The organism is Sulfitobacter sp. PS-8MA, assembly GCF_040933935.1.
In the GTDB taxonomy this organism is placed as follows: Bacteria; Pseudomonadota; Alphaproteobacteria; order Rhodobacterales; family Rhodobacteraceae; genus Sulfitobacter.
The window spans coordinates 113,285-168,744 of record NZ_JBFQYJ010000005.1; the positions used below are offsets into that span (position 1 = coordinate 113,285).

Sequence of the window (55,460 nt, forward strand, 5' to 3'; positions counted from 1 at the left end):
TATCTTATTCGGGATCACGGATCGTGATCGCCGGGTTCATCGGGAAGAAGTTGTGCGGCATGATATGCACTGTCTTCCATTCGGTCGACATCACCGGCCAATCCTCCGTCCGTGGCACATGGTGGAAACCGGCGGTGAACCATGTGACGATGTCCTGATCTTGAAGCGGCGCATCTTCCTTAACCCATTGCGCAAGCGTATCGGACCCGTCGCTTTGCAAGGCGAATTTCCCGCCTGCATAGCGTTCATCCGGGTCATGTACCGTGTTCCAGACCGAGTTCTCGATATAGGCGTTGCGGATCATCGGCGGGTCGTTCTCAAAGTCGAAGGGACCGTAGGCCACGCTGCCATGATGGATCATATACCCCGGATTATGCCCAAGCGGCCCTTTGCGGTCGGGGTTTTGCAACATGAAGTAGCGCGGCTTGAAGGAGGAGACTTGATAGCTCGCTTCAGCCTCGGACTTTGGCATGTTGTGTTCCACTTTCCACAAGGACCGGCGCGGACTGTCATCGGCCACGTCTGCGGGCACGATGTCCATGGTCATGAAGCGGTTGCTGGGCTGGTCGATGTCGAAATCCAACCGGAAGTTGAAGTAGTGGTCATGGTTCGCCGCCACCAGATTGGGGGCAATAAGCGTGCCATACTCCGTCTCGCGTGCGGCCGAAGGATCGTCCATCGAAGTCGCATCAGCCCCTTTCACTCCATCAAGACCCGTGGCACCGATCTTGATCTCCATCTGGCCGTTCTGCTTGAAACGGTAGTCGATCAGATAGTCATAGTTGCCCACCTCGGAAGCGGTCCGCACAACCAGTTCCGTCTCAGGACGCCCTTCGGCGGGGGTGTATTGGTCAGGGCCTTGGGCAAAGACCTCGAAATGTCGCCACGCCGGATCGCCGATATTGCGCTCAAAGATACAGACCGCGTCCGGAATTTCCAGCGGCTGGCCATCGTCGCCCGCGATCATCGCGGGCAAGAAGGTCGCGTAAGAGGGGCAATCGATCCCGGCCACCAGCGGCGTCAGAAACAGGCCAAAGCCGTATTCGCCGCTGTCCATATAGGTCCGCCAGTAAAGCCCGGCGCTTGGATCCATATAGGGCACGAAGACCTCGGACAGATGCGCCTGATAGAGCAACGTACGCCATTCATCGCCATCTTTCACGTCGATGTTCGACAGCACCGGGCCGGGACGTTTGTCGACCCGCAGGCGCATGCGCCACATGTCCCATTCCAACGCACCGTCGGCATAGGTGAAGTTAGGCCCGCCTTCTTGCGTCAGCACGGCGGGGTTCGTCGCAGCGCGCTGCGGCGCGCGGGCCTCGATCTCTTCGCCGGTATAACCCCAACCGTCTTCGGGGATCGCGACATTGCCCTCGTCGATCACGCGCAGCGCTTTGCCTGTTTGCAGATCGACCACGGCATAGATGTTCTCGATCGGTTTGGCGTAGAAGTTCGACCCTTCGGGCGAGACATAGCAAGGCACTTTCATCAGCCGCGTGCCCTTGTCTTCCTCAGTGAAGAAGTTGCCGGCGGTGAGCGGCAGGCAGAACACCTGATCCGGGGTCAGCCCGCGTTTCTCCAGCCCCGCGATCATGTCGGGATGTTCCAGCGCCGCCGTCATCGCATTGGCGAATTCGTTGAACAAGATCATCGGCTGGCCGTCGGTGGGGGCGCTGCTTTCAACCTCTCCGGTCGTCAGGTTCACGATCGCCTCGACAAAGCCGCTGTTGTCGGCGTTGGACATATGCACCATCGCGCGGCGGTCGAGCGTGTCACCCTCTTTCCACGCCAACACATCGGCCTTGGGCGGCTCAATCAATTCGATTAGCGGATAGAGCGTGTCATCCCCCGCCAGATTGCCTGCGCGCAGAATCTCGTTGATCTTCTGGTATTCTTCACCCGAGAACCCATCGAGCGGATGCGCGAAGGACGCGCCGCTGGTCAGGGCCAAGGCCGCGGCCCCGCCTAAAAGAACATTGCGTAACATATTGTCTCCCTTCAATATTAAGCCTGTGGCCGCCCCAATCCCTCCCGAGCGGCCATCGATTGGTGGTTCGTCAAGCCGACAAGATCATATCGGCGGCCTTCTCAGCGACCATGATCACTGGCGCGTTGGTGTTGCCTGCCGGCACTCGCGGGAAGATGGAGGCGTCAACCACGCGCAGCCCCGCCATTCCATGCACGCGCAATTCCGGGTCAACCACGGCCATCTCGCCGTGCCCCATCGCACAGGAGCCATTCTGATGATGGTAGGACATCACGGCGCTGCGGGCATAGGCGGCCAGATCCTCGTCGCTCTGAACCGCCGGACCGGGGTAGATTTCCCGTCCTTTCCAAGCGGCCAAGGCGGGCTGCTTTGCAATCTCGCGCATTTGCCGCATGGATTTCACGAGGATTTCCACGTCCTGCGGATTTGACAGCACCTTGGGGTCGATGTGCAGCGGAGCTTCGGGATCTGCGGCGGTTAGGCGTATTTCACCTGTCGAGGCGGGACGCACGCCGGAGCCGTTTAGCGTGAAGGCATTGCCCGTCTGAGGCTCCTGCTCGGGCGCATAGTAGGGCACATGGAAAAATAGCGGCTGCATGTCAGGCCCGGCGAGCGCAGGATCAGACTTCGCGAATAGATGCGCATGTAGGGGCGTGATCGACATGTCCACAGGTGCCGGCACTTCCTGCGCGCCTTCATAGATTACAGGGCATAGCGTGTGATCATTGAGATTTTGACCCACACCCGGAAGATCGCGCACGGGGGTGATACCAACCTCTTCGAGATGCGCCTTTGGTCCTAGTCCCGAGAGCATCAAGATGCGGGGGCTTTCGATAGCGCCGCCTGAGACGATAACTTCGCGTTCAGCCTGAACGGTTTTAAGCGTGCCTTCTTGCATATAGGTCACGCCAGTGGCGCGGTCGTCTTCAATTTCGACCCGGTGCACCCGCGCGTTGGTAACCAATGTGAGATTCGGCCGATCCAACGCAGGGCGTAAAAATGCCTCAGCCGTAGAGACACGTTTGCCGTCCTTGGTGTTGAGGTCAACGTAAGCAACCCCGGTCTGATCGCCGCTATTTGTATCCTCATTCATGGGATGTCCGGCTTCAACCGCAGCTTCGACCATGGCTTGGGTCACTGGATGCGGGGTGAAATCGGCCGTCACATGGAGCGGGCCGCCGGTCCCGTGATGTTCATCAGCACCGCGAGAAAAATCCTCTGACTTCTTAAAATAGGGCAGCACGGAGGCATAGTCCCAGCCTTCGCAGCCGAACTCACTGACCCATTCGTCATAATCAGATGGGTTGCCGCGCACATAGATCATGCCGTTAAGCGACGAGGAGCCGCCAAGTGTCTTGCCGCGCGGCCAAAAGAGTTGGCGTCCGGCGGCATGTTCTTGTGGCACTGTCTGATAGGCCCAATCAAACTCGGTGCCCCATAGCTCTATAAGGCGCATGGGCGTCGTGATCATTTCCGATGTATCAGGGCCGCCGGCCTCGATCAGCAGCACTTCGGCACCTGACGCGCTCAGTCGGTTGGCCAGCACACAGCCCGCCGAACCAGCGCCACAGATTATGTAGTCATAGCTTTTTTCCTGCGCATGCGCGGGGTTCACACTGGCGCCCCATAGGCCGCCTCCGAGGCTCAGCACGCCCGACACCACGGCGGTGTGGCCCAGAAAGCTGCGGCGGGTTAAAGGCGCACTGTTATTGGTCTGAATCTTTGATGTTTTCATGTTCATTCTCACTGAATACAAATCGTCCGGCGCCGCGAGGGGCGTCGGGCAGCACGTCAGGCAAAGATCACCTGAATGTCGGTGTACTCTTTCAATCCCTCTTCGCCGAATTCGACGCCAAAGCCAGATTTCTTCACCCCCCCGAACGGCGCATTGGGCTGGATCATACCGTGGCTGTTGATCCAGACAGAGCCGCACTCCATCCGCTTCGCCACATCCTTGGCGGCCTCCTTGTTTGTCGACCAAACCGAGCCGCCAAGACCCACATCGAGCGCGTTGGCCTGTGCCAATGCGTCTTCCAGATCGGTGTAGCGGATGATCGGCAGGGCGGGGCCGAATTGCTCCTCATAGACCAAAGGATCATCAGCGCTCATGCCCGCGATGATTGTAGGCGGATAGAACAGCCCTTCGCCCGGGGTGCCACCGAGTAGCAGCTGTCCCCGTTCTTTGGCCTGGTCAACCAGCCGCGAAAGCTTGTCGAACTGCATCTGGTTCTGCACGGGGCCAAGCATGCTATCTGCCTGCGTGCCCTCGCCGACTTTGATGTTGCGCGCATAGGCGACCAGCGCGTCACAAACCGCGTCGTGGATGTCATCATGTACATAGAGCCGCTTCATTGCAGCGCAGGTCTGTCCGTTGTTGATGAACGCGCCCCAGAACAGGTTTTCCGCAATCGCCTGCGGGTCGGCATCGGGCAACACAATGCCAGCGTCATTTCCGCCCATCTCTAGGGTCAGGCGTTTCATCGTCTCGGCGCTTGATTGCATGACCTTCTGCCCGGTGCCGCAAGACCCGGTAAAGACGATTTTTGCAATGTCCTCATGAGCCGACATGGCCGCCCCCATGTTGAAGGCACCATCTGCGGCGCTGACGGAATTCACCACACCGGCGGGCAAGACTTCGTTCATCAGTTCGACCAGGCGCAATGACGCGAGCGGCGTCATCGGGGACGGCTTGCTTACCACCGTATTGCCGCTGCGCAGCGCGGGCAGGATATGCCACACGGCAATCAGCACTGGGAAGTTCCATGGGGTAATCGATCCGACGACTCCCAAAGGTTTGCGGTACATTTCAACCCGCCCTTCGGGCGTATCCTGCAACATCTCCATTGGAAGAGACAGCCCTGCCGTATAGCGCGCCCAGGCGACGGCGCCACCCAACTCCCACTGGGACCCAATGCCGCCCAAGGGTTTGCCTTGTTCGGCGGTGATCAGTTGCGCAAGTTCCTCGGCATGGGCCTCAATCTTATCCGCGACAGCGTTGCAAGCTGCTGCACGGTCTTCATCAGACATAGCCGACCAGCTTGGAAAGGCTGCCTTGGCCGCTGCGACCGCACGATCCAGCTCTGCGTTACCGGCGTCGGGCGCCGTACCTGCCTGACCACCGGTGCCTGGATTGGCCACCGCGTAACGCGCGTCTGTGTCGATGCGTTGCCCGTCGACAATCAGGCCAATGGTATCAATCGTATCTTTCATGATGTCCTCCGCTATCACGTTCCGGCATCACGCCGAGACGCCTCCTTTGCCTGAGTTTAGACATTTCATCGGTGGCATCTTGGGCAAACACGACAGTGTTATTGGAGGATCGCGCCACCATCTTGGGTGCGTTCAGCGATGTCGCCCGGCGTCATGCCGTACCGCTGTCTGAAAGCGCGGTAAAAATGTGACAGGTCACTGAAGCCGCAAGCATAGGCGCAGTCAGTGATAGAGGCAGTGCGGAGTTTGCGCGTTGCCAGCTCCGTGTGCGCCTGTGTCAGCCGCAGGTGCAGCAGGCGCTGTCCGGGGGTTTCACCCAAAGGCTTGAAATAGCGCTGCAAACTGCGCAGCGAGATGCCCAATTGTTCGGCAAGTGTACTGGGCCCAAAATCTGGATTTCGGTAATGTTGGCCTATCAGTTGCAAGGCGCGTTCAATGACTTGGCTGCGTGGATCAACGTCTTGACTGCGTCGCTCGTGGAAATAGGCGCCCATCAACCCATAAAGCGTTTCCCTCAGTTGCAAACCGATCTCGGTTTGACACTGCAACATCTTCACCAACACCGCGCGAAGCGCCATCCATAGGGGGTCTTGGCGGTCAATCGCCATGCCACCATTGCAGACATCACCAAATCGCCCAATCATCTCGTCCCGCGGAAGATGAACTGAGATCTGGTGCGCCAACTGCCCATCATACACGAATTGCGACGGCTGCGTTGCATCAACGATGAACATGTCGCCCGGCCGCAACAAAGTCGACATCGCGTTTTGATGCACAACACAATGCCCGACATCTTGAATCAACAGAAAGAAATGCTCGCCCGGATCGCGCCGGATACAGGCCTGTGTGCGGGTCACTTCCTCTACATCGAGCGAAATGAGCGCCGTCTCCAAGCCGCCCATCATGCGCTGGCGTGCCAGCCCGTGCGAGGGGCCACCACGACGCGCTGGTTCAATCTGAAAGGCCCCACAAATCTGCGAAATGTCTTCGCGCAATACTTCGATAGGGATGGCCTCCGTTGTGATCCGGCTTAGTGCTTTCATGTTCAATCCCTCCTCATCAACAGGCAGAATTCTAGCGCTGCCAAACCAACGGGGCGCCCCGTTCATCCCGGACCAGACCTGCCGCATACGCCGCTTTTACCGTCTTTGTCGGGGCCAGTCGTATGCGCAGCGTTTGGCCCTACATCTGGCCGGGCAAAAAAAGCACCAATGCAGGGAAAATCAGCAACAGGATCAAGCGCAGGATATCGACCAGCCAGAAGGGCGTGACCCCCCGGAAGATAGTACCGGTGGAGACATCGCCGACCACACCCTTGAGCACGAAAACATTCAGCCCTACCGGCGGCGTGATCAGGCTGATCTCGGTCACTACAACAACGATAATGCCGAACCAGACCGGATCAAAACCAAGGCTCGTAACCAGCGGAAAAAAGATCGGCACGGTGAGCAGCAGCATCGACATGCTCTCAAAGATGCAGCCAAGGGCGATGTAGATCAGGAGGATCAGCCCCATGACGACCCAGGGGCCGAGGTCAAGCGCCGTGACGGTGGCCAGCAGCCCTTCGGGCAGGCCCGCAAGATTGACGAAATTTGAAAAGATCCACGCGCCGATCAGGACCGAGAAGAGCGAGGCGGACGTCAGGGTGGTTTCCTCCAGCACCTCGCGCAGCCCGCGCCAACTCAGCCCCCCGCGCGCCCAGGCGATGAGGAAGGCGCCGGCCGCGCCCATGCCTGCGGCCTCGGTTGGCGAGAAGGCGAGGTGGATCGGCCAGAAGTCGAGCACGCCATAGAGCCCGCCTATTACCAGCGCGAACAGTGCCAGAACCGACCAGACATGGTTCAGCGCCCGTAGCCGCTCGCCCCATGTGGCACGGGGGCCGGCAGGGCCGGCTTCGGGGTTCACGGCGACCGAAAACCGCACCGCGCAGAGGTAGAGCAATATGCCGAGCGCGCCGGGCACGATGCCTGCGATGAAGAGCGCGCCGATGGAGGTCTCCGTTAGCAGGCCGTAGATCACGAGGATGACCGAGGGCGGGATGAGGATGCCGAGCGTACCGCCTGCGGCAATGGAGGCGGTCGAGAGACTGTCTGAATAGCCGTATTTGCGCATCTCGGGCATGGCAACTTTGGACATCGTGGCGGCAGTGGCAAGCGATGAGCCGCAGATCGCGGCGAAGCCGCCGCAGGCGACGATGGTGGCCATGGCCAAGCCGCCGCGAAAGTGCCCGAGAAAAGCGTTGGAAACCTGGTAAAGCTCGCGGCTGATGCCACCTTTGTTGACGAAAAGCCCCATCAGGATGAACAGTGGGATCACCGACAACCCGTAATCTTGGCTGGTGTCGATGATCAGCCGCGAAACCATGGAGATCGAGGCACGGTAGCTGGTTTCGTAAACCAGTCCGATCATGCCCACGAGGCCCATGGCGAAGGCGATCGGCAGACGCAGCAGGACGAGGACGAAAACGGCGGCAAAGCCGATGGCGGATGCGATCATGGGGCAGGATCCAGAAGTTGCGGCGCAAAGAGGCGCAAAAGCCCGCGCAGGATCAGCACGACGGCGGTGAGATAGGTCATCACCGCGATGAACATGCCGATGTAAAAGGTCGGAATTTCAAGGTATTCAGTCACGTCGCCATAGCTGAGCGCGCGGTAGGCGAGGTCGACAACCCGGCCTGCGGGGAACCACAGCATGACCCCGCAAGACAGGGTCACCAGCCCGTCGCGCCAGCGTTGCAGACCCCAGCTTTCGAATGGACGGTCCAGCAGATCAGCGGCGATATGGCCTTCGCGGCCCGAGAGGACGGGCAGGGCAGAGAAGACGATCAGCGCGATGCCGATGCGGATCAGTTCGGTCGCGGCTTCGATGGGCGCATTGAAGACCGAGCGCATGATGACGTCGGCAAAGGTCAGCACCATCAGCGCGAAGAGCGCGAGAGAGGCCATCGTCATCGGCAGGGCCGAGAGGGCGGTGGTGAGGCGGATCAAAGAGCGCATGGCGGTTCCCTGGCTGGGGGCCGACCGCGGCTGCGACCGGCCCCTTTGGCGGTGGGGATTACTGGCTGGCCTTCGCCATTTCCTCACGCATCATCTCATAAGCGGCCTGTCCGTCGACACCGGCCTCGTCCAACTCGGCGATCACCTTGTCGCGCACCTTGTCGGCCATCTCGGCAAAGCGGGCCTGATCCTCTTCGGAGGCGGTGACGATCTTGTTGTCGCCGGCGGCCTCGGTCGCTTCTCGCGCGTCAACATCGCTTTGATCCCAAACGGCACCCATCATCCGGCTTGCGGTTTCGCCAAAGACTTCGCTGTCCAGCTTCTGCTGCACGTCTTCGGGCAGGCTGTCGAAGGTTTCTTGGCTCATGATAACCGAGAAAGAGCCACGGTAGAAACCGCCGGGCATCTCATAGACGTTCTTGGCCACTTCGTTGAGCTTGAAGCTAATCCGCTCGCCCATGTTCATCGCCACCGCATCAGCGGCCCCGGAATCGAGCGTCTCATAGACCTTGGGCGCGGGCACCTGAATGCCGACGAGGCCCAATTCCGCGCCCACATCTGCCGAGACACCGCCGCCAAGGCGGGTCTTTAGCCCCTGCAGGTCATCCAGGTTGTTCACTGCCTTGTTGGAGTGGATCTGGCCGGGTCCATGCGTCGTCAACGCAATAACTTTGACTCCCCGGTGTTCGTCCAACTCAGACAGCATCGCCTCATGCACACGCCAATGGGCGACCGATGCGGCCTCGGCATTGCCCTCGTAGCCGGGGATTTCGACCAGTTTGGTGCCGACGAAACGCCCGGGTGTATAGCCGTGGAACAGGATCGCGATATCAGCGGCACCGTCGAGCAGCAGGTCCATTTGGGCAGGCGGCGGGGCGAGGCCGTTTTTCAGCTCGGTCTCGATCAGCCCATCGCTGGCCTCTGACATCATATCACTGAGCTGCGTGAACATGCCGGTATTGACCGGATGACTCGGCGGCAGCCATGTCGAAATGGTCAATGTCTCAGTGGCGAAAGCACCGGTCGCGGTGCAAAGTGCGAGCGCAGAAGTGGCAATAAACTTGGTGAATTTGGTCATTTGGGCTCCTCCCCATATCGTTCGATATGCCTTGGCGGGGTTCTCCCAAACCCGTCTCGCCAAGTATATGCTTTTTCATGTATTCACATTTAAAGCACGATTGGAACCACTTTTTCAGCAGCGCATGGCCCGGGGGATTACCCTTGCCGATCCTCCTGCGTCTCAAGCGCGGCCAGTAGCGATTTTAGCGCAGGCTTTAACTGAGCGCCCCTGTTTCCGTGAAGCATTTCCATCAAGGCCGCCTCATGTTTCTGCGCCTGCGGCACCAGTTCGGCGGCAAGCGCGCGGCCAGAATCGGTCAGGTAAACGCGCACCCGGCGGCCATCGGCGGGGTCGCTGCGGCGAACCAACAGGCCGCGATCTTCCATTTGGGCGATGATGCGGGTGAGCCGGGACTGTTCAGCCAAGGCTCGTTTGGCAAGCTGCGTAATCATGGCCCCGTCGGTGTCAGCAAGGCAGGCGAGAACGCGCCATTCCGGCACGCGCAGCCCGGCTTTGCGCACTTTTGCGTGAAATTGCGCACTGGCCGCATCGCTGGCGGCGGCGAGCAAATAGAGCAGGTAATCCGAGACAAAGCCCGGTACCTGCCCTGTGCCATCCTCACGTTCTGTTTTGGTCGACTGCTGCGTCACGCCGTTTAACCCTTTGACGTTTGGGGCAACGTCGCACCCCGGTGTTCCTAAATGGCGACCAAACGCATGCTTTGCAAGAAAACCCTTGACCGAAACTATATGAAATTTCATATTGTTTGTCACGGGAGGAGTTCACATGTCGAAGATCAACGCAATCGTGCGAGAGGTCACCGCGCTGACCGAGCGCATCAGCGAATTTCGCATTGCTGCCGCCGACGGTGCTGCTTTGCCCGGATGGCAAGCCGGGGCGCATGTGTTGTTTGACCTGCCGGACGGAGACACGCGGGCCTACTCACTGATCGCTTTCGCGCCGATCCCCGAAGCGCCAGAGGAATACCGCATCGCTGTGCAGCGCGAGCCCGCAGGCAAGGGCGGTTCAACCCATATGCATGGGTTAAAGCCGGGGGCTGAGATTACCTGCGCCGCGCCGAAAAATGACTTTCCGCTGACCCCGGATGCGCCTGCTGTGCTGCTCGCCGGGGGGATTGGGATCACGCCGATGATCTCGATGGCGACCGCACAGAAGGAGGCGGGGCAGGCGTTTGAGTTTCACTATTCAGGCCGTAGTGCCGGGCTGATGGCCTACCGTGACGCCTTGCAGGAAGCCTTTGGCGATAACCTGCATCTGCACTGTGATGACGACACCAGCGCACTGGACCTCGACGCCGTGATTGCGGATTTGGCACCAGAGGCGCATCTCTACGTCTGCGGCCCTAAGGGGCTGATTGATGCGACTAGGGCAAAGGCCGAGGCGGCGGGTATCGCCACCGAGCGCATTCACTTTGAGCTTTTCGACGCGCCGCAAGAGCAAGAGGGCGACAGCGCCTTTGAGGTTGAATTGGCCTCAAGCGGTGAGGTCTTCACCATCCCCCCCGGCCAATCGATCATTGATGTGTTGGAGGCGGGCGGCGTCGACGTCATGTACGACTGTCAGCGCGGCGACTGCGGCATCTGCCAATGCGATGTCATCAGCGGCACGCCCGATCACCGCGACGTGGTCCTGTCCGAGGCCGAACGCGCGGCAGGCAATGTCATGCAAATCTGCGTCAGCCGCGCAAAATCACCGCGCCTTGTGCTCGATATCTGAGGGGAGGAACTCATGGGACGTTACGACAGTCCGGCGGCACTGGCCGCCCTCGTGCAGCCACATCAAGTGCACCGCGATATCTACACCGATCCGGATGTGTTCCAGCAAGAGATGAAGCATCTTTTTGCCAATGCTTGGGTCTTTGTCGGCCATGAAAGCCAGACGCCGAACAAGGGCGATTACTTCAGCACCCATATCGGCACCCAGCCCGTCATTCAGGTGCGCCATTCGACGGGCGAGATCCATGTGCTGCTGAACCGCTGCCCCCATAAGGGCACCAAGATCGTGATCGACCGGCAAGGCAACACCGGCAAATTCTTCCGCTGCCCCTATCATGCGTGGAGCTTCAAGACCGATGGCTGCCTCTTGGCCATTCCGCTCAAGAAGGGCTACCAGAACACCGGGCTGGAAGAGACCGACAGCGGCAAGGGCATGCGCAGCGTCGGCGATGTGAAGAACTACCGCGGCTTCATCTTTGCCCGTCTCGCCGAAGAGGGCATCAGCTTTGAAGAGTTCTTTGGCGAGAGCCTGTCGTCGCTCGACAATATGGTGGACCGCTCCCCCGCCGGGCGGCTCGAAGTCGTCGGCCCGCCGCTGCGCTACATGCATCATTGCAACTGGAAGATGCTGGTCGAAAACCAGACCGACACTTGTCACCCGATGGTGGCGCATGAAAGCTCTGCAGGGACGGCGGTGAAGCTCTACGAAGAGATGGGTCTGCCCGAGGATGCGCCCAAACCTCCCGCGATGGAGATCATCGCCCCCTTCATGTCGCCTTACGATTTCTTCGAAGGCATGGGCATCCGCACATGGCCCAACGGGCACGGGCACACGGGCGTAAACCACTCTATCCACTCGGACTATTCCGCCATCCCCGGCTATTTCGAGGCGCTCTGCGACAGCTATGGAGAGGAGAAGGCCAAGGCGATCTTGGATGAGAACCGCCACAACACGGTCTATTTCCCCAATATCATGATCAAGGGGCCGATCCAGCAGCTGCGCGTTTTCATCCCCGTCGCGGCTGACCGGACAGTGGTCGAAAGCTACATCTACCGCCTCGTCGATGCCCCGGAAGAACTGACCGCCCGTACCGCGATGTACAACCGCATGATCAACGCGCCCACCTCCATCGTCGGCCATGACGATCTGGAAATGTACGAACGCGCGCAAGAGGGGCTGATGGTCGACGGGCTGGAATGGGTGAACATCCAGCGCCTGATCGAAGAGGACGAGGATTTCGAGGTGGAAGCTGTCGAAAACGGCACCACCGAACGCCAGATGCGCAATCAATTCCACGCTTGGGTCAAGTTCATGACCATGGGCCAAGAGGAGGAGGCGGCGGAATGACTGTGACGCGCGAAAGCCTGATCGACTTTATCTATGACGAAGTGCGCATGTTGGACGAGGGGCGCTATACCGAATGGCTCGACCTTTGGCTGCCCGACGGGCACTACTGGATGCCGCTGGACTACCAACAGAAAGACCCGATCAACGAGACCTCGTTGATGTATGAGGATATGTTCATGCTTAAGCTTAGGGTCGAACGACTGAACGGCGCGCGCACCTTCAGCCAAAAGCCCAAAAGCCGCTGTCACCATGTGATCCAACGGCCCTACATTGATGAGATGGACACGGAGGCAGGGCGTTTCGTCACGACCACCTTCATGCATTACGTCGAGACGCGGCTGGATGAGCAGCAGTTGCTCGCCGTCACCGCGCGCCATGAGCTGGCGCTGGCCGACGGGCGGCTGCGCATTGCAAACAAACGGGTGGACATCGTCAATTGCGACGCGGCCTTCCGCAACATCCAGTTGCTGCCATGATCGGAGCGGAGACTGACACGGTCTACGCGGCCTTTGCGGACACCGCAGCGCGGCATCCCGAACGGGGTTTTCTGAATGTCCTGCCGGAAACGGCGGAAATCTACGGCATCGCGGCGGGGGAGGTGAGTTATGCCGAAGCCGCGCGTCAGGTTGTGGCCCTGCGCAAGCGCATCTCGGCGGCGGGCTATCTGCCCGGGCAGCGTGTCATGCTGCTGATGGAGAACCGCCCGGCCTTCTTCCTCTGGTGGCTGGCGCTGAACGGCTTGGGCCTGTCGGTCGTGCCGGTGAACCCCGACCTGCGCGCGGCGGAGCTGAGCTATATGATCGACCATGCCGAGCCGGTCCTGGCCGTGGCCATCCCCGCGCGCGGGGACGACCTGCGCGCGGGGGCGCGGCAAGCGGGACGCGACATGCCGGTGATCGCGCCGGAGGATTCCTTGCCCGCGCCCGCCACGCGTGAGGCCATCGCGGCACGGCAGGGCGGCGCAGAGGAGGCCGAAGCGGCATTGCTCTACACCTCGGGCACCACGGGCCAGCCCAAGGGCTGCATCCTGACCAACACCTATTTCCTCGATGCCGGGCGGTGGTACGCCGACACCGGCGGGCTCTGCGCCCTGTCGCGAGACGGCGAGCGCATGATCACGCCACTGCCGATCTTCCACATGAACGCGATGGCCTATTCCTTCATGGCGATGATCGCCGTGGGCGGCTGCCTGACCGCGCTTGACCGCTTCCATCCGCGCAGCTGGTGGGCCTCGGTCCGGGCGTCGGGCGCGACTTGTCTGCACTATCTAGGCGTCATGCCATCCATGCTGATGGGGGCCGAGGAAAGCGCCGCCGACCGCGACCATTCCGTGCGCTTCGGCTTCGGCGCGGGGGTGGACCCGAAACTCCATGCCGCGTTCGAAGCGCGCTTTGGTTTCCCGTTGGTCGAGGCTTGGGCCATGACCGAAACGGGCGCGGGTGCCGTGATCTGCGCCAACCGCGAACCGCGCCGTGTGGGCGAAAGCTGCCTCGGCGCACCCGAAGAGGGGCTGGAGGTCCGGCTTGTCGATGATGCCAGGCAGGAGGCGGATCAAGGCGAATTGCTGGTGCGCCGGGCCGGTGCCGACCCGCGCCGCGGGTTTTTCGCGGGGTACTTCAAGAACGGCGAAGCCACGGATGAAGCATGGTCGGAGGGCTGGTTTCACACTGGCGACATCGTGCGCCGCGCCCCCGATGGGGCGATGTTCTTTGTCGACCGCAAGAAAAACGTCATCCGCCGCTCGGGCGAGAACATCGCGGCGGTCGAGGTGGAATCGACCCTGATGCGCCACCCCGCCGTGGCCAGCGCCGCCGTGGCCGCCGTGCCCGACGCGGTGCGCGGGGATGAGGTGTTCGCCTGTATCGTGCCGAAGGACACGGGCACCGACCCCGCCGTGTTGGCCCGAGAAATCACCGAATGGTGCCTCACCCAGCTTGCCTATTACAAAGCCCCCGGCTTCATCGCCTTTGTCGAGGCGCTGCCGCTGACCGCGACGCAGAAACTCCAACGCGGGGTGTTGAAAACGCTGGCCGCCGACCTGCTGAACGATCCCGCCACGCAAGACCTGCGCGGCATGAAGAAACGGACGGCGGCATGAGGCGTCAGGGCTATGACGGCGTGGTGCTCGCGGCGCCCACCTCGGTGCCCTATGCGCGCTATAGCAATGAGACTGCCCATTGGTGGATCGCCCGCGCCCTGCGCGTGATGCTGGGCAAGGCCGGGATCGCACCGGGGGAGTTGGACGGGTTCTCGGTCTCCAGCTTCTCGCTCGCGCCGGACACGCCGGTCGGGCTGACCCAGCATTTGGGGCTCAGCCCGCGCTGGCTTGATACCGTGCCGACGGGCGGGGCGAGCGGGGTCATCGCGCTGCGCCGCGCCGCGCGGGCGGTGCAGGGGGGCGATGTAGACGTCGTGGCCTGCGTGGCGGGGGATGCGAACCGGATCGACAGCTTTCGCACTCTGCTTAGCGGCTTTTCGCGCTTTTCGATGGACGCGACCTTTCCCTATGGCTTCGGCGGCCCAAACGCGAGTTTCGCCCTGCTGATGGACCGCTACATGCAAGAATACGGCGCCACCCGAGAAGACTTTGGCCGCATCGCCGTGGCCCAACGCGCCAACGCGCTGCGCTATCCCGATGCGCTGATGAAAACGCCGCTGACCCTCGACCAATACCTCGATGCGCGGATGATCTCGGACCCCATCGCGCTCTTCGACTGCGTCATGCCCTGCGCCGGGGCCGAGGCGTTTTTGGTCATGCGCGAGGACGAGGCCGCGCGCCGCAATCTACCCTTCGCCCGGATCAGCGGTACGATTGAACGGCACAACGCCTACCCCGAAGACCCGATGCAACTGCGCGGCGGCTGGGGCGTGGATATCGGTGAGCTCTACGATATGGCAGGCCATGGGCCGGAGGGGGTCGATCTGCTGCAAACCTATGATGACTACCCGGTGATCTCGATGATGCAATTCGAAGACCTCGGGTTTTGCGCCAAGGGGGAGGGGGCCGCCTTTGCCCGCCAGCGCGATCTCACGATCAACGGTGACTTCCCCCACAACACCTCGGGCGGGCAACTGTCCGTCGGACAAGCCGGGGCCGCGGGCGGCTATCTGGGGCTGGTGGAAGCGATCCGGCAGGTGACCGGGCAGGCCGAGGGCACGCAGGTGGCCGACGCCCGGCGGGCCCTGGTCTCGGGCTTTGGCATGATCAACTATGACCGGGGCGTCTGTTCGGCGGCGGCGATCATCGAAGGGGGTGGGGCATGACCGAACCCTTGACGCCGCCCCGAAAGAAGAACCCGCAGAAGCGCGGCAGGGTGCCGACGCTGCCACCCACACAGCGGTCGCGTGCCGCTCTCGGCCTCGCCATTGCCGCCGGGCGCGGTGTCTTTGCGCTTCAGCACTGCGCCGACTGCGGAGCGGTGCAATATCCCCCGCGCGATGCCTGCTGCAAATGCCTGTCCGTCGCGCTGCACTGGCGCGAGACGGACCGCGCGGGCGAGGTGCTGGCCGAAACCACGATACGCGTCTCGCCCGACCCGTATTTCCGCGAGCGGCTGCCTTGGCGCATCGGCACGGTGCAACTGGCCGCAGGGCCGGTGGCCGTGTGCCATCTGCATGGCGAGGTCGGGCGCGGTGATGCCGTGCGGCTGGCGCTGAAACTGGACCGGGCCGGGCAGGGGGTCATGGTGGCCCTGCCGCGAGAGGGAAGCGAATTTATGCAAGACGATTCCGTGCTGCGCGAAATGTCGAGCGATCCGAAACACCGCCGGGTGCTGATCACCGATGCCCGCTCCCCCCTCGCCCTGCCGCTGGCCCAAGCACTCCTGAGCGCTGGCGCGGCGGAGATATTCGTTGGCGAGCCGGAGCATTGGCGCAGGTGGGAAGGCCGCACAGCCTTCGAGGAGATGGAGAACGTCAGCCTTATGCCGCTCGATGTGACCGATGGGGCTTCCGTCTCGCGCCTCGCGGCTGAAATCGGCGGCAAGGTCGACATCCTGATCAACACCGCCCAATTCATCCGCCCCGGTGGGGTGCTGGGCAGTAACACGGTCTTTGCTCGCGAGGGGATGGAGACCAATGTGCTGGGCCTGATGCGATTGGCGCAGGGCTTCGGCCCCGCGATGGCGTCGCGCACGGCGGATGGAGTGAATTCGGCGGTGGCATGGGTGAACGTCCTGTCGGTGGGGGCCGTGGCGCCTGAGGCGGGGTTCGGCGGCTTCGATGCCTCGCAAGCGGCGGCGCGGTCGCTCAGCCAGACGATGCGGGCGGAGTTTGCCGGAGCGGGGCTGCGGGTGATGAATGTCTACACCGGCCCCGTCGATGACGATTGGCACCAACCCCTGCCGCCGCCCAAAGTCGCCCCTCGCGCGCTGGCGCGGACCGTGGTGGGCGGGCTGGTTGATGGATTGGAAGAAATCGCCTGCGGTGACGTGGCCAAGGATGCGCTGGCCCGCTGGCTGGACGATCCGGCGTTGATGGAACGCGAAACGCGGGGGGGCGGCGCATGAGCGATGCAATCACGACACTGGCCGATGCACTGGCAAGCGGTGCTGCAAAAGTCGTCGACCTGACCCACCGGCTCGACCCGGATTTCCCCGTCATCGTGCTGCCGCCCGAGTTCGGCCAGTGCGCGCGGTTTCGGATGGAGGAAGTCTCGGCCTATGATCACCGCGGCCCAGCGTGGAAGTGGCATAACCTCACGCTCAACGAACACACCGGCACCCATTTCGACGCGCCTATTCACTGGGTCTCGGGCAAGGACGTGGCCCATGGCGCGGTGGATGAAATCCCGCCCGAAGCCTTCATCGGTCCGGTCGTGGTGATCGATTGCTCCGAAGGGGCGGCGCAGGACGACGACTTTGAACTGACGCCCGAGATCATCCGCGATTGGGAAACTCAGAACGGCACGATCCCCGCCAACGCTTGGGTGCTGATGCGCACCGATTGGTCGAAACGCAGCGGCGCGAATTACCTCAACATGCGCGAGGATGGGGCCCATTCACCCGGCCCCACGCCAGACGCGATTGCATTACTGCTGGAGCGTGGCATTCGCGGCTTTGGCACGGAAACGGTCGGCACCGACGCGGGGCAGGGGATGCATTACGATCCGCCTTTCCCGGCGCATTACCTGCTCCATGGGGAGGGCAAATACGGGCTGCAATGTCTGTGCAACCTTGATCAACTGCCGCCCACGGGGGCCATGCTGATCGCCCCGCCGCTCAAGATCAAAGGCGGGACAGGCAGCCCGTTACGGGTGCTGGCGCTGATACCGGGAGAGAGACTATGACCAGTTACACAGCCGTCATCACCGGAGGCAGCAAGGGCATCGGCGCCGATCTGGCGCAGCGTCTTCTGGAGCGCGGCTATCGCGTGATCTCCATCGCGCGGGGCAAGCCGGAATGGGAGGCCGAGGGCTGTGAGCATATCGAAGCCGACCTGCTCGATCCCGCCTCCGTCGCTGCCGTCGCTACGGATATCGCCGCGCGCCATGAGGTGACGCATCTGGTGCATAACGCAGGGCTGATCTGGCCCAATCTGATCGAAGAGGCCAAGCCCGAAGACATTACTGGCCTTGCGCAGCTGCACCTTGGTTCCGCCCTGACGCTCCTGCAAGCCTTCCTGCCTTCCATGAAAGAACGGGGTTTTGGCAGGGTGATGTTCAACGCCTCCCGCGCGGCCTTGGGCGCGCCGACCCGCACCGCCTATTCGGCGTCGAAAGCGGGGATGATCGGCATGGCGCGGACCTGGGCGCTGGAATTGGCGCCACATGGGATCACCGTCAACGTGGTGGCCCCGGGCCCGGTTCAGACAGATAACTTTTGGGGCATCATTCCCAAAGAGAGCGAGCGCGAAGCGGAACTGGCCAAGCGCATCCCGGTGGGACGCTTGGGACAGGTTGAAGATGTGACCAATGCATTCTTGTTCTTTAGCGATCCTGCCAGCGGTTTCGTCACCGGCCAAACGCTATTCGTATGCGGCGGGTCGAGCATCGGAACGTTGACGCTGTGAGCCATGCAGGAACAAGGCAGTTATTAAAACCCCGGATCCACTGGTATTCGCTGCGGACTTGAGAAAGTGGAACTGCGAAGTTGCACTAAGCTGTTGGTTTTATGTCATTTACCAACATTGATCTGCCAATGGAATTGACGGTTTTGCTCCCTGCAGTTGAAGGTTTTTCACGGTGTCCAGCCCGATATTCCACTGGGGCAAACAACCGCGCGAACCGTGACAACTCACCATAATTCATATTCTAGGATAAATCGTTGATGGCGGGCCCGCGATGCCGTTCAGCGCCAGTATCAAAAGCGCTTCCTTGCGGGCGGGTTCCTCTGACCCATGGGGCAACGCAGGGTCTGATTGCGTCGCCCCGATCGCTCGATAAAAGCGGCGGGCGCCAAAGCGCCCGCGCGGGCTTTGGGCTCAGGCAGGCCGCACGAACATGCGCTCGCTCTCTCCCTGCTGGCGATCCGCCGGGCGCACGCTGCGGTAGGCATGCCAGGTGGCGTGCCCCAAGACCGGGAAAACGACGATCAAAGCCACGAAACCCGTCGCAAGAGACAGCGCAGTCAGCACGACGACAATTGCCCCCCAGGTGAGCATGACGGGCAGATTGGCCCAGACCATTGCCATGGAAATCCCCATGGCCGACAGCGCATCGGTCCGTTCGGTCAGCAGCATTGGCACCGCGAAAACACTGATCGCGAAGGAAAAAGCCGCAAAGAGAGCGCCCACAGCGCCGCCGGTCACAAGCAGCGCCCAACCGGTGGGGGTGAACAGGAGCATCGGGACCAGCTCATCGGTGCCGGGGAAGTCGACCAGACCGAAGAACAGCGCGTAGATCAGCACTGCCGAGCGTTGCCACAGCAGGAACAGACCGAGCAGCAGCACCCCCATGAACAGCGCCTGATGCTTTGACGCGGGCCGCGCGAACAGCATGCCGCCTATGGTGATCCGCGTCTGCGTCTCGATCCGGCGGCTTTTCTCGTAAAGGCCAACCGCTATCAGCGGACCGACCAGAACAAAGCCCGCCAGCGCCGGGAAAAGCGCATATTCATAGCGGAATTGAAACAGCGCCCAGACCACCAGCGCCGAGATCGCAAAGACCAGAATGCCGTAGAGCAGGCTCAGCGACGGGCGGGTCAGGAAATCCAACCAGCCGCGTTTCAGCCATGTGAAGGCCATGTTTGCCGGCAGCTGCCGCGCATGCGGGCTTTCGCGCGGCAGGGGCGGCACGACTTGCGGGATCACGCCGCCTGCATGCGGGTTGTCAGGGGGCGGTGGGGCGTCGGAATGGTTGGAACGGTCGCTCAGCATGATGGTTTCGCTACACGATTGGCAGCGCCCTCCTTATGCGATGGAAGAAGAACACAGTCGGGCTGCGACCCGATTGCGATGGTGACGAGATGCGCATTCGCCGCGACAAAGCCAGAGACCAGCAAGGCGGCCCCGGCTGCGGCCCAGATACGGGGGCGGGTCATGGCTGACCCTCCGCCGCGCGGCTTTGGATGTAGAGGGTCAGCATCATCCGGTCCGCCTTGGTCAGGCGGCCTTCCCAGGCGGGCATCCAGCCTTGGCGCCCGTCATGGATGGTCTCGAACATCGCCGCATCATCTCCGCCATAGATCCAGGCGGCGTCGGTCAGGTTGGGCGCGCCCATGTCCTGAATCCCCTCGGCATTCTCGCCATGACAGCTCGCGCAGTTCTCCGCAAAGATCGTGGCCCCCTCTTGCAGACGGGCGGCCGGCAGATCCTGTTCCAGCCCGGAAAGCGATTGCACATAGTCCACGACAGTGCGGATCTGTGGTCGGCTCAGCATTCCGTCTCGGCCAAAGGCAAGCATCTGGGCAAAACGGGTCTCCGGATGCGGGGCGTTGATCCCCACCCGCAGGGTTTCCATGATCGTCTCGCTGTCGCCGCCCCAAAGCCAGGCGTCATCCACAAGGCTCGGATAGCCCGGCGCGCCGGCAAGGTCGGTGCCATGACAGGCCGCGCAATTATCGCCGAAAAGCGTGGGCGCGGTTCGCTCGACATGGGCCATCAGCTCGGGGATCTCGCGGATTTCCTCGGCCGAGAGTTCCGCCAGCGGCGCGCGCCAAGTGTCGAGTTCGCGGTAGGCCTTGGCGACCTTTTCTTCGACCACAACCGCCTGATCGTAGTTCAAGAGCCCCTTCCAATAGGTGTTGATCAGCGGCCAGGACGGCATGAACACCCAGTAAACCAATGCCCAGAGATGCGTCACGGCGACGAAGAACCAGACCGCGCGTGGCACGCGGGTGTTCAGTTCTGTGATACCATCCCATTCGTGGCCCGTGGTCTCATGGCCGGTGAGCGGATCGCGTTCTTTTACCGACATGGCCCCTCCTCGTCGTTCAGGACGCTCTGCGCGGCCTTGTCGAACCTATTTCCCAAACTTGGCCAAAAGGCATAGACGGTAATCCCGATCGACAGGGCGATCAGGTAGAACAGCCCAAAGGATTTGGCGATGTTTGACAGTGTTTCATAGCTTAGATCCACGGTCTCATTCCCCCTCAGCTATTTGTGTTTCTTGGGGCAGATCTGTCAGGCCGCCCATGATCTGAAGATAGGCCACCAACGCGTCCATCTCGGTTAAACGGTCGCGCCGGCCATCGAAGAAACGGATGTTCGTGGCCTCGCCATAGCGTTCCTCGACCGCATAGGCCTGATCGCTGTCGGGATAGGCCTGACCGCGGGCATCCTCGGCCGCGTTTTCGATCTGCGCATCGCTATAGGGGACCCCCACGGTGCGCAGGGCCGCCAGACGGCCCGGCAGGCTTGCGGTTTCGAGCGGCGCATCGAGCAGGAAAGCGTATTGCGGCATCACCGATTCGGGCACCAGAGAGCGCGGATCGACGAGGTGCTGCACCTGCCATTCATCCGAGAATTTCTCCCCGACCCGCGCCAGATCCGGCCCGGTCCGTTTCGACCCCCAAAGCATCGGATGGTCGTACTGGCTTTCGACCGCCAGGGAATAGGGGCCATAGCGGTCCACCTCGTCGCGCAGGCTGCGGATCATCTGGCTGTGACAGGCATAGCAGCCTTCGCGGATGTAGATATCGCGCCCGGCCTGTTCCAAGGGCGTGTAGACGCGCATGTCGGGGGCGGCCTCGACCGTCTCGTCAATGCTGAAGAGCGGGGCGATTTCGACAAAACCGCCCACGGCCGAGGCCGCGATGATTCCGATTGTCAGCGCCATCGAGTGCCGTTCGGCACGGTAGTGGCTCCGCGCATGGAATTCGAAGAACTTCGAGAAGGGTTTCAGTAGTTTACGCAACATGGCCATCACTCCGCAGCTGGCACGGCGGGTTCATCCGCTTCGGATTTGGTTGGAAAATCGAGGTCGGGGCGGTCTTGGCGGACCCGTTTGATCGTCATGATCACGTTATAGGCCCCAAGGATGGCCCCGGTGAGGAAGAACCCCCCGCCGATGGTCCGCGCGACATAGTAGGGATGCATCGCCACCAGTGAGTCATTGAAGGAATAGGCCAGCGTGCCGCTTTCGGTATAGGTGCGCCACATCAGCCCCTGGATGATGCCGCTGTTCCACATCGCAAAGACGTAGATCACGGTCCCGCCAAGCGCGAGCCAGAAGTGCCATTCGACAAGCTTCCACGAATACATCGACTCGCGCCGCCAGAGCACCGGCACCAGCGCATAGATCGACCCGAAGGTGATCAGCGCGACCCAGCCCATGGCCCCCGCATGCACATGGCCCACGGTCCAGTCGGTGTAATGCGACAGGGAGTTCACGGCACGGATCGCCATGAAGGAGCCCTCAAAGGTCGACAGCCCGTAGAACACCGCCGCGACCATCATGAAACGCAGCGTCGCGTCGTCGCGCACCTTGCCCCATGCGCCATTGAGCGTCATCAGCGCGTTGCCCGCGCTCGCCCAGCTGGGCACCAGCAGCATCACCGAGAAGGTCATGCCCAGGGTCTGCACCCATTGTGGCACGGCAGTGTAATGCAGGTGGTGCGAGCCGGCCCAGATGTAGAAGAACACGATGCCCCAGAAGCTCAGGATCGAGAGCCGGTAGGAGTAGATCGGACGTTCCGCGCGTTTGGGCAGGAAGTAGTAGAGCATGCCGAGGAAACCGGCGGTCAGGAAGAAGGCCACGGCGTTATGCCCGTACCACCACTGCGTCATCGCATCCTGCACGCCCGAGAAGGCCGAGTAGCTTTTCGCCGCGCCAAAGGAGGCCGGCACCGCGAGGTTGTTGACGATATGCAGCACCGCCACCACCAGGATGAAGGCCATGTAATACCAGTTCGCCACATAGATATGCGGCTCGTTCCGGCGGGCCAGCGTGCGCATGTAGAGCACGAAATAGACCACCCAGACCACCACCAGCCAGATGTCCGCATACCATTCCGGCTCGGCATATTCCTTGGACTGGGTGATCCCCATCAGATAGCCCGAGGCCGCGATGATGCAGAACAGGTTGAACCCCAGCAGCACGAACCAGGGCGAGACATGCCCCGCCAGCCGCGCGCGGCTGGTGCGTTGCATCACGTGATACGACGTGGCGATCAACGCGTTGCCGCCAAAGCCAAAGATCACACCCGAGGTATGCACGGGCCGGATCCGGCCAAAGCTCGACCAGGGCGCGTCAAAGCGAAAGTCGGGCCAGGCCAGTTGCGCGGCGACCCAGACGCCGACCCCCATCGCGATCACCGCCCAGAAGAGCGAAAGCAGGATGCCGATCTTGGTCGGATCGTCGTAATAGCTCGTGCTGCGGTCCAGGGTCGGCTCAGGCGCGTAGAGCGCGTTGCCGACGATAAAGAACAGACCGCCTGCAAAGAACAGGGTGATCCAGCCATGCGTGCCCATGGCATCGCCATGGCCGACGATGGCGAGCAGGAGACCGACAAGCGCCAGCCCTCCCGACAGCAGCATGGCCTGTTGGCGTTCTGCAATGGTTAAGCGTTCCATCATCTCAGTTCATCCTTTCGGGGAGGCATCGGAGTGTCGTCATTGTCATAAAGGATGCGTTCAGCATCGCCTTCGAGGTCTTCATACTGGCGGTTCCTGAGGCTCCAGAAAAAAGCCCCCAGTCCGGTGAGACCCATCACCAGGGTGACCGGGATCAGAAGATGCAGGATCGTCATGCGGGGGCCTCTTGCAGTCGGGGCGCGGAAGCGGCCGCGCGGCGGCGGTTCAGCCGCAGCGAGTTCGCGACCACGGCGATGGAAGAGCCGGACATGGCGATGGCGGCGATCAGCGGCGTCACATGGCCCGCAATCGCCAGCGGCACCGCGATACAATTGTAGGCAATGGCGAGGCCAAAGTTCTGCCGCACGGTGGCCGCGGTGCGCCGCGCCAGCTTGAGCGCCAGTGGCACCGCGTCGAGCGCGTCGCGCAGGAAAACGAAATCCGCCGCCGCACGCCCCGCTTCGGTGGCCGAGGCCGGCGACATCGAAACATGGGCCGTGGCCAGAGCGGCGGTGTCGTTCAGCCCGTCGCCGACCATCAGCGGGCGTTCGCCCCGGGCCAATAGGTCTTGCAAATGCGTGACCTTGTCCTGCGGGGTCAGCCCGGCCTCAGTCTCATCGATCTGCAACTGGGCCGCGACCTGGGCCACCGCAGGGGCCGCATCGCCCGAGAGGATCTCGCTCGGCAGACCGGCGTCGCGCAAAGCCGCAACCGCCTCAGCCGCGCCATCGCGCAGCGTCTCGCGCAGGGGGAAACGCCGCATCTGGTCCCCGGCAAAGGCAAAGGCTGGGCCATCCCCCGCCGCCACTTCCCCGGCGATCTCGGCGACCCAAGAGGGGCGGCCAAGCCGCGCGACGCGCCCGCCTATGCGGCCCTCGACGCCAAAGCCGGGATGTTCGCGCACCTCTTCGACGGGCGTTGCAGAACCGACCTGCGCCGTGGCGATGCAGCGCGCGACCGGATGGGCAGAATAGGCCGCCAGGGCGGCCGTGGCGGCAGTGTCGGGCGTGGCGTCAAGACGGTCTACCAGCACCGGGCTGCCATCGGTCAGCGTCCCGGTCTTGTCCCAGACGGCGCGGGTGGCATTGGCGAGCCGCTCAAGCGCAGAGCCGTCCTTGATCAGGATGCCCTCGGCCATCAAGCGGCTGGAAGCCACCACATGCGCCACCGGCACCGCCAAGGCCAGCGCACAGGGGCAGGTGACGATCAACACGCTGATCGCCACAAAGGCCGCACGGTGCCAGTCGCCGGTGGCCAGCAGCCAGCCGAGGAAAGTGGCGAAAGCGATCAGATGGATCAGCGGCGCGTAGAGCTGGGCCGCCCGGTCCGCAATGCGCACATAGGTGCTGCGGCTCTCTTCGGCCCCGGCCAGCATGCGCATCGACATGGCAAGGAAACTGTCCTCGACAGGGCGCAGCGCCACGGCGTCCACCGGGCCGGTCAGGTTCAGCGCGCCGGCCTCAACCTCATCCCCTGCCGCGACGGCCACCGGGGCGGATTCGCCGGTGACGAGGGAGCGGTCCAGATCGCTGGCCCCGGAGGTGATGCGCAGATCCACCGGGGTGCGCTCGCCCGCAGGAATACGCAGAACCATGCCGGGCTGGATCGCCTCGGCCGCCACCACGCGCAGCCGGCCCTCGGGCGTCACCTCCCAAGCCTCGCGCACCGCCAGCCGCTGCAGGCCCGTCATCGCCGAACGCGCCTTGCCGCGCATGCGGTAATCTAAGTAGCGGCCAATGAGCAGAAAGAAGGTCAGCGTCACGGCGGCGTCGAAAAAGACCTCCTCGCCGCCGCGCAGGGTTTCGAAAATGCTCAGCGCCAGGGCCAGCGCGATGGCCAGGGCAATCGGCACGTCCATATTCATGCTCGCCCGGCGCAGCGCGCCCCAGGCGGAGATAAAGAAGAACCGCGCGGCATAAAGCACGATCGGCAGCGCGATGATGCCCGAAATCAGGTGGAAACTGTCGCGCGTGGCATCGGAGGCGCCGGACCAGACCGCGACCGACAGAAGCATCACGTTCATGGCGCCAAAGCCGCTGACCGCGACGGCTTTGAGCAAGGCGACCTCGGTCTCGTCCTTCGCCTCTGCCGAGAGATCGGCACTGTCGATCACACGGCTGGGGTGGCCGATGTTTTCCAGTTCGGCCAGCAGGGCTGGCAAGGCGTCATCCGGCGCAGCCAATGTCACATTGATCCGCCGCAAAGTGAGATTTGCCCGCACCCGCGCGACGCCGGGCAGGTCTGACAAAGCCCGCTCGATCTTTGCCACGCAGCTGCCACAACGGATCGTGGGCGTGGTCAAGACGACGTCTTGGGCGTGAGCGGAAGGGGCGAGCTGATGAGTGCGCACGGGGGGGTACCTGTTCGTTTGTCGCGTCGATCTAGCAACAGGCTAAAGAGCTGTCTTTGATCTGGATCAAATTGCGCATTTAAAAAACGGAAAATGCGCATCTGCTCTAGCGCAGCGCCCCCGCGGCTTTTGGACCCCGATCGCGCGAAAGACTGGTTGGGCTCGGATGTAAGACCGCCCGGCCCGGGCGGGGCTGCAAGACTTACGGCGTTGAACCCAACTCACGGCGCAGCAGCGCCGCGATATCTTTGCGCGGTCCGACAATATCGGCCAAACTATACCCATCCAAAGTCGCAAAGAAGGCTTCCTGCGCCTCGGCAAGCGGGCCACGAAGCCCGCAAACCGGCAGGATCAGGCAGGTCTTATTGCCCCCGAAACACTCAGCCACCGGCGCGTCTCGCTTGAGGGCGCGCAGGACGGCGCCCACGCTGATCGCTTCCGCCGGCTGGCGCAAGGTTAGCCCGCCGTTGCGCCCCCGCTCGGACCGCAGGAAGCCTTCATGAGCCAGCTGCGTGGCAATCTTCGACAGGTGGTTTTCGGAGATGTGAAAGAGCTTGGCAATTTCCGAGGTCGCCACCCGGTCCGGCGCCCGTGCCGCAAGGGTGATCAGAATGCGAAGCGCATAGTCAGAAAATTTGTCAAGCTGCATGGGGCGTTTAATTAGCATTTGCAATGCGTGTTTAAAAGAGGCAATATATTACGCAATCGCAATGCGCATTATGGAGACCGGCATGACACTTTCAGAAGCCTTCCTCTGGCCCGGCACAAAGGTTTGCGAACGTCTTGGCGTTGACCCCGAAGGGGAAGCAGGCTTGATCCGCTGGATGGTCAACACGCTGGTCTATCTCATCATCAGCCTGATCTTGGTCTGGATCTTCGCCGTATGACAATGCCCCCCCGCATCGCGGTCAGCGAAGCGCAGATCGACCGCGTGGTCGCGCGGTTCTATACTGCCGTCAGACAAGATCCGACCCTGGGGCCGATCTTTGCCGCCCATGTCACCGATTGGCCCGCCCATGAAGCAAAGATCGGGCGGTTCTGGCGTAATGCGCTGTTATTGCAGCGAAGCTATGACGGGAACCCGATGCAGGTGCACCGCGCGGCCGGCAATGTGCATGGGGCGCATTTCCCCCTTTGGCTGGCTCTGTTCGAAAGGGTGCTGAGCCAAGAGCTGCCACGCGACCAAGCACAAAGCTGGTCGGCGCTGGCCCATCGGATTGGCCGGGGCTTGAGCTTTGGGCTTACCCCCAAAGACAGCGCCGACGGTATCCCCCGGCTGTCAGTATTTTAATAACCTGTGGTCCGCGCGCTAAGGGCGCCGCTATACCGGCGGCTTCTGCGCCCGCGCCTTAAGCTGCCGGATCAGCGTCTCCGCCGCAGGGGTGACCGCTGTCTGGCGGCGGGTCATGATTGCCAATGTGTAGGTCGGCAGCGGCTCGCGCACCGGCACTTCGCGCAGATCATAGCGCGCGCCGAGCTGGTCCAGCAGCTTGTCCGAGAGAAATGAGAATCCGTCGCTTTCGGCCATCAATAAATGACGGCAAACGACGCCAGCCTTTCGGCGCCGTTTGCCGCCTTTTTCACTCAAGCAGCAGCGCGTGTCTGCCCGACGGCCGCCTCGATGGAGGCCTCAAGGATGTCCAACGCCTCATCCACCTGCGCCATGGGGATGGTCAGCGGCGGCAACAGACGCACCACATTGCCATGGGTGCCGCAGGGCAGGATGATCAGACCCCGGGCCTCTGCTTCGGCCACGATCGCTTGGGTGAGCCCGGCATCCGGCGCGCGGGTGGCACGGTCGGTGACCAGTTCAAAGGCCACCATGGCGCCCAAGCCGCGCACATCGCCGATGGCCTCCAACCCCTGCCGTGCAGCGAGGGCTTCGAGCCGCGCACGCAGCGCGGTGCCAACCTCTTCGGCGCGGGCGCAGAGGTCTTCTTCGGCGATCACGTCAAGCACCGCATGGGCGGCGGCGACGGCCAGCGGGTTACCCGCATAGGTGCCGCCGATCCCGCCGGTGGGCGCGGCATCGACAACCTCGGCCCGCCCGGTGACCGCAGACAGCGGGAAGCCGCCCGCGAGACCCTTTGCCATGGTCACCAGATCGGCGGCAACGCCCGCATGTTCCATCGCGAAAAGCTTGCCCGTCCGGGCCATCCCGGCCTGCACCTCATCCGCGATCAGAATGATGCCATGACTGTCGCAGACCGCGCGCAGACCGCGCAGGAATTCCGCCGGCGCGATGTTAAAGCCGCCCTCGCCCTGAACCGGCTCAAGGACGATCGCTGCCACACGCTCGGGATCGATGGTGGATTTGAACAGCTGGTCCAGCTGGGCTAGGCTCATCTCTGGCGTGATGCCGTGATAGCTGTTGGGGAAGGCCGCGTGATAGACTTCGGGCGGCATGGCGCCAAAGGCTTTCTTATAGGGCTGAACCTTGCCACAAAGCGCCATACCCATCAGCGTGCGGCCGTGGAATGCGCCGGAAAAGGCAATCACGCCCGAGCGTCCGGTAAAGGCCCGCGCCATTTTCACGGCATTCTCGACCGCTTCGGCGCCGGTGGTCACCAGCATGGTCTTTTTGTCAAAATCGCCGGGCGTGCTTTTGTTGAGCCGCTCGGCCAGAGCGACATAGCTCTCGTAGGGTGCGACGTGAAAACAGGTATGCGTGAAAGCCTCGGCCTGTTTTGCCACCGCCGCCATCAGCTTGGGATGACGGTGCCCGGTGTTGTTCACCGCAATGCCCGCGGCAAGATCGATGTAGCGCTTGCCGTCCACATCCCACAATTCGGCATTCTCGGCCCGTTCGGCATAGATGCCGCGGGTGCCAACACCGCTGGCAACAGCCGCGGTGCGCCGTGTTTTCAAGTCCTCGCTGCGTGACATGGTCAGCCCTCCTGAATAGCGAATATCGAACACCAATAGCTCATTATATTGAACACTCCAATGCTTTTATCTCAGCCGCAGATCGGTTAGTTTTTCATAGGTATCATCAGTGAGAACAGCATATGACAGGTTTCGACGTGGGGGCGCGCCTTCGTGAACTGCGCATGAATCAAGGGCTTTCGCAGCGCAAACTGGCCGAAGCCGCGGATGTTCCCCATGGTCAGATTTCGATGGTCGAAACCAATAAGAGCAGCCCCTCTGTCGCCACATTGCGCAAGATTCTGGGCGGACTGGGCATTTCCATGTCTGAGTTTTTTGAGCCTGAGGCCGCACCGAGCAACGCGCCCTTCTTTACCCCCGATGAATTCAAAGACCTCACCTCGCGGATCTATTCCGACCATGGGGAGCCGGTGGGACAGATGGCGCTGAAACAGGTCGGCAATGCCCGCGAACACGGGTTGCAGATCATGCATGAAACCTATGAGCCGGGGGCGGATACGGGCGAGGAGATGCTCTGCCATCCGGCCAGTGAGGGGGGCATCGTGATCGCGGGCGAGGTCGAAGTGATCGTCGGAGACAATGCGCGGATTTTGAAAGCGGGCGACGCCTATCTGTTCAACTCGCGCGAGCCGCATCGCTTTCGCAATGTCTCGGACCGGGTTGCCATTGTCGTATCCGCCTGCACGCCGCCCTATCTTTAGGGGGTTGGTCCGGCGCATATCTGGCTTAGCCATTCGCGCAATGCCGCCAAGGCGGCGTCCTCCTCCTTTACCAGCGGCCAAGCCAGCCAATAGGCTCCGCGGACCCGGATGGACTGCCGCAGAACGGGGCGCAGCCTGCCCTCTTCAATCTCGATTTTGGCAAGGTAATCTGGCAGCAGCGCAACCCCGAGACCTGAAATCGCCGCCTGGATCATCATTGAAAACTGGTCCACCACCATGCCGCTGCTGTCCTTGGCCGTCCCGCCCTGCCCGGCGAACCAATCCTCCCAGGCGGTGGGGCGGCTTTCCAGATGCAGTTTCGGCAGCTGCGCAAGCGCGTCGATACTGTCGAGATCATGGGCGGCTGCGAATTCCGGCGAGACACAGGCGGTGACGGTTTCTTCGAGAAGCTTCATTTGACCGACCCCCTCCCAATCCCCGGCGCCGAAATAGATCGCCGCGTCAAAGGCCTCATCGGCAAACTGCACGCGCCCGATCCGGGTGGACATATTGACCGCAACGCCGGGATGCGCGGTGAGGAATTCCCCGAGACGGGGGCCAAGCCAGCGGGTTGCAAAAGTCGGCAGCACCGCCAGCGCCAGCGTCCCCCCATGCGGGTTGGTCATCACCGACATGGTCGCGCGTTGCACGGTGTCCAGCGCCCGGGCGATGTCTTGCTGGTAGCGCAGCGCCGCAGGCGTAGGGATCAGCCGTCGGCGCTCGCGGGTAAAAAGCTCTTTGCCCAGTTGCGCCTCCAGCGTCAGGATCAAACGGCTGACCGTGCTTTGGGTGAGGTCAAGCTCAAGCGCGGCCGCCGTGACGGAGCGGTGGCGCACCACCGCGTCGACCGCGGTCAAGAGCTTGATCGACGGGAGAAACCGACGCTGCCTCATTCATTCACCCCCTACATGGTTTCATGCGGTTTTACCGGTTCAAACGGGGTGTTTCCATGCATATCCTCACTGTGAACCGATGAAACATAGGACCAGACATGCATAGATTTCCCGCAAGAGGCCGCAGATGACCAACGATGCCCCGCTCAAAGGCCTGAAGGTCATCGAACTTGCCCGTATCCTCGCCGGCCCATGGATCGGGCAGACGCTCGCCGATCTGGGCGCAGAGGTGATCAAGGTCGAAGCGCCCGACGGCGATGACACCCGCCGCTGGGGGCCGCCCTTTATCGAACGCCCCCTGCCCGATGGAGGCACTGAGAAGGTCGCGGCCTATTTTCACTCGGCCAACCGGGGCAAACGGTCGATCACCTGTGATTTCTCCGATGCCGACGACCTTGCGCAATTGAAAGACCTTATCGCCTCCGCCGACGTGGTGATCGAGAACTTCAAGGTCGGCGGGCTTGCCAAATTCGGCTTGGATTATGCCAGCCTGTCAAAGACAAACCCGGCGCTGGTCTATGCCTCTGTCACCGGCTTTGGCCAAGACGGCCCGCGTGCGAAACAGCCGGGCTATGACTTTCTGATACAAGGCATGTGCGGCATTATGGACCTCACCGGCGAGCCCGAGGGCGAGCCGCAGAAGGTCGGCGTGGCTTGGATCGACATTTTCACCGGGCTTTACGGCGTGATCGGCATTCAGGCCGCATTGGCCGAACGCGCGCGCTCCGGCATGGGGCAACATGTAGACCTCTCCCTGCTGGACTGCGGCGTCGGGGTTCTGGCCAATCAGGCCACCAATTATCTTCTGGGCGGTGCCGCGCCGACAAGGCTCGGCAATGCGCATCCCAATATCGTGCCTTATCAGGTCTTTCCCGTGTCGGACGGGCATCTCATCATCGCCTGCGGCAATGACCGGCAGTTCGGCGCCCTCTGTCAGGTCTTGGCACGCGAAGATCTTTTGGCGCATCCCGACTACAGGACCAACCCGCAGCGGGTGGCCCATCGCGACACCCTTTGCGCGGCACTGGCAGAGGAAACAGCACGCTGGACGAAAGCCGATCTGATTGCCGCGCTGGAGGTGGCGGGCGTGCCGGTTGGCCCGATCAACAATGTCGCCGAAGCCTTGGCCGAGCCGCAGATCGCGGCGCGCGGCATGCAGATCGCGCCAGAGGGCATCGCCGGTCTGCGCACCCCGATCCGCTTTTCGCGCAGCGAAATGGCGCTGACCCATGCCGCCCCGCTGCTGGGCAGCAGCAAGGCGGGTTTCACCTCCTAACCCGCCCCGCAGGAAAGAGGCGCGGGGGATCACCCCCCGCGCCTTCGTTCAATTGAACAGGACGCTCGGCAGCCAAAGCGCGATCTGCGGGAAGGCCACGACCAGAGCGAGGCCGAAAAGCTGCAACAGCACAAAGGGGATCGCAGCCCAATAGATGTCGACGATGGTGATTTCCTTGGGCGCCACGGAGCGCATGTAGAACAGGTTATACCCGAAAGGCGGCGTCAGATAGGCCGATTGCATGGAGAGGATAAAGAGCACGGCAAACCATGTCGTGTCATAGCCCAGTTCCCGGACGATCGGCACGAAAAGCGGCACGGTGATAAAGACGATAGCAAAGTCGTCCAAAAACATGCCGAGCAGGAAATAGGTTGCCAGCATCGCGATGATCACCCAGATCGGCGTGACGTTGAAATCCTCGATCAATTCGCCGACGATCATACCCGCCCCAAGACCCACGTAGATCTTGGAAAAGAACACCGCCGCGATGGTGATCCACATCAACATGCCCATCAACTTGGTTGTGGTCAGCATGACGTAGCGCAAGAGGTCCCAGTTCAGCCGCCCGTGCAGCGCCGCGATGAGCAGCGCCCCGAAAGCCCCGATGGCAGAAGCCTCCGACGGAGAGGTGACACCCCCGATGATACAGCCCAGAACCGCCGTGATCAGCAGCCCCGGGGCGACCAGATGGCGCAGGGCTTTCAGTTTTTCGATCCCGCTGTAGCGTTCCTCCACCGGGGTCGGCGGCCCCAGATCGGGGTTCAGACGGCAGCGGATCAGGATATAGACCATATAGATCCCCGCCAGCATCAACCCGGGCATCAACCCGGCGGCAAAGAGCTTGCCGACGGAATCGCGCGACAGGAAAGCGTAGATGATCATCAGGACCGAGGGCGGGATCAGAAAGCCGAGCGCCCCACCCGCCATGATCGTGCCGGTGACCAGCCGCTTGTCATAGCCGCGCTTCAGCATCGCGGGCAGGGCGATGATCCCCAGCGAGACCGTCGCCGCGCCCGAAACCCCCGCCATCGCCGCGATCAACGCGCAGATGATCACCGTGCCGACACCAAGCCCGCCAGAGACACCGCCCATCAGCTTGTGGATCAGCCCGAACAGATCATCGGTGATGCCCGACCGTTGCAGGACCAGCCCCATGAAGATGAACAGCGGCAGCGCCACCAGCAGGAAGTTGTCCATCGCGCTGAAGGTCGAGCTGACCAAAAGGTCGAGCCCACCGGGCCCCCAAAGCATATAGGCGCTGCCCACGCCCGAGATTGTCAGGGCCCAGGCCAGGGGCGCGCCCATCGCCATGAGCACCAGCATCGACGCGAACATGATCGCGGTGATTGCAAGCGGATCGAGATCAGCCATCACTTTTCTTTCTCGCAGGCGACGCCTGCGCAATTTGGGATTATTTCTTCAGGGCATCCAGCAGGACGGGATCGACTTCGCTTTCCAACTCGCCCTCGCGCGGGTCGTCATACGCGATGCCAAAGAGCGTCAGCACAGCCCGCAGCAGTTCCGCGATATTTTGCAGGATCACCAGACCAACGGCGATCGGGATCACCGTCTTGATCGGGTAGAGCGGCGGCTGCCAAATGCTTTTGTTGGAATATTCGCGCACCGCCCAACTGTCCGCCGCAAACTCGATGGAGAGTTTCAGAAAGACCAGGAGCACCACCAGACCGATCGAGAATACAACCGTGTCGCAAAAGGCTTTGCCGCGCGGCCCCATGATGCCATAGAGCACTTCGGAGCGCACATGCCCGCGGTAGCGCAGCGTATAGGCGCCCGCCAAAAGGCAGAATGCACCGTAGATCATCGTGCTGGCTTCATGCGCCCAGATGGTCGGTGCGTTCAGGAAATACCGCGCGATAATCTCCAGCATCAGCACCGCGATAAGCGCCAGGCTGAGCCAGGAAATAGCCCGCCCGACAAAGTCGGACAGGCCATCCTGAAGGACAAGATACCTTGTCACTGGCTTCATTGCAGGCGGCCCTGTGCCTTGGCATTGGCAATAAGCGCGTCAATGAAGGCTTTGTTGCGCGGGGAGCGGGCGGCCTCTTCCTGCCAGACGGATTGCGCCGCCACGGTCAGCTCTTTCGAATCCGCTTCCGGCAGGGAGGCGTATTCGAAGGTGCCTTCGGCGACGTTTTCATTGCCTTCGGCCAGCCAGTTGTGGATGTCCTCGGCGAATTGGGCGATGGCCGTCTCAAGGATCGCCTTATGCTCATCCGACAGCTTTTCCCATTTCGCGGGGTTGGCGAGGAAGGTCTCGGTCCAGCCCGGCATCAGCATGTTCAGATAGGTGTAGTGATTGGCCGTCTCATGCAGTTTCAACTGCTCATATTCGACCGGACCACCATAGATCGCGCCGTCGATGACCCCGGTGGACATGCTGATGTAAAGCTCCTGCGCGGGCAGGTAAACGGTTGGAATATCGAAGTAATCCAGAACCTTCGCCACATTCGACGTCGCGCGGATCTTGCGGGTCTTGAGGTCTTCGAGCGAACTCACCGGCTCTTTGGTCAAGAGGTCGTAATTATGGCCATAGCCTTTGCCGAGAAAGACGGTGCCGGCCTCTTCGTAAGCCTCGGTCAGCAGCTTGTTGACCTCTTCGCTTTCAAAGATCGACTTGGCTTCCTCAACGCTGGTCCAAGCGCCGGGCAGACCGGCTTCGATATTGCCGATATCGACCTGACCGGACCAGTAACCGCCATGCCCGTGCACGATGTCCAGCGTCCCTTTGGAAACCGCATCGGCAAACTGGTCAGAGGCGACAAGCTCGCCGCCGCGGAAATACTGGATGCGCAGCGACCCGTCGGAGGCCTCTTTCACCGCGTCTTTAAATTTGTCCGCGATCGGGTCGATCTCTGTCCCATAGAATGTGTGGAACCGCAGCCGCACAGTGTCCGCCGTGGCCGCGCTGGCCAGAGCGACAAGCGAGACGGCACCGGCGATCATACCGGCGGTGGTGGAACGGGCAATCTTACTAAAATTCATTTTATCCTCCTGCGGGGGCGCGCCCCCTGTTTATCGCGCCCCATGCCGTGCCTGCCAAAGCAGCCTCCCCCATATCGGCGCCCCTACGCCCTTACACGCAGATCGCTCAAAAAAGAAGTGAATAATGACCAGCTTTGCTCAGAATTTGCGTTAGACTGAGAAGTTGGGATGGCGAATGCAGGAGAATTTCAATAATTTCCGCCGTTAATCATCCATCATATTTACAACAGAATGCAAAGAATATCGAGCGGCGGCATAACCCACGCCCTCGCAAGAAGGCTGCGGCCCGGCCTGTCTCTGCCGGGCCGCAGGGGGCGTCAAGTCCAATGTGCGAGGGAGCGCTTTTCGAAACTTTCGCGGAACTGCGCAGTCGATTTCGGCATCAACTCACCGGTCCCCCAATCGAGGATGACGGCATATCTTCGGACCGCGTCCATCTCGTCGATCTCGCCATTCTGATACATCTGCGCCACCTTTTCGGGCGCCATGCGCGCCCAATCGGCCCGATTGGCGCGGATATCGGCGCGGGTCTCATCGGTCGCGTCAACGTCGATTTCATAATCGAGCATATCCGCGTCATTGACCTTGATCACCACGCCATAGTCCAAGGCGGCGCGTTTGACCGAGACATATTCGTCGATCACATCCTCCAGCACCTGCTCCGGGTCCCGCTCCAGAGGGTCACCGTAACCGCCGCCACCCGCTGTGGGCCGGGTGAACTTGTCCCCGCTCTTGATCTTGTAGTTGGAGAACACCGAGCCAAGCCAAGTCTCCTCGCCGGTGTCTGCGTGCTGCACCATCAGCCCATGCGGCATGGAGGGCAGCCCCCCTTCGACACCCCAGACGACAGCGCGCTCGCGGTCGCAGATATAGGACATCACGGTGTTGTCCGCCTCCAGCAGGGTCGAGGCTTTGATCACCCCTGCCCCGCCGCGCCATTTGCCGGGGCCGGGGCTGTCTTGCATGATCTGGAATTCGTCGGCCCGGGTCGGATTGACGCGCTCGTTGCCTTCCGAGGGCTGCGACATCAGGCCGGTGCCGAAACAGGCCGTGGTGACATCGCTGCCATCCTTGCCATTGCGCCCGCCCCAGCCGCCGGGGAGCCATTCGTAGAACATATAGATGGGCTTTTCCGGCTTGCGCAGATCGTTGCCCCCGGCGAGCAGGTATTCAAGGTTGAACGCACAGGCAATCGCGCGCTCCGGCATGATCTGAGACCACATTTCAAAGATCGCATTCATGATCTTTTCAAAGGGCATCAGGAAACCTGTCACCGCCACCGGCCATTGCGCGCTGACGACACTGTTGTCCGGCGCTTTCACATCGACCATGCGGTAAAAGCCGCTGTTCAAAGGCAGATCGGGGAAGAAGGTCTTCATCCCCGCCACGACGGCCGAGAAGGTCGCCCCGGGCGCCGAATTGTAGATCGACGAGATCGTCGGGTGGCTGCCTTCGAAATCATAGGTGATCTCTTCGCCCTTGATCGTCATCTTGATATGGATCGGGATCATCCCCTCGCCCGCGCCGGGATCGCGGTCGATATAGTCAACCGCCTCCCAGGTGCCATCGGGCAGGTCGCGAATGCGCTGGCGGACCGCGCGTTCGACATAGTCCTGCACGGCGTTCATGCCCTGCACCACCTGATTGCGCCCGTATTTGCCGACCAGCCGCTGCAACTCACGCTCCGAGACCTGCGTGGCCTGCGCCTGTGAATGAATGTCACCGATGATCGACGCGGGGTCGCGGGTGTTTGCCGCGATCATATTGGCCACGTCGGAACAGAACTTGCCCTTGTGGAACAGCCGGATCGGGGTGATGCGAACCGCCTCGCCAAACATCTCATGCGCGGTCACGTTGAAGGAGCCGGGCACAGAGCCGCCAAGGTCGGACCAATGCCCGTTTGATTGCGAAAACCCGATCAGCTTCTCTTCGTCAAAGATCGGGCGGATCAGGCGGACATCGCTGAAATGGGTGCCGCCCGCATAGGGGTCGTTGATCGCATAGACATCGCCGGGATACATATCGTCCTTAAAGACCCGGATCACCTCTTTGCAGGTATAGTGCAGCGTGCCGACATGCACCGCGATATCGGAGTTGCCCTGCGCCACGCAATTGCCTTCGGCATCGTGCAGCCCGTTGGAGAAATCGCGATTGTAGATCACAAAGGAATAACAGGTGCGCAGCATCTGTTCGGCCATTTGGTCGACCGAAGTGATAAAGGAGTTTTTCAGGACCTCAAAGGTGACCGGGTCCAGTTCCTGTGGTGTCATCATATTCATGGCTCAGTCCTTCACGCGGATCAGAATGTTCATATATTGGTCGACCTTGGCCGTGGCCTGCGGCGGGATCACCACCGTGGAGTCGACCTGCTCGACGATGGCGGGGCCGCTGAATTCAGCGCCCGCGCGGAGGGTGGCGCGGTCATAGACATCGGTGCGGCAGCACTGGCCCTTGAACCAGACATCGCGCTGACCGGTGGGGTCGGGCTTGTGGGCGGTGAGCTCGAATGACGGCAGCTCTGCCTTTAGCACCACGCCCGTCGCTTTCACGCCGACGCGGAAAATACTGACCGGCGCCTCTTCGCGGCGGAAGTTGTATTCGCGTTCATGCTCATCATGGAAACCGCGGATCAACTCTTCGACGCTGGTGATCTGTGCCGGGGCCGAGACCGCGAGCGAGCGCCACTGGCCTTGGTACATCATTTCCACCGTGCGCTGCAAAACCGTGTTTTCAGGGGCAACATCCTCATGCCGCAGCCGCTCAATGGCCTCTTTCTCGATCCGTGCAAAGGCAGCTTCAAGATCATCGGGAGATGTCGTTGCCGCATCGGCCATGAAACTGTCTGAGAAATCATGCTGGATATCGACCAGCAGACAGCCCATCGCCGAGGTCACACCGGGGTTTGGCGGCACGATCACGACGGGGATCGAAAGCTCTTTGGCCACCGCCGCCCCATGCAGGGCCCCGGCACCGCCAAAGGCGACCAGGGCAAAGTCGCGGGGGTCATGGCCCCGGCTGATCGACAGCAGGCGGACCGCATTGGCCATATTCGCATTGGCCACATCAATCACCGCTTCGGCGGCCTCGTGAAGCTCCATGCCGAAAGGCTCGGCCACGGTGTCGCGGATCGCCTTTTCGGCCAGCCTGGCATCCAGCGTGATGTCGCCGCCCGCAAGACTATGGCCCAGACGGCCCAGCACCACATTGGCGTCGCTGTTGGTGGCCACTTCGTTGCCGTTCGAATAGCAGGCCGGCCCGGGGAAAGCGCCCGCCGATTGCGGCCCGTTGCGTAGCGAGCCACCCTCGTCTTTCCAGGCGAGCGAGCCGCCCCCTGCCCCGATGGTCAGCACTTCAATCGACGGGAAGCGGATCGGGTAGCCATATTCGATGTACCAGTCCTTGGTCACCGTGTTTTCACCCTGATAGCAAAGCGACACATCCGTCGAAGTGCCGCCCATGTCGAAGCCGATGGAGTTCTCATAGCCGCAAAGATTGCCGATGAACCGGCTCGCCAGCGCGCCCGCCGCGATGCCGGAGCCTGCCAGACGGGCCGCGAAATCCTTGACGCTGGCAGGCGTCATCACCCCGCCGCCGGTGTGCAGGAGCAACAGATCCCGCGTGTAGCCGCCGTCGGTCAGCTTGTCGCTGAGCCGCGAGACATAATCGACCACCACCGGGGAAACCGCGGCGTTCACCATCGTGGTGGAAAAACGCTCATGCTCAAAGATTTCCGGCATGATCTGGGAGGAGATCGAGATATGCACATCGGGCATCACTTCGCGCAGGATGTCGCGCATGCGCACTTCGTGATCGCTGTTGACGTAGGAGTTGATAAAGCAGACCGAAATGGCTTTGACATCGCGTTTTTTGAGTACCTCGGCCACGCGCCGGGCCTCGTCCTCATCCAGTTCGGTGATGACCTTGCCCGCCGCGTCGATCCGTTCCTTCACGGTCAGGCGGTCGCGGCGCGGGACATAGGGTTTGGCGACGTCCTTATAGGTGTCCCAGAGGTCTTCCTTGTTGGACCGCCGAATTTCCACCACATCGCGAAAGCCTTCGGTGCAGACCATCGCAGAGCGCGGCAGGTTGCGGGTGATCAGCGCGTTGGTGGCAACGGTCGTGCCATGCGAGAACATGGTGACATCGGCCAGATCGACCTTGGCATCCGACACCCCGGTCATGATCGCGCGCATCGGATCGTCCGGGGTCGACGGGGTTTTCTCAATCCGGATCTGGCCGGTACTTTCGTCCATGATGCAAACGTCGGTGAATGTCCCCCCAACGTCGACTGCTACTCTTGTGTTTGTCATTCCTAACTTTCCTACTTGGGTTGAGGCCAAAGGGCGCCGGCAAGCCGGGACCGTTCACCCGAAAGCCGTGCTTTGGGTGTTGGCGGGATTTGGTTTTTGGGCTTCGTCAGCTTCGGGCGTTGGCCTCCAGCCGGGTTTGTTTACGGGTGTCGGTCGGCGTGCAGCCGAACCGGGCTCTGTAGTGTTTGCAGAACTGCGCCTGGTCGTAGAAACCCCATTTATGGGCGATCTGGGCCATGCTGGAGGTATTGTTCACCATGCGCAGCATCTCATGGCAGCGGGTGAGCCGCTTGTCGCGGATGTAGCCCACGACCGAATGGTTATTCTCGGCAAACAGCCGTTGCAGATAGCGCAGCGAGATGCCGCAGGATTCCGCCACGACCTGCGAGTTCAGGTTCGGGTTCGACAGGTTGTCGCGGATGAACTGCTCGGCCCGTTGCAGATGGGCGGCGCGAATGGTCGAGGACGCGCTGTCGAGGATCCGGTCATCGCTGCGCATGGAAAGGCACAGAAGGTCCAGCAAATGCTGCCCGGCCATCTCGCGCGCGGCGCCGCCGATCACGTCGATGCTGCCGATCGTATTGCGCACGGCCCCGACAAAGTAAGAGCCCACGCCCGTGGTCGCGTCAAAGGTCAAAGCACCAAGCCTGTCGGTTGCCCCAAGCCGAGACCGTACACTGGCGGTCGGCACTTTCAGCACCCAAAGTTTGTTGGACTGGGCATGGGCGAATTCATAGGGCAGATCACCCCGCTCCACGAGAAAGCTGCCGGGCGGACAATTGGTGTCGCGCTTGGCCTGCTGGAAACTGATCGTGGCACCCGGCCATGCACGGTTTGAATTAGCATGAAATGCGCCGCCCTGACGCAAAAAAAGGGGCAGCCCATGCGCCCGTTCAAAGAACGAGCCGCACGGACTGCCCCGCGCCGCCAAATTCAGCCTTGGCGGCTCTTTTGTGCGCTAACGGCCAATGGCGCGTTAGATGATGCTTTTCCCCGCCTTACGGGCCTTACGCCATTCCTTCCAGAAAGCGTTCAGCAGAAAGAACAGGACAGCGGCCACGATGGCCGGGAAGATCAGAACATAGAGTGTCAGAAATGTCGGAGACATTGGACTTCCTTTCGTTAAACGGTGGGTGTGGCGTCGTCAAAATTGCCGGTCTCGGCACTGATGCGGCCGAAATCGAACCGCTCTCGCCCGGCCCATGACAAGGCCACGCAAAGGATCATGCTCACCGCATAGGCCAGAAGAGAGGCCGTCAGCACCGGGTATTGATGCAAAAAGCCGATCCCGAAGGGCAGCACGACAAGCGCCGCGATCGCCCCCGCAATCACCCCTGCGGTCCGTCCCAGAAAGCCAAAGATCATCAGCCCTGCGATCACGCCCACGCCGATGACGGCCAGCAGGTCGGTCACAAAAGCGGTCGAACCTTCCAGCGCGATCCAGCCGAAACGCACCGGGAAGAAGGCCGCGAGGGCCGCGACAACAGAGACCGAGAAGGCGCGGTTGGTGACCTTGTCCCAGTAGAAGCTGGCGATCACCGGGAACACCAGTGCCCCCCAGATTGCCCCGACCAGCACCAGAAGCTCAAGGATGTTGAACTTGCTGGAGGCAAAGAAAAGCGCCGCCAATGTCGCCGTGATCATGGTAACCCGCCCGACCAGCAGCAAAAGCCGCGGATCAGCTTCGCCGTCCTTGGCAATATTGCGGCCATAGATATCGGTCATCACGATGGAGGACATCGCCGCCAGATCCGAGTCCGCGGTGGAGGCAAGCGAGCCGATCACCATGACGAAGAACACGCAAAGCAGGATTGGCCCCAGATACATCGACGCCAGTTGCGGGATCAGGTTGTTGGTATCGCCGTTCATCGGCTCCACCCCGAGGTAAAGCGCCAGGACCCCAAGGATGCCCACCCCGATCACCGTGGCGCCATAGCCGACGGTCGCGGTGACAAAGGTCTGGCGGATTTTATCCTCGCGCACGGCGAAGAGACGCTGCGCGATGGTCTGGTTGCCGATGGCATAGGCCAGCACCGCCGCGATATAGGGCGCGCCCTGGTTGAAGAAGGCATCGGAGGAGAAGAAGCTCTGCTGCGAGGGGGTCAGATGGACCGCACCGGTGGTGAAGATTTCCGGCCCGCCCGCGGCGAAGAATACCGCCGGGACGATGATCACCACCGCACCCAACATGGCGCAGACCTGAATGAAGTCGGTCAGGATCGACGCGCGCACCCCCGACCACAGCGTATAGAGCAGCACCCCGGTGCCGATCATCAGGATCCCCGCGCTGAAGGAGACCGGCGACAGCATGGAGATCAGCGCCCCGCCCGCGATGAAGTTGGAGGTGAGGCTCAACAGGCTGCCCAGCAAATTGGACCCCGCAAGGATCAACTGGCTGGATCGCCCGTGGCGCGCGTGCAGAATCTCGGCCAGCGTATGCGCATTTGGCGCGATGCTGCGGATGCGGCGCCCGAAGGGATAGATGAAGAGGATCATCAACGCGCCCCACAGCCCGTAGTGGATCGGCCCGGAGATCCCATAGGTATAGCCCGAGGTCGCCGAGGCATAGAGCGAGGCGGCCCAGATCCATGTGGCGGTCATGGAGGCGGCGGAGATGCCAAAGCCAACCTCATTGCCCGCCGTCATGTAATTGTCAGCGTTCTCACGTTTGCGCCCGATGGAGAGCGACAAGAGAAAGGTTCCTCCAAAGAAAAAGAGGATCAGGAAAAGTATAAGCGGTGTTCCAAGGGTGTTCAGTTGCATAGGTCCTTGCCATGTTGTTATCGCAAGCGGTCATAGACGGTGTCGCGCACGACATCGCCTGAGCTATTGCCACGGACCGCGGCTTGTTCGGGGTCGGCGCTTTTGGCACCTTCGTGCTGCTCAGATGGCGGCACGTTGCGCAGGGAATGCTGCGCTGATCTCAGCCTCTACCGGGCGAGATCGGGGGCTTCTTAACCTGTACACTTTCGGAATACAAATGGATCAGGGATCGGGCGCCGCAGAGGCCCGGTTTTGCCGCTCTGCGCCGCCCAGTTTTGCGGGCCGTGCCCTAAAGATCGAGCACGACAGTTCCCTTGGGACGGCTGCAACAGATCAGCACCTCGCCGGGCTGCGGCATTTCCAGCGGTTCTTCGAAATAATCGACTTCGCCGGTGATCAACCGGCATTTGCAGGCGTTGCAGATCCCCGCGCGGCAAGTAAACGCCGGCTCCAGCCCTGCGTTCTCGGCAAGCTGCAAAAGCGACCCCTGTGCCGCATCCCAGGCCACGGTGGCCCCGGAGGCGCGGAACTCGACCTGCGCGGTGGAAAGGCTTTGCCCCGCGGCGACAGTGCCGCTCTCGGCCGGCTCCCCCTCCTCTGATGCCCAGGCGTCAGGATTGGTGATATGGGTCAGGGATCGGATCGCCGCCGTGGCCGCGGATGCGGCGGTTTGCGGCGCGGTCGCTACGTTTCGGGTCTTTAGCGATGTCGCTTTGCCGAAGAACTCATAGGCGATCCGGTCCTCGGCCACCCCAAGCTCCTGTAAAAGCTGATACATCGCCGCCATAAAGGGCGTGGGGCCGCAGATATAGGCCTCATAATCGCCAATAGGGAGATGCTGCCGCAGGAAGGTCTTATCAATCACCCCTTCCGCATCAAAAAGGGCGGCGCTTCGATCCGCATCGCTCGGGCTGCGATAGATGAACCGGGCGTGGATTCTGTCACTGACCAGCGCCAAAACCTCATCGCGCAGCGCATGCACCCGCCCGTTTTCGCAGGCGTGCAGGAAATAGACCTCGCGCTCGGTCTCGGCCAAACGCTGCAGCATAGCGACCATGGGCGTCAGCCCGACCCCGCCCGAGAGCAGCAACACCGGGCGCGGGCTGGTCTCATCCAAGACAAAACTGCCACGCGGTGCAGCGACCTCGATGCTGTCGCCCGGCGCGACCCGGTCATGCAGCCAGCAAGACCCGAGGCCCTCCGGCGCGCCATTGATCCCGGCCTCCCGCTTGACGGTGATCCGGTAATGCCGCGTCTCTGAGGGCGCATTGGACAGCGAATAGGTCTTGAGCACTGGCCCATCCGGCCCCGGCACCCGCAGGGTCAGATATTGACCCGGCTGGAATTCCCACAGCGCCTGGCCATCGCGCGGCGCAAGGTAGAAGGACGTGATGATCTCGCTCTCGATGACCTTATCCACCACGGCAAATTCACGAAACGCCGCCATTGCTACTGGCTCATCTTCGCGTCAACCATCGCCTCTTCGGCAATCATCGCCTCCAGCTGTCGGCGAAAGCGCAATTGGCCCGCGTCGATGCCCAGATCAATATGCGGCGAGGTTTTCTCTGACATGCCGATCTGCACCGCATCCAGAACCGCGCGGTCCTCTTCAAAGGCTTTGCGCACGTCCTCGCTCATCATTTTTGACAGTTCCTCATCATCCGGGCGGATGTTGCGCAGCTGGAACCAGTAATAGCGCGTCTCGGTCTCGGTCGTGGGGGTCATGAAGTTGTAGCTGTCCATCACGAAGGTCTTGTCATGCAGCGGCCCATCGACCCCGCCGGTGCCCGCCGGGGTGAAAACCGCACGGATCAGCGCATGGCTGGGATAGCGCACCTCGTAATGCTGAAGTCGGTCGCAATTGCCCTCGAACTCCACTACCTTCTTGTAGAACGGCGCCGGTTCATGGTCCATCATCCAGCGGTGCACGATCACCCCGGTGTCGGTCTTGGTCACGCGCAGCGGGGTGTCCTTGGTCGCGGCGGCGGCAAAGGAGCTTTCATGCACCCAGGCGACATGGGTTGGGTCCAAGAGATTGTCGCACATCAGGAGGTAGTTGCAGTTCAACTCCATCGCCGCGCCCCGGTTCAGACCCCATTCCGGGCTGTCGAAGTTCGGGATGTCGATAATGTCCTCGGGATCGGCAATGGCGGCGTTGCCCATCCAGATCCAAATCAGCCCGTATTTCTCATGCACCGGATAGGGCCGCACCCGCGCCGCCGAGGGGATCCGCCCCCCGCCCGGCGCCCAGACACATTGCCCCGCGCAGTCGAAGGTCAGCCCGTGATAGCCACATTCGACATTGTCGCCCTTGATCCGCCCCTTGGAGAGCGGCAGTTTGCGGTGCGGGCAGGCATCCTCCATCGCGATGACCTCGCCCTCGCTGTTGCGGAACATGCAGATTTTCTCGCCCAGAACCTTCACCTGGGTCAGGCTATTGACGATCTCTTCGCTCCATGCGGCGACATACCAGGCATTCTTCAAGAACATGCGGTTTCCTTGCTGACGTAGATTTCCTGAAGGATAGGTCGCAACGCAGGCGGAAGAAACTTCCCATTTCTTTAGCATCATTTAGCTGTGCTAAACTAACCCGCCGCCTCGGAGAGCATCCAGTTGAGGAAATTACGGTGTTTGTCACTCTCGATCACCCCCGGCCCCCAGCAGATGTAATAGGGTTCGGGCATCGCGATAGAGGCTTGCGACAGCCGGATCAGCCGCCCAAGCGCAAGATCGGCAGAGGCGAAAGACATCTGCGCCAGTCCAATACCTTGCCCGCCCGCCACCGCTTCGATCGCGGAACTGGAGAGGGAGTGGACCGAGGCGGGGCGCTGCTTCGGGGGCGAAAGCCCCTGCGCCGCGAGCCATGTGCCCAAGCGCGGCACGCTGCTATAGGCCGGCCCCCAGTCGATATCCACCCAAGGCAGATCGGCCAGGCAAGCCGGATCAAGCGCCTGCGGATGTGCCTTTAGAAAATCAGGCGAACAGACCGGAAAACACACATCCTGAAAGAGCGCTCTTGCATGGGGGAACTCTTGCGAAACAGCACCATAGGTGAGCCGGAACATGTGATCCAGAAACTCCGGCTCCGGCTCGCCATGGGTCGCCTCCAGCCGGATGGAGGCGGGGCCAAAGCGGGCCTCGAACTTGTGAAGCCGGGGCTGCAGCCATTTCAGCAAAAGCGTCGGCAGCCCCGAGACATAGATGTCATGATCCGACGTCTGCTGCGCCAAAAGCACCTGCGCCTGCCAGAGTTTCTCGAACCCGGCGGAGAGGACCGCGTGATAGGCCTGCGCTTTCGGGGCCACGGCGGCGCGGCGGCCATCTTTCACGATGAGCGGGAGGTTCACCTGCGCCTCAAGCAGCTTGATCTGCTGGCTGATCGCGCCCGGTGTCACCCCCAGGGTACGGGCCGCCGCAGAGACCGAGCCCAGACGTCCGAAGGCTTCGAAAGCCTGCAACGTCCGCAGGGGAGGCAAATTCGATCGCATAGGCAGCCTAAATCGTTTGGGGTTACAGCAACCGGAAGCCGCTTTCGCTGATAGTCGCGTAAATCGCGGCAAACGCAAGGGCGGCTTAGCGCTCTTTGCGCGGGCATCCGTGAGCGGCATCTCATTTCCCCGCCTCGCCCCCCGACCACCATTGCGGCCTGCCGCCGCCCGCCCGCCCATCTTGCCGTCCAGAGACCAGCGGCCTACCTAAGCGAGAGGCCTGCACCCCTTCAAAGGCCCTCACAATATAGGATATCTCCCATGCGCTTTACCCTCACAGCCCTCGCCTGTTCCGCATTGGCCCTCCCGGCCACGGCAGAGACGACCCTGAACCTCGCGCTCGGCCCCATCGATACTGTCGAGACCATCAGCTATGACTGCGACGGCGCCGATCCGCTGCAGGTGCAATTTGTAAACGCGGGCGCAAACGCGCTCGCGCTTGCAAAGGTCGACGGGGCGATGCGGATCTTTGTCAATGTCGTTTCAGGCTCGGGCGCCCGCTATGTCTCGGGCGCCGATACCCTATCGACCAAGGGCCAGACCGCGCTCATGGAAAACCAGATGGACGAGACCAAAGTTCAATGTACTCAAAGCGGCGCGCTGCCGCAGGACTGACCGCAGGTTGAGGCAGAAGGTCGCAGGCCGCCTCCCGAGCTTGATAAGCCCCGGGGGGTGGCCCATGTCAGGGCTATGACGATGTTCGGACTTTATACGAGGCCCCTGCTCACCGCAGGGAAAACACTGAACCGCCGGTAACCCCGGGCGGAGCAGCGCGTGGTCGCCTGTTCCAGCCTCGGGGTTCATTCGATCTCAGGATCACTTCTCATAACGGACGCCCATGGTAGTCGGCCTGCCCCTCCAACAGGAGGGGCCGGGCAATTGGTCGTTTCCGTCGCGGTTCAACCTCTCGTTTCGGAGCATGACATGTACGCCTATTTCATCGCCAATTATTCACCCTTCAAACCCTCCCGCATATCCCCAGAGCTGACCGGCTCTTCGACCCCGAAACCGGGCGCTCTGCGCCGGGTCTGGCGGTCGATCAGCCTGAACTGGCAGCGCCAGCGGACGATCTCAGCCCTGCGCGAGCTGGACGACCATGTGCTGCGCGACATCGGGCTGCACCGCGCGGAAATCCCGCTGATCGTGAAACGCGCGCAGGCGGATGACCTGCCCGAAAGCGACGGCACCGCCCCGAGAGAGCTTCCCGCCTAGCCTCTGCGCTTTCGCACCCCGAAGGCGCACCCTCGACCGGGTGAGCGCCGCTTTTGTCAGATTCCAAGGTTTTGAGAGGACCAGAAAGATGATGCTTTGCAGAGCAGACTTTGAAGAGTTGTTTCCAGAGTTGTTCGACCCACAGGCCCACGCCGCCGCATCGGCCCCCGCTGCCGATTGCCTTGACCGCTGGGAAGACGATGGCGGCGCGCCCGCGCCGGCAGGGAACCGCAGCAGATCATGGCCGGCCCATGCGGCCCCGCCCATGGTGGCCGCGCTCTTTGGTCTGGTGGCGATCCACTCGGCCATGCAGATCGGCAAGGTCGCAATGCCCCCGGCGCGGCGCATGCCCGAGGTGGTGGAAGCGCGGTAACAGCACCGGGCCGCCAAACCGGCCCCGCGCACACTCTACCATGCTCCGGCACCCGCCGGGGCCTTTCGGCGCCATTTTTCGGATCTGGGCTTTGTTTGAAGATGACAAAGGCATCCACTGCCGTTCGGGACCAACGCAGACATGGCCGCAACAGTCCGCACCCTGTGCGCTCACGATCAAGCAGCAGCGCGTTCGTCCGCGCCCTGCAGCAGCAGCCGCATGATGTCCGTCCGCGTCAGAATGCCGACAAGCTGCCTGGCTTTGACCACGGGGATCACATCGCTGCCCTCCTCTGCCAGCCGGTTTAGCAAGACCCCGACCGGCAGGTCATGCGGCACCGCGCGGTTTGCCGAATGCATGACATCCGCCACAGTCTGCCGGGCCTGTTGTTTGCGGGCCAAGGGGCGGTCTTGCGCGGCTATCAGCCCGAGCAGATCGGCCTGCAAGATCACCCCGCGCAAAGTACTCCCAGCCTCGACAACCGGCAGGCTCTTGATCCGGTGTTTGCGCAGCAACTGGGCCGCTTCCTTCAAGGATGTCTTCGGGCCAACCGTGATCAGATCGCGGGTCATGACGTCTGCGCAACTCGTCCCGTCGAAACGGTGCTGCGCCGCTTCGGCTTCGGCGGCGGCAAGCAGGCGGCCAAGGTCGGCCACGCCGAGGTTGGTGCTCTGGTTGTAGCGCTCCAGCAATTCGCCGAGCTGGTCCGTCGAGAGCCCCAAGCGCGGCGCATGCGCCGGCTCTTCTTTCGGCAGGCGAAAGGGGTATTTGCGCCCCGTCAGACGGTTATAGACCGTGGCGCAGAGCACAAGCGCCACCGTCGCAACCCCAAGCGGCACCAGGGCGAACCACGGCCCCGCCGCGAGGGCCGCCTCGGGGTTGAGCGCGGTCAGCAAGGCCACCGCCCCGCCCGGCGGATGCAGGGCGCGCAGAAACATCATCGCGGTGATCGCGGCACCGACCGCGATGCCGATGGCCATGGGCCCGGGGATGTACCAGACCGCGACCAGAGCCACCAAGGCCGCGCTGATGTTCCCCACCACAGCCGACCAAGGCTGCGCCAGTGGTGAGTTCGGCACGCAGAAGAGCAGCACCGCCGTCGCCCCCAAAGGCGCCACAAGGTAAAACGAGGCCTGGCCATGGGTCGCGCTGGCATAGGCCAATCCCACGCAAAGACTGATCCCGATCAGCGCGCCAAGACCTGCCCGCAGCGGCTCGCCCGCGTGGAACCGGGGCAGCGCCGGTTCAAGGTGGTGCCAGATTCGCATTTTCGCTTCTCCCCTGCCCTTGGCACGCTGCGCGCCGCTGCAAAGCCCATGCCCTGCCTATGGCGGTTTGCGCGGGGAAACTGAACAGCGCGGCTTGGAAAAAGGGCGCGGCTTCTGCGATTTCGCGCGAGGAGAGAACAAGCTGCCTGCGCGATGAAGGGGAAGGCGAACGCTTGGCTACCTGCCCTTCACCGGTTCCGGCGTGATGGCAGCGACGATCTCTTCGCGCCCACGCTCGTCCCGCGCGGCGGTGATCTGCTGGTCCAACCGCTCCGCATCGGCTTTGTGCAGACGCGCCACCACCTCATCCGCGTCGCCATCTGCATAGCCCAGGGCCCGCAGGGTCAGCCCGCCAAGCGCCAGTGCAGAGAGCCAAGTCTCCCGCAGGATCGCGTCCTTCGGCACGCCTTCGCCCGCCAGACGCACCGCATGGATACGGTCATGGGCGCGGACGAGCAGCCTGGCGCCCGGGAATTTGCGCTGCACGGTCTTGACGATCTCCAGCGTGGTCTCAGGGTCGTCGGTGGCCACGACGATCACCTTCGCGGTCTCGGCCCCGGCGGCGCTGAGCACCTCGGCCCGGGTGCCATCGCCGAAATGCACCCGCTCGTTAAACCGCTTGGCCTCGCGAATGCGGTCGGCGTCATGGTCGAGCAGGGTGACCGTCACCCCCTCGGCCAAGAGCGGCTGCGCCACCAACTGCCCGACCCGGCCGAAACCGATGATCAGCACGCTGCCCTCGGCATCGGTGTAATCCTCGTCAATCGTCTCTCGTGCCGGCGGACGGACAATCATGCGGTAGGCGCGCTCGGACTGCGAAGACAGCGCCATCGACAGGGTCACGATCGCCACCACGATCGAGGCGATATCGCCGGGCAGCAGCAGCGCAGAACTGGCGGCGGCGAAGAGGACAAAGCCGAACTCGCCATGTTGCCCCATGGCAAAGGCGATGCGCAGCGCGATGCGATGCGGGGTGCCGAAGAGGCGGTTAACGGCATAGGCCCCCAGCCCTTTCAGCGCGACGGTCACCGGCACGGCCAGCATGATCACCAGCCAGTTCTCGGCCACCGCGCCGAGGTCAAGCGAGAGACCCACGGCGACGAAAAACAGCCCCATGAAGAGGCCACGGAAGGGTTCAATATCCGCCTCGACCTCATGCCGGTAAGAGGATTCCGCCAGCATCACCCCGGCGATGAAAGCGCCCATGGCATAGGAAAGCCCCGCCGCCGCCATGATCAGCGCGGCAAAGACCACCACGCCGAGGGCCGCGGCGGTCATCAATTCGGGGGTCCAGGTACGAGCGATAATGCGAAAGATCGGATCAAGCGCATAGCGGCCCACAAGGATCAGCGCCGTGATCGCAGCGAGGCCAATGGCAGTGGCTTGCAAGTTGTCCGCGAGCGTCGCTTCCTCGCCCGAGGGCGCCAGCAGCGTGACCAGCAGCAGGAAGGGGACGATGGCCAGATCCTCGAACAGCAAGACCGCGATGGCGGTCTGGCCAAAGGTCGAATTGCGCTCCCCGCCCTCGTCAATGCCGCGCATCACCAGCGCGGTGGAAGACAGCGCCAGCCCCAGCCCGACAATCAGCGCCACGCGCCATTCCAAGCCAACGAGCAGCGCCGCCGTGGTCAGCAGCGCCGCGCAGACCATGACCTGCGCCAGCCCCCGACCAAAGATCGTGCCGCGCATCTCCCACAGGCGGGCAGGGCGAAACTCCAAGCCGATGACGAAGAGAAACAGCACCACGCCAAACTCGGCAAAATGCAAAAGCTCATCCGGATCGCGGGTAAAGGAGATCGACAGCACGATCCCCGCCACCACGCCCGCGACCAGATAGCCGATCACCGTGCCCAGCCTCAAGGCCCGCGACAGCGGCACACAGATGCAAGCAAGCGCGATCAGCGCCAGCGCTTCGAGAAAGGCCAGCTCCATGCCGACGAGGCCGAACATGCTGCGCGCATCCTCAGCCTCTGCGGCAAGGGCCGGGGCGGCCATTGCGGTGACAAGAAGCGTGAGGGCGCCAAACACGGGCACGGCGGTGTTCATGGATAATAGACGCCGCCTTGGGCGCGCCTGATCTTGGGCTTGCCCTCGGGTGCCGGAATGAATTCTTCCTCATCCCCCGGCACGGTCTCGAACCGGCCCCGGCGCCATTCCTCCCGCGCCTGTTCAATCCGGTCCTTGCGTGACGAGACGAAGTTCCACCAGATATAGCGCGGCCCCTCCATCGGCGCGCCGCCAAAGAGCATGAAACGCGCGTGATCGCCGGTGCCATCGTCCACGCCTTGCACCGTGACCTCATCACCGGGGCGCAGCACCAGCAGTTGTCCCGGCTCGAAGGTATCGCCGGCGACGTCGATCTTGCCGCGAATGGTATAAAGCGCGCGTTCTTCGGTATTGGCCGCAATCGGCGCCTTGGCACCGGGCGCGAGGGTCACGTCGGCGTAAAGCGTGTCGGATGCGGTCTTGAGCGGCGAGCTGGCGCCGAAGGCCGAGCCCGCGATCAGCCGCGCGTTCAGGCCATCGGCCTCCACCGTGGGCAGATCGGCCTTGCCATGGTGCATGAAGTCGGGGTCGGATTCCTCCTCCTTCTCCGGCAGCGCCATCCATGTTTGCAGACCGAAAAGCCGCTGCCCCGACTGTCTGCGCTCCGGCGAGGTGCGTTCGGAATGCACGATCCCCCTGCCCGCTTTCATCCAGTTCACCGCGCCGGGTTCGATCGCCAGATCGGTGCCGAGACTGTCACGGTGATGGATCTGCCCCTCAAACAAATAGGTCAGCGTGGCGAGGTTGATATGCGGATGCGGGCGCACGTCGATGCCCTGATCGGTGAGAAATTCCGCCGGGCCCATCTGGTCGAAGAAGATGAAAGGCCCGACCATCTGGCGTTTGTCGGAGGGAAGCGCCCGGCGCACCTCCATGTCGCCCAGATCGACCGCGCGCGGCACGATCAGGGTTTCAATGGCATCGACGCTCTCGGCATCGCCGGGGACGGGATCGGGGCAAGGGCTCCAGCTCATCTTATGTCTCCTCTATTGGCACTTCTTTTGTAGCACATCCTGCCAGTCCGCATGACGCTCAATCTGCGCCTTGGCGAAGGGGCACAGCGGCACGATCTTGCGCCCCTCGGCGCGGGCATCCTCGACCCCGCGTTTGACCAAAGCCTGCCCGACACCCTTGCCGCGCAGTGCGTCCGGGACGCCGGTGTGGTCGATGATGATCGTGCTTTCGCCCATGCGCGAATAGGTCATCTCGGCCTCATGGCCCTCGACCACGGTAAAATAACGCCCCTTGCTCTCACCCTCTTCGCGGGTGATGTCGATCTCCTTGTTCATCGGTGCTCCCTTCATGCCTTGTTGAGATGTTTGCGCAGCCAGGTGGCCTCATCCGCGATGATACCATGCCCGGCCCCCGGAATGATCAGCGTGTCGACCGCGGCGCCCATGGCGTCCAGAACCTGAGCGCTCTCGCGCACCCGGGCCAGCGGGATATGCGGGTCTTGCTGATGACAGCCGAGCAGCAGGGGGACGTCTGGTAGCTGACCGTCATAGTCAAAGCGCTTGGCCGGGCGGTCGTAAAGATCGGCGCGCGGCGCACCGTCTGCCTCGCCGGTGCCGACCAGCCCGCCCGAGAGCGCGGCCACCATGTGGAACGGGCGGGCAAGGCGGGCGGCGGCTTCGACGGCGAGACAGGCGCCCTGCGAGAAGCCGACGAGCGCCACGCGCTCAGGGCCAAAGCCGCGCTCCGCCAGATCCTCCAGCAGGTTCGAGATGACATCCAACCCGCTGCTCAACCCCGGTTCATTCGCCTCCAACGGGGCGAGGAAGCTGTCGGGCCACCATGATCGGCCCGCCGCCTGTGGCGCCAGTACGGCCAAATCCGGCAGGGCGAGGTGATCGGCAAGGCCGACCATATCCTCAGGCCCGCCGCCGCGGCCATGGATCATCACCACCGCCAGACGCGCACACTCCAGTGGCGCGCCGGCGGTTACCAGAGGTTGCCCGGCATGCGGCCCCGCCCCACGGGTCGTGTTCGCCAAAGCCCCACTCATGACGGCACCCGGATCTCTGGCAGCACCTGCTCGATCCGTGCGCGATGTGGCTCGTATTTCTCCGGCAGTTTCAGCGCCTCACCCAGATGGGAAGGGTCTTCGTCCACCGCAAATCCCGGTGGATCGGTGGCGATTTCAAACAACACCCCACCCGGCGTGCGGAAATAGATCGCGTCGAAATACTGCCGGTCGATCACCGGCGTGACCTCTTGCCCGACCGCCCCTAGCCGCTCCCGCCATACAAGTTGCTCCGCTTCATCCCGCGCGCGAAAGGCCACATGGTGAATGGTCCCCGCCCCCGGCCGCCCGATGGAGCGCGCATCCGAGGTCATCAGATCCACCGCCGAGCCGCGCTCTGGATCGGTCGAACGGTAACGGACACGCGTCTCGCTGCCGCCCGTGCCGCCGGTCGCCGTGGTCTCCTCCGCCTCACGCGCATAGCCCATCGCCTCCAGAATGCCCGCGGTCGAGCCGATGTCCTCAAGCCAGAGCGTCACCGAGTGAAACCCTTCGTCCTTGGCACCGCCTTCGATCAGTTCCACGCGCAGCCCGTCGGGGTCTTGCAACGCGATGGCCCGCTCGCCGAACCGCTCAAACGGTCCTTCGAAGTCAATCGCCGCCTCGGCCAGATCACCCATGCGCTGGTCCAGATCGGGGATCGCATAGGCCACGGCAGAGGCCATGCCAGCGCCCGCGCGGCCCGGCCCCGCATTCACGAAGGGAAAGAAGGTCATGATCGAGCCGGGAGCCGCGTCCTTATCCCCATAATAGAGGTGATAGGTGCCCGGATCGTCGAAGTTCACGGTCCGCTTGACCAGCCGCTGACCAAGGGTGCCGATCCAGAAGTCGAGGTTGTCCTGTGGCGGGCCGGAGATGGCGGTGACATGGTGGAGGCCGGGAATGGCCCCGGTTTCGGGGTGAGACATGATGTTCTCCTTTCGATGCCAAGGTCGCAAAAGCCCCGTCGGCGCATTGTGTTCCTGCGTTAGAGCCTTACCTAGTCTTTGCGTTACCAAGTGAAAGTCGTTACCAAATGGAAACCACCCAGAAATCCGCAGCCACCGCGCAGGACGCGATTGAGACCGACATGCCCTGCGGCGCGGACCGGCTGCTGCGCAAGCTGTGGGGGCAGTGGAAAACCCATGTGATCTATGTGCTGGGCGAACAGCAGGCCTGCCGCTTTGGCGTGTTGCGGCGCCGGATCGCGGGGATTTCGCCCAAGGTGCTGACCACCCGCCTGCGGGAGTTGGAGGCCGATGGGCTGGTCTGGCGCGAACAGGGAAACACCATCCCGCCCAAGGTGACCTATGGGCTGACGGAAACCGGCCTCGCGGTCCATGCGGTGCTGAAAGAGATCGAGAATATCGAGGTCTAGGCCCGTTCTGGGCGATTATATCCTGAATGGCACGAGTGAACTGCCAAATATCCCGATTATCAATCCTGCGGCGATGATCGATATAGGGGGCAGAACCCAACAGAGATGCTTATCAGGAGATACATCATGACCTTTGAAACCAACAGCAATGTCGGCGCCACCCTCGCCCGCCTGTCGCTCGGCGTCGTCCTTCTGGCGCATGGCTTGCTCAAGCTTTTCGTCTTTACCCTGCCCGGCACCGTGGCCTTTTTCGGCAGCCTCGGCCTGCCCGCCATCGCCGCCTATCTGACCGTCTTTGCCGAAGTCGGCGGCGGCATCGCGATCATCGCCGGTCTCTATACCCGCCTTGCCGCGATCCTGTCCCTGCCGGTTCTGATCGGCTCGTTCTGGGCCCATGCCGGCAACGGCTGGCTTTTCAGCAACGAAGGCGGCGGTTGGGAATTTCCGGCGCTGCTGGTGGCACTGGCCGTGGTGGTCGCGATCCAGGGCGGCGGTGCCTTTGCCCTGCGCCGCCTGCCGGTCATCGACAACTTTCTGCCGCAAGCGTTGAAGGCGTAACGTGTCACGTTACCTCTGACCAAGGGGCGCCGCATTGGCGGCGCTCCTTTCGCCGTTGCTGGAAAGCAAAGCGACGCCGCGCAGCCCCGTAGAGAAAGGCAGACCCATGACGCAGATCCTTGGCATTTCAGGAAGCCTCAGAAAAGGCTCGTTCAATACCGCGTTGCTGCACACCGCGCAGGATTTGATGCCCGAAGGCAGCACGCTGGTCGCAGGCAGTATCGCGGATATCCCGCTGTATAACGCCGACAAAGAACAGGCCCATGGCCTTCCCGATGCGGTGGTGCGGCTGAAGGAACAGATCATCGAAGCCGACGGTGTGTTGCTGTTTTCCCCGGAATACAACAACTCGATCCCCGGTGTTTTGAAGAACGCGATCGACTGGACCAGCCGCCCGGCCAGCGACATTTCCAAGGTCTTTGGCGGCAAAGCCTTTGCCGTGCTCGGCGCATCGCCCGGTGGTTTCGGTACGATCCTCGCGCAGGATGCCTGGCTCAGCGTCTTGCGCACCCTGACCACCCGGCAATGGCACCAAGGCCGGCTCATGGTCGCGCGGGCAGGCGATATGTTCGACGATGGCGCCCTGACCGATGACAAGATGAAAGACCGGCTGCGCGCGTTCCTCGCCGGGTTCACCGCGTTCGCTGCCGATCAGCAAAACTAGTTCCAATCTACTAGAAGGAGCCCGATATGCCGACCCTCTACACCATGCCCGGAACCTGCTCGCTGGCCCCCAATATCGCGGTGGCCTGGCTCGACGCGCCTGTCGAGGTCCATACGATGGCCTACGGCGATCACAAGAAAGACGCCTATCTCGCGATCAACGACAAGGGCAAGGTTCCGGCCCTGCGCTTTGACGACGGCGATGTGCTGACCGAAGCGGCGGCGATCCTGAGCTGGCTGGGGGCGGCGCATGGCGGCGAGGGCTATGCCCGCGACACGGTTCTGGGCCGCAAGGAAGCCGAGGCGCTTTCCTATATGACCTCCGAGGTTCACGCGGCCTATGGTGGCCATTTCGGCCCGCAGAACTTTGCCGAGAGCGACGCGGCGATCGAAGAAGTGAAACGCAAGACCTATGAAAAGCTCGACACGCATTACAGACGCATGGATGGGATCCTGAGTGCGCATGGCGATTGGTACCTCGGCAAGCGCAGTTTCGCGGATACGTTTCTCTATGTGCTGACGCGCTGGATCGAGAAGACCCCGCTGTCCTATGACGACTACCCGGCGCTGAAGCAGCATATGGCGCGGATGGAGGCGGACGCCGGCGTGCAGCTGGCGCTGAAACGTCAGAATATGGAGCCGATCGGATGAGCGATCTTGCACAAACCGCTTGGCCAGAGCTCGGCTATGGCGATTGGGCCGAGACCTGCACAGCGCTGCATCTCTGGACCCAGATCCTCGGCAAATACCGCCTGGCCCATACCCCTTGGGTCAACCACTCCTGGCACGCGACGCTCTATGTCACGCCGCGCGGGCTGACCACCGGGCCGGTGCATGAGGGTGGTGGTTGCCTGACCCTGACTCTCGATCTGCTGGATCATCAGCTGCTGGCCGAGGCCGCCAATGGGGCGCGGGAGCGTTTCGCGCTCAAAGCCATGCCCATCGCCACCTTTCACGATCAGTTGGCACAGGCCATCCGCGCCCTCGGCGGCACCTTTGACAT

At 62.3% G+C, this 55,460-nt stretch carries 56 protein-coding genes (1 of these 56 cut by a window edge); 20 read left to right on the forward strand and 36 right to left on the reverse strand.

The genetic code is table 11. The features are described 5' to 3' along the window. Window positions 1–4 precede the first annotated feature (4 nt). From AB4M76_RS03555 to AB4M76_RS03590, 8 genes are all read right to left on the reverse strand, one after another. A complete protein-coding gene (locus tag AB4M76_RS03555) occupies window positions 5–1,987 on the reverse strand; it encodes a tyramine oxidase (protein ID WP_368440429.1) in 1,983 nt (660 codons plus the stop codon). Between the two features lie 70 nt (window positions 1,988–2,057). After that, window positions 2,058–3,722, reverse strand: a complete 1,665-nt coding sequence (locus AB4M76_RS03560) for a GMC family oxidoreductase (RefSeq protein ID WP_368440430.1) — start codon at window positions 3,720–3,722, stop codon at window positions 2,058–2,060. A gap of 56 nt (window positions 3,723–3,778) precedes the next feature. Continuing rightward, window positions 3,779–5,197, reverse strand: coding sequence for an aldehyde dehydrogenase family protein (locus AB4M76_RS03565; RefSeq protein WP_368440431.1), 1,419 nt, complete (start codon window positions 5,195–5,197; stop codon window positions 3,779–3,781). A 98-nt stretch (window positions 5,198–5,295) separates the two neighbouring features. Continuing rightward, entirely contained in the window at window positions 5,296–6,240 is a 945-nt protein-coding gene (locus AB4M76_RS03570) for a helix-turn-helix domain-containing protein (RefSeq protein ID WP_368440432.1), read from the reverse strand. Between the two features lie 139 nt (window positions 6,241–6,379). Beyond that, window positions 6,380–7,693: a TRAP transporter large permease gene (locus AB4M76_RS03575; protein WP_368440433.1), complete on the reverse strand. Its 1,314-nt coding sequence runs from the start codon at window positions 7,691–7,693 to the stop codon at window positions 6,380–6,382. Further along, the gene (locus AB4M76_RS03580; protein WP_368440434.1) at window positions 7,690–8,193 is read right to left on the reverse strand and encodes a TRAP transporter small permease; all 504 of its coding nucleotides are present in this window, start codon (window positions 8,191–8,193) and stop codon (window positions 7,690–7,692) included. The genes AB4M76_RS03575 and AB4M76_RS03580 overlap by 4 nt, the downstream gene beginning before the upstream one ends. A 58-nt stretch (window positions 8,194–8,251) precedes the next feature. Beyond that, on the reverse strand, window positions 8,252–9,271 hold the full coding sequence (locus AB4M76_RS03585) for a TRAP transporter substrate-binding protein (RefSeq protein ID WP_368440435.1): 1,020 nt from the start codon (window positions 9,269–9,271) through the stop codon (window positions 8,252–8,254). Between the two features lie 137 nt (window positions 9,272–9,408). Next, window positions 9,409–10,014 (reverse strand): MarR family winged helix-turn-helix transcriptional regulator, encoded by a 606-nt coding sequence (locus AB4M76_RS03590; RefSeq protein ID WP_368440436.1) that lies wholly within the window; start codon window positions 10,012–10,014, stop codon window positions 9,409–9,411. 25 nt (window positions 10,015–10,039) lie between these two features. Between AB4M76_RS03590 and AB4M76_RS03595 the strand changes: the two genes are divergently transcribed. The 8 genes from AB4M76_RS03595 to AB4M76_RS03630 are packed head-to-tail and all read left to right on the forward strand — an operon-like array spanning window position 10,040 to window position 18,346. Next, on the forward strand, window positions 10,040–10,990 hold the full coding sequence (locus tag AB4M76_RS03595) for a 2Fe-2S iron-sulfur cluster-binding protein (protein WP_368440437.1): 951 nt from the start codon (window positions 10,040–10,042) through the stop codon (window positions 10,988–10,990). 12 nt (window positions 10,991–11,002) lie between these two features. After that, window positions 11,003–12,337, forward strand: coding sequence for an aromatic ring-hydroxylating dioxygenase subunit alpha (locus AB4M76_RS03600; protein ID WP_368440438.1), 1,335 nt, complete (start codon window positions 11,003–11,005; stop codon window positions 12,335–12,337). Continuing rightward, window positions 12,334–12,813, forward strand: a complete 480-nt coding sequence (locus AB4M76_RS03605) for an aromatic-ring-hydroxylating dioxygenase subunit beta (protein ID WP_368440439.1) — start codon at window positions 12,334–12,336, stop codon at window positions 12,811–12,813. Before AB4M76_RS03600 ends, AB4M76_RS03605 begins: the two co-directional genes overlap by 4 nt. Beyond that, window positions 12,810–14,435 (forward strand): AMP-binding protein, encoded by a 1,626-nt coding sequence (locus AB4M76_RS03610; RefSeq protein ID WP_368440440.1) that lies wholly within the window; start codon window positions 12,810–12,812, stop codon window positions 14,433–14,435. Before AB4M76_RS03605 ends, AB4M76_RS03610 begins: the two co-directional genes overlap by 4 nt. Beyond that, window positions 14,432–15,601, forward strand: coding sequence for a thiolase family protein (locus tag AB4M76_RS03615; RefSeq protein ID WP_368440441.1), 1,170 nt, complete (start codon window positions 14,432–14,434; stop codon window positions 15,599–15,601). Before AB4M76_RS03610 ends, AB4M76_RS03615 begins: the two co-directional genes overlap by 4 nt. Continuing rightward, window positions 15,598–16,845, forward strand: coding sequence for an SDR family NAD(P)-dependent oxidoreductase (locus tag AB4M76_RS03620; RefSeq protein WP_368440442.1), 1,248 nt, complete (start codon window positions 15,598–15,600; stop codon window positions 16,843–16,845). Before AB4M76_RS03615 ends, AB4M76_RS03620 begins: the two co-directional genes overlap by 4 nt. Next, entirely contained in the window at window positions 16,842–17,624 is a 783-nt protein-coding gene (locus AB4M76_RS03625; RefSeq protein WP_368440443.1) for a cyclase family protein, read from the forward strand. The genes AB4M76_RS03620 and AB4M76_RS03625 overlap by 4 nt, the downstream gene beginning before the upstream one ends. Continuing rightward, complete coding sequence (locus AB4M76_RS03630; protein WP_368440444.1) at window positions 17,621–18,346, forward strand: SDR family NAD(P)-dependent oxidoreductase; 726 nt, start codon at window positions 17,621–17,623, stop codon at window positions 18,344–18,346. Before AB4M76_RS03625 ends, AB4M76_RS03630 begins: the two co-directional genes overlap by 4 nt. A 411-nt stretch (window positions 18,347–18,757) precedes the next feature. Here AB4M76_RS03630 and AB4M76_RS03635 read toward each other — a convergent pair whose 3' ends face one another. The 8 genes from AB4M76_RS03635 to AB4M76_RS03670 all read right to left on the reverse strand — a co-directional run bounded on the left by AB4M76_RS03635 (window position 18,758) and on the right by AB4M76_RS03670 (window position 26,286). Next, the gene (locus AB4M76_RS03635) at window positions 18,758–19,651 is read right to left on the reverse strand and encodes a DUF2189 domain-containing protein (RefSeq protein ID WP_368440445.1); all 894 of its coding nucleotides are present in this window, start codon (window positions 19,649–19,651) and stop codon (window positions 18,758–18,760) included. A gap of 160 nt (window positions 19,652–19,811) precedes the next feature. Next, complete coding sequence (gene ccoP / locus AB4M76_RS03640) at window positions 19,812–20,690, reverse strand: cytochrome-c oxidase, cbb3-type subunit III (protein ID WP_368440446.1); 879 nt, start codon at window positions 20,688–20,690, stop codon at window positions 19,812–19,814. Further along, window positions 20,681–20,851 (reverse strand): cbb3-type cytochrome oxidase subunit 3, encoded by a 171-nt coding sequence (locus tag AB4M76_RS03645; RefSeq protein ID WP_368440447.1) that lies wholly within the window; start codon window positions 20,849–20,851, stop codon window positions 20,681–20,683. Before AB4M76_RS03645 ends, ccoP begins: the two co-directional genes overlap by 10 nt. 4 nt (window positions 20,852–20,855) lie before the next feature. Then, complete coding sequence (gene ccoO, locus AB4M76_RS03650) at window positions 20,856–21,632, reverse strand: cytochrome-c oxidase, cbb3-type subunit II (protein WP_368440448.1); 777 nt, start codon at window positions 21,630–21,632, stop codon at window positions 20,856–20,858. A gap of 5 nt (window positions 21,633–21,637) precedes the next feature. After that, window positions 21,638–23,290, reverse strand: coding sequence for a cytochrome-c oxidase, cbb3-type subunit I (ccoN, locus tag AB4M76_RS03655; RefSeq protein WP_368440449.1), 1,653 nt, complete (start codon window positions 23,288–23,290; stop codon window positions 21,638–21,640). Further along, window positions 23,287–23,463, reverse strand: coding sequence for a cbb3-type cytochrome oxidase assembly protein CcoS (ccoS, locus tag AB4M76_RS03660; protein ID WP_174858099.1), 177 nt, complete (start codon window positions 23,461–23,463; stop codon window positions 23,287–23,289). The genes ccoN and ccoS overlap by 4 nt, the downstream gene beginning before the upstream one ends. Next, window positions 23,460–25,589, reverse strand: coding sequence for a heavy metal translocating P-type ATPase (locus tag AB4M76_RS03665; protein ID WP_368440450.1), 2,130 nt, complete (start codon window positions 25,587–25,589; stop codon window positions 23,460–23,462). Before AB4M76_RS03665 ends, ccoS begins: the two co-directional genes overlap by 4 nt. Before the next feature lie 250 nt (window positions 25,590–25,839). Beyond that, the gene (locus tag AB4M76_RS03670; RefSeq protein ID WP_368440451.1) at window positions 25,840–26,286 is read right to left on the reverse strand and encodes an Rrf2 family transcriptional regulator; all 447 of its coding nucleotides are present in this window, start codon (window positions 26,284–26,286) and stop codon (window positions 25,840–25,842) included. A gap of 82 nt (window positions 26,287–26,368) precedes the next feature. Here AB4M76_RS03670 and AB4M76_RS03675 point away from each other — a divergent pair, with 82 nt between their 5' ends. Further along, complete coding sequence (locus AB4M76_RS03675) at window positions 26,369–26,524, forward strand: hypothetical protein (protein WP_368440452.1); 156 nt, start codon at window positions 26,369–26,371, stop codon at window positions 26,522–26,524. Continuing rightward, window positions 26,521–26,928, forward strand: coding sequence for a group III truncated hemoglobin (locus AB4M76_RS03680; RefSeq protein ID WP_368440453.1), 408 nt, complete (start codon window positions 26,521–26,523; stop codon window positions 26,926–26,928). The genes AB4M76_RS03675 and AB4M76_RS03680 overlap by 4 nt, the downstream gene beginning before the upstream one ends. A gap of 30 nt (window positions 26,929–26,958) precedes the next feature. On the opposite strand, the gene AB4M76_RS03685 is transcribed toward AB4M76_RS03680, so the two are convergent. Together AB4M76_RS03685 and gabT are read right to left on the reverse strand one after the other, a co-directional pair. Next, window positions 26,959–27,165, reverse strand: a complete 207-nt coding sequence (locus tag AB4M76_RS03685) for a LysR substrate-binding domain-containing protein (protein ID WP_368440454.1) — start codon at window positions 27,163–27,165, stop codon at window positions 26,959–26,961. Window positions 27,166–27,221: 56 nt separating this feature from the next. After that, window positions 27,222–28,523: a 4-aminobutyrate--2-oxoglutarate transaminase gene (gene gabT / locus AB4M76_RS03690; RefSeq protein WP_368440455.1), complete on the reverse strand. Its 1,302-nt coding sequence runs from the start codon at window positions 28,521–28,523 to the stop codon at window positions 27,222–27,224. A 122-nt stretch (window positions 28,524–28,645) separates the two neighbouring features. Here gabT and AB4M76_RS03695 point away from each other — a divergent pair, with 122 nt between their 5' ends. Beyond that, window positions 28,646–29,224 carry a cupin domain-containing protein gene (locus AB4M76_RS03695; protein ID WP_368440456.1) on the forward strand — a complete coding sequence of 193 codons (579 nt, stop codon included), beginning with the start codon at window positions 28,646–28,648 and terminating at the stop codon, window positions 29,222–29,224. Here the strand turns inward: AB4M76_RS03695 and AB4M76_RS03700 are convergent. Further along, window positions 29,221–30,117 (reverse strand): LysR family transcriptional regulator, encoded by an 897-nt coding sequence (locus AB4M76_RS03700; protein ID WP_368440457.1) that lies wholly within the window; start codon window positions 30,115–30,117, stop codon window positions 29,221–29,223. The genes AB4M76_RS03695 and AB4M76_RS03700 overlap by 4 nt on opposite strands. A 127-nt stretch (window positions 30,118–30,244) precedes the next feature. On the opposite strand from AB4M76_RS03700, the gene AB4M76_RS03705 reads away from it, so the two are divergent. Continuing rightward, complete coding sequence (locus tag AB4M76_RS03705) at window positions 30,245–31,393, forward strand: CaiB/BaiF CoA transferase family protein (RefSeq protein ID WP_368440458.1); 1,149 nt, start codon at window positions 30,245–30,247, stop codon at window positions 31,391–31,393. 48 nt (window positions 31,394–31,441) lie between these two features. Here AB4M76_RS03705 and AB4M76_RS03710 read toward each other — a convergent pair whose 3' ends face one another. From AB4M76_RS03710 to AB4M76_RS03760, 11 genes are all read right to left on the reverse strand, one after another. Then, complete coding sequence (locus AB4M76_RS03710) at window positions 31,442–32,764, reverse strand: TRAP transporter large permease subunit (protein WP_368440459.1); 1,323 nt, start codon at window positions 32,762–32,764, stop codon at window positions 31,442–31,444. Between the two features lie 40 nt (window positions 32,765–32,804). Further along, window positions 32,805–33,380: a TRAP transporter small permease subunit gene (locus tag AB4M76_RS03715; protein ID WP_368440460.1), complete on the reverse strand. Its 576-nt coding sequence runs from the start codon at window positions 33,378–33,380 to the stop codon at window positions 32,805–32,807. Further along, the gene (locus AB4M76_RS03720) at window positions 33,377–34,396 is read right to left on the reverse strand and encodes a TRAP transporter substrate-binding protein (RefSeq protein WP_368440461.1); all 1,020 of its coding nucleotides are present in this window, start codon (window positions 34,394–34,396) and stop codon (window positions 33,377–33,379) included. The genes AB4M76_RS03715 and AB4M76_RS03720 overlap by 4 nt, the downstream gene beginning before the upstream one ends. Window positions 34,397–34,713: 317 nt before the next feature. Next, the gene (locus AB4M76_RS03725; RefSeq protein ID WP_368440462.1) at window positions 34,714–36,675 is read right to left on the reverse strand and encodes a hydantoinase B/oxoprolinase family protein; all 1,962 of its coding nucleotides are present in this window, start codon (window positions 36,673–36,675) and stop codon (window positions 34,714–34,716) included. 3 nt (window positions 36,676–36,678) lie between these two features. Next, a complete protein-coding gene (locus AB4M76_RS03730; RefSeq protein ID WP_368440463.1) occupies window positions 36,679–38,706 on the reverse strand; it encodes a hydantoinase/oxoprolinase family protein in 2,028 nt (675 codons plus the stop codon). Between the two features lie 106 nt (window positions 38,707–38,812). Then, a complete protein-coding gene (locus AB4M76_RS03735; protein WP_368440464.1) occupies window positions 38,813–39,637 on the reverse strand; it encodes a helix-turn-helix domain-containing protein in 825 nt (274 codons plus the stop codon). A gap of 45 nt (window positions 39,638–39,682) precedes the next feature. After that, window positions 39,683–39,814 carry a putative transporter small subunit gene (locus AB4M76_RS03740; protein WP_368440465.1) on the reverse strand — a complete coding sequence of 44 codons (132 nt, stop codon included), beginning with the start codon at window positions 39,812–39,814 and terminating at the stop codon, window positions 39,683–39,685. A 14-nt stretch (window positions 39,815–39,828) separates the two neighbouring features. Further along, a complete protein-coding gene (locus AB4M76_RS03745) occupies window positions 39,829–41,469 on the reverse strand; it encodes a hypothetical protein (protein WP_368440466.1) in 1,641 nt (546 codons plus the stop codon). 289 nt (window positions 41,470–41,758) lie between these two features. Beyond that, window positions 41,759–42,916, reverse strand: a complete 1,158-nt coding sequence (locus AB4M76_RS03750) for a 2Fe-2S iron-sulfur cluster-binding protein (protein ID WP_368440468.1) — start codon at window positions 42,914–42,916, stop codon at window positions 41,759–41,761. Between the two features lie 2 nt (window positions 42,917–42,918). After that, window positions 42,919–43,959: a Rieske 2Fe-2S domain-containing protein gene (locus AB4M76_RS03755; protein WP_368440469.1), complete on the reverse strand. Its 1,041-nt coding sequence runs from the start codon at window positions 43,957–43,959 to the stop codon at window positions 42,919–42,921. A 95-nt stretch (window positions 43,960–44,054) separates the two neighbouring features. After that, window positions 44,055–44,957 carry a LysR substrate-binding domain-containing protein gene (locus AB4M76_RS03760; protein ID WP_368440470.1) on the reverse strand — a complete coding sequence of 301 codons (903 nt, stop codon included), beginning with the start codon at window positions 44,955–44,957 and terminating at the stop codon, window positions 44,055–44,057. Between the two features lie 261 nt (window positions 44,958–45,218). Here AB4M76_RS03760 and AB4M76_RS03765 point away from each other — a divergent pair, with 261 nt between their 5' ends. The 3 genes from AB4M76_RS03765 (at window position 45,219) to AB4M76_RS03775 (ending at window position 46,542) form a co-directional block, all read left to right on the forward strand. Then, a complete protein-coding gene (locus tag AB4M76_RS03765) occupies window positions 45,219–45,572 on the forward strand; it encodes an MliC family protein (RefSeq protein WP_368440471.1) in 354 nt (117 codons plus the stop codon). Window positions 45,573–45,881: 309 nt separating this feature from the next. Next, window positions 45,882–46,169, forward strand: a complete 288-nt coding sequence (locus tag AB4M76_RS03770; protein ID WP_368440472.1) for a DUF1127 domain-containing protein — start codon at window positions 45,882–45,884, stop codon at window positions 46,167–46,169. Window positions 46,170–46,257: 88 nt separating this feature from the next. After that, window positions 46,258–46,542, forward strand: a complete 285-nt coding sequence (locus tag AB4M76_RS03775; RefSeq protein WP_368440473.1) for a hypothetical protein — start codon at window positions 46,258–46,260, stop codon at window positions 46,540–46,542. Between the two features lie 176 nt (window positions 46,543–46,718). Here AB4M76_RS03775 and AB4M76_RS03780 read toward each other — a convergent pair whose 3' ends face one another. The 6 genes from AB4M76_RS03780 to AB4M76_RS03805 form a co-directional block, all read right to left on the reverse strand. After that, window positions 46,719–47,810: an HPP family protein gene (locus AB4M76_RS03780; RefSeq protein WP_368440474.1), complete on the reverse strand. Its 1,092-nt coding sequence runs from the start codon at window positions 47,808–47,810 to the stop codon at window positions 46,719–46,721. A 177-nt stretch (window positions 47,811–47,987) separates the two neighbouring features. Beyond that, the gene (locus AB4M76_RS03785; protein ID WP_368440475.1) at window positions 47,988–49,856 is read right to left on the reverse strand and encodes a monovalent cation:proton antiporter-2 (CPA2) family protein; all 1,869 of its coding nucleotides are present in this window, start codon (window positions 49,854–49,856) and stop codon (window positions 47,988–47,990) included. Further along, complete coding sequence (locus tag AB4M76_RS03790; RefSeq protein ID WP_368440476.1) at window positions 49,853–50,830, reverse strand: pirin family protein; 978 nt, start codon at window positions 50,828–50,830, stop codon at window positions 49,853–49,855. The genes AB4M76_RS03785 and AB4M76_RS03790 overlap by 4 nt, the downstream gene beginning before the upstream one ends. 12 nt (window positions 50,831–50,842) lie before the next feature. After that, window positions 50,843–51,145: a GNAT family N-acetyltransferase gene (locus AB4M76_RS03795; RefSeq protein WP_368440477.1), complete on the reverse strand. Its 303-nt coding sequence runs from the start codon at window positions 51,143–51,145 to the stop codon at window positions 50,843–50,845. 11 nt (window positions 51,146–51,156) lie between these two features. Continuing rightward, window positions 51,157–51,849, reverse strand: coding sequence for an alpha/beta hydrolase (locus AB4M76_RS03800; RefSeq protein WP_368440478.1), 693 nt, complete (start codon window positions 51,847–51,849; stop codon window positions 51,157–51,159). Window positions 51,850–51,857: 8 nt separating this feature from the next. After that, window positions 51,858–52,787: a ring-cleaving dioxygenase gene (locus tag AB4M76_RS03805; RefSeq protein ID WP_368440479.1), complete on the reverse strand. Its 930-nt coding sequence runs from the start codon at window positions 52,785–52,787 to the stop codon at window positions 51,858–51,860. 107 nt (window positions 52,788–52,894) lie between these two features. On the opposite strand from AB4M76_RS03805, the gene AB4M76_RS03810 reads away from it, so the two are divergent. The 5 genes from AB4M76_RS03810 to AB4M76_RS03830 form a co-directional block, all read left to right on the forward strand. Beyond that, entirely contained in the window at window positions 52,895–53,236 is a 342-nt protein-coding gene (locus tag AB4M76_RS03810) for a winged helix-turn-helix transcriptional regulator (protein ID WP_368440480.1), read from the forward strand. A gap of 126 nt (window positions 53,237–53,362) precedes the next feature. Next, window positions 53,363–53,794, forward strand: a complete 432-nt coding sequence (locus AB4M76_RS03815; RefSeq protein WP_368440481.1) for a DoxX family protein — start codon at window positions 53,363–53,365, stop codon at window positions 53,792–53,794. Window positions 53,795–53,900: 106 nt separating this feature from the next. After that, on the forward strand, window positions 53,901–54,458 hold the full coding sequence (locus AB4M76_RS03820) for an NADPH-dependent FMN reductase (RefSeq protein ID WP_368440482.1): 558 nt from the start codon (window positions 53,901–53,903) through the stop codon (window positions 54,456–54,458). A 26-nt stretch (window positions 54,459–54,484) separates the two neighbouring features. Next, window positions 54,485–55,108: a glutathione S-transferase family protein gene (locus AB4M76_RS03825; RefSeq protein WP_368440483.1), complete on the forward strand. Its 624-nt coding sequence runs from the start codon at window positions 54,485–54,487 to the stop codon at window positions 55,106–55,108. After that, window positions 55,105–55,460 carry the 5' end (the start) of a DUF5996 family protein gene (locus AB4M76_RS03830; protein WP_368440484.1) on the forward strand. It continues 601 nt past the right edge of the window, so only the first 356 of its 957 coding nucleotides appear in the window; its start codon is at window positions 55,105–55,107; the stop codon falls past the right edge of the window. The genes AB4M76_RS03825 and AB4M76_RS03830 overlap by 4 nt, the downstream gene beginning before the upstream one ends.

What these genes read in the sequence shown, in the direction of transcription:
- AB4M76_RS03555 (WP_368440429.1), bottom strand. Translation starts at nt 1,987, where the DNA reads ATGTTACGCAATGTTCTTTTAGGCGGGGCCGCGGCCTTGGCCCTGACC.
- AB4M76_RS03560 (WP_368440430.1), bottom strand. Translation starts at nt 3,722, where the DNA reads ATGAAAACATCAAAGATTCAGACCAATAACAGTGCGCCTTTAACCCGC.
- AB4M76_RS03565 (WP_368440431.1), bottom strand. Translation starts at nt 5,197, where the DNA reads ATGAAAGATACGATTGATACCATTGGCCTGATTGTCGACGGGCAACGC.
- AB4M76_RS03570 (WP_368440432.1), bottom strand. Translation starts at nt 6,240, where the DNA reads ATGAAAGCACTAAGCCGGATCACAACGGAGGCCATCCCTATCGAAGTA.
- AB4M76_RS03575 (WP_368440433.1), bottom strand. Translation starts at nt 7,693, where the DNA reads ATGATCGCATCCGCCATCGGCTTTGCCGCCGTTTTCGTCCTCGTCCTG.
- AB4M76_RS03580 (WP_368440434.1), bottom strand. Translation starts at nt 8,193, where the DNA reads ATGCGCTCTTTGATCCGCCTCACCACCGCCCTCTCGGCCCTGCCGATG.
- AB4M76_RS03585 (WP_368440435.1), bottom strand. Translation starts at nt 9,271, where the DNA reads ATGACCAAATTCACCAAGTTTATTGCCACTTCTGCGCTCGCACTTTGC.
- AB4M76_RS03590 (WP_368440436.1), bottom strand. Translation starts at nt 10,014, where the DNA reads ATGAAATTTCATATAGTTTCGGTCAAGGGTTTTCTTGCAAAGCATGCG.
- AB4M76_RS03595 (WP_368440437.1), top strand. Translation starts at nt 10,040, where the DNA reads ATGTCGAAGATCAACGCAATCGTGCGAGAGGTCACCGCGCTGACCGAG.
- AB4M76_RS03600 (WP_368440438.1), top strand. Translation starts at nt 11,003, where the DNA reads ATGGGACGTTACGACAGTCCGGCGGCACTGGCCGCCCTCGTGCAGCCA.
- AB4M76_RS03605 (WP_368440439.1), top strand. Translation starts at nt 12,334, where the DNA reads ATGACTGTGACGCGCGAAAGCCTGATCGACTTTATCTATGACGAAGTG.
- AB4M76_RS03610 (WP_368440440.1), top strand. Translation starts at nt 12,810, where the DNA reads ATGATCGGAGCGGAGACTGACACGGTCTACGCGGCCTTTGCGGACACC.
- AB4M76_RS03615 (WP_368440441.1), top strand. Translation starts at nt 14,432, where the DNA reads ATGAGGCGTCAGGGCTATGACGGCGTGGTGCTCGCGGCGCCCACCTCG.
- AB4M76_RS03620 (WP_368440442.1), top strand. Translation starts at nt 15,598, where the DNA reads ATGACCGAACCCTTGACGCCGCCCCGAAAGAAGAACCCGCAGAAGCGC.
- AB4M76_RS03625 (WP_368440443.1), top strand. Translation starts at nt 16,842, where the DNA reads ATGAGCGATGCAATCACGACACTGGCCGATGCACTGGCAAGCGGTGCT.
- AB4M76_RS03630 (WP_368440444.1), top strand. Translation starts at nt 17,621, where the DNA reads ATGACCAGTTACACAGCCGTCATCACCGGAGGCAGCAAGGGCATCGGC.
- AB4M76_RS03635 (WP_368440445.1), bottom strand. Translation starts at nt 19,651, where the DNA reads ATGCTGAGCGACCGTTCCAACCATTCCGACGCCCCACCGCCCCCTGAC.
- ccoP (WP_368440446.1), bottom strand. Translation starts at nt 20,690, where the DNA reads ATGTCGGTAAAAGAACGCGATCCGCTCACCGGCCATGAGACCACGGGC.
- ccoO (WP_368440448.1), bottom strand. Translation starts at nt 21,632, where the DNA reads ATGTTGCGTAAACTACTGAAACCCTTCTCGAAGTTCTTCGAATTCCAT.
- ccoN (WP_368440449.1), bottom strand. Translation starts at nt 23,290, where the DNA reads ATGATGGAACGCTTAACCATTGCAGAACGCCAACAGGCCATGCTGCTG.
- ccoS (WP_174858099.1), bottom strand. Translation starts at nt 23,463, where the DNA reads ATGACGATCCTGCATCTTCTGATCCCGGTCACCCTGGTGATGGGTCTC.
- AB4M76_RS03670 (WP_368440451.1), bottom strand. Translation starts at nt 26,286, where the DNA reads ATGCAGCTTGACAAATTTTCTGACTATGCGCTTCGCATTCTGATCACC.
- AB4M76_RS03675 (WP_368440452.1), top strand. Translation starts at nt 26,369, where the DNA reads ATGACACTTTCAGAAGCCTTCCTCTGGCCCGGCACAAAGGTTTGCGAA.
- AB4M76_RS03680 (WP_368440453.1), top strand. Translation starts at nt 26,521, where the DNA reads ATGACAATGCCCCCCCGCATCGCGGTCAGCGAAGCGCAGATCGACCGC.
- AB4M76_RS03685 (WP_368440454.1), bottom strand. Translation starts at nt 27,165, where the DNA reads ATGGCCGAAAGCGACGGATTCTCATTTCTCTCGGACAAGCTGCTGGAC.
- gabT (WP_368440455.1), bottom strand. Translation starts at nt 28,523, where the DNA reads ATGTCACGCAGCGAGGACTTGAAAACACGGCGCACCGCGGCTGTTGCC.
- AB4M76_RS03695 (WP_368440456.1), top strand. Translation starts at nt 28,646, where the DNA reads ATGACAGGTTTCGACGTGGGGGCGCGCCTTCGTGAACTGCGCATGAAT.
- AB4M76_RS03700 (WP_368440457.1), bottom strand. Translation starts at nt 30,117, where the DNA reads ATGAGGCAGCGTCGGTTTCTCCCGTCGATCAAGCTCTTGACCGCGGTC.
- AB4M76_RS03705 (WP_368440458.1), top strand. Translation starts at nt 30,245, where the DNA reads ATGACCAACGATGCCCCGCTCAAAGGCCTGAAGGTCATCGAACTTGCC.
- AB4M76_RS03710 (WP_368440459.1), bottom strand. Translation starts at nt 32,764, where the DNA reads ATGGCTGATCTCGATCCGCTTGCAATCACCGCGATCATGTTCGCGTCG.
- AB4M76_RS03715 (WP_368440460.1), bottom strand. Translation starts at nt 33,380, where the DNA reads ATGAAGCCAGTGACAAGGTATCTTGTCCTTCAGGATGGCCTGTCCGAC.
- AB4M76_RS03720 (WP_368440461.1), bottom strand. Translation starts at nt 34,396, where the DNA reads ATGAATTTTAGTAAGATTGCCCGTTCCACCACCGCCGGTATGATCGCC.
- AB4M76_RS03725 (WP_368440462.1), bottom strand. Translation starts at nt 36,675, where the DNA reads ATGAATATGATGACACCACAGGAACTGGACCCGGTCACCTTTGAGGTC.
- AB4M76_RS03730 (WP_368440463.1), bottom strand. Translation starts at nt 38,706, where the DNA reads ATGACAAACACAAGAGTAGCAGTCGACGTTGGGGGGACATTCACCGAC.
- AB4M76_RS03740 (WP_368440465.1), bottom strand. Translation starts at nt 39,814, where the DNA reads ATGTCTCCGACATTTCTGACACTCTATGTTCTGATCTTCCCGGCCATC.
- AB4M76_RS03745 (WP_368440466.1), bottom strand. Translation starts at nt 41,469, where the DNA reads ATGCAACTGAACACCCTTGGAACACCGCTTATACTTTTCCTGATCCTC.
- AB4M76_RS03750 (WP_368440468.1), bottom strand. Translation starts at nt 42,916, where the DNA reads ATGGCGGCGTTTCGTGAATTTGCCGTGGTGGATAAGGTCATCGAGAGC.
- AB4M76_RS03755 (WP_368440469.1), bottom strand. Translation starts at nt 43,959, where the DNA reads ATGTTCTTGAAGAATGCCTGGTATGTCGCCGCATGGAGCGAAGAGATC.
- AB4M76_RS03760 (WP_368440470.1), bottom strand. Translation starts at nt 44,957, where the DNA reads ATGCGATCGAATTTGCCTCCCCTGCGGACGTTGCAGGCTTTCGAAGCC.
- AB4M76_RS03765 (WP_368440471.1), top strand. Translation starts at nt 45,219, where the DNA reads ATGCGCTTTACCCTCACAGCCCTCGCCTGTTCCGCATTGGCCCTCCCG.
- AB4M76_RS03770 (WP_368440472.1), top strand. Translation starts at nt 45,882, where the DNA reads ATGTACGCCTATTTCATCGCCAATTATTCACCCTTCAAACCCTCCCGC.
- AB4M76_RS03775 (WP_368440473.1), top strand. Translation starts at nt 46,258, where the DNA reads ATGATGCTTTGCAGAGCAGACTTTGAAGAGTTGTTTCCAGAGTTGTTC.
- AB4M76_RS03780 (WP_368440474.1), bottom strand. Translation starts at nt 47,810, where the DNA reads ATGCGAATCTGGCACCACCTTGAACCGGCGCTGCCCCGGTTCCACGCG.
- AB4M76_RS03785 (WP_368440475.1), bottom strand. Translation starts at nt 49,856, where the DNA reads ATGAACACCGCCGTGCCCGTGTTTGGCGCCCTCACGCTTCTTGTCACC.
- AB4M76_RS03790 (WP_368440476.1), bottom strand. Translation starts at nt 50,830, where the DNA reads ATGAGCTGGAGCCCTTGCCCCGATCCCGTCCCCGGCGATGCCGAGAGC.
- AB4M76_RS03795 (WP_368440477.1), bottom strand. Translation starts at nt 51,145, where the DNA reads ATGAACAAGGAGATCGACATCACCCGCGAAGAGGGTGAGAGCAAGGGG.
- AB4M76_RS03805 (WP_368440479.1), bottom strand. Translation starts at nt 52,787, where the DNA reads ATGTCTCACCCCGAAACCGGGGCCATTCCCGGCCTCCACCATGTCACC.
- AB4M76_RS03810 (WP_368440480.1), top strand. Translation starts at nt 52,895, where the DNA reads ATGGAAACCACCCAGAAATCCGCAGCCACCGCGCAGGACGCGATTGAG.
- AB4M76_RS03815 (WP_368440481.1), top strand. Translation starts at nt 53,363, where the DNA reads ATGACCTTTGAAACCAACAGCAATGTCGGCGCCACCCTCGCCCGCCTG.
- AB4M76_RS03820 (WP_368440482.1), top strand. Translation starts at nt 53,901, where the DNA reads ATGACGCAGATCCTTGGCATTTCAGGAAGCCTCAGAAAAGGCTCGTTC.
- AB4M76_RS03825 (WP_368440483.1), top strand. Translation starts at nt 54,485, where the DNA reads ATGCCGACCCTCTACACCATGCCCGGAACCTGCTCGCTGGCCCCCAAT.